The organism is Parahoeflea olei (assembly GCF_001703635.1).
GTDB classification, from domain to species: domain Bacteria; phylum Pseudomonadota; class Alphaproteobacteria; order Rhizobiales; family Rhizobiaceae; genus Hoeflea; species Hoeflea olei.
On record NZ_LQZT01000034.1, the window covers coordinates 43,188 to 98,745 of the forward strand.

Below are 55,558 nucleotides of genomic sequence, written 5' to 3' on the forward strand. Positions count from 1 at the left end.
CCGGCTCGCCGAGCCAGTCGAAATTGGACAGTTCCGCGCTGCCGATCAGCCGCGGATTGTCGATCACGAAGCCCGCCGGCAGCAGATCGGTGACGACCACGCGCGAGGGCCATTCATTGTCCTCGCGCATCTGCAGCACCACCACGAAGCGCTCGTTCTGCCTCACCTGCGAGATCGAAACCGGCTGGCCGTCGAGCGCATAGTAATCGCGGGTGATGGCAAAGCCGTCGCCGCCCGCACTCAGCGGCTGGACCGGCGCGGCAATGGTGGTGACGACCGCGTCGACCGGATCCGGACCCTTGTTGACCAGGGTCACCGGAGTGTCCCGGATCTCGGCGCCGTCGAAGCGCGCCTCATAGGCCCCGGCATAGGTCTGGCCGTTGACCTCGACCGAAATCGCCCGGTTGCCGGCGGCGATCGCCCGGGCCGCCAGCACCATCCAGGCATTTTCCTGGGTGCTGGTCGACTTGCGCTCGGCGCGGGCATCGCTCACGAACCGGATCAGCTCCGGCACGATACCGGGGGTCGGCGCGGATTCGGCGGCCAGCGCCAGCATCGCCGCCCCGTCGCGCAGGCTGGAGCCGTAGTCGTCGCGCCCGCCAAGCAGGCCGGCGGTGGAACGGGCCTGCTCGAAGGCCGAGCGGAAGCTCTCCTCGGCCCTCTGGGGATCGCCATAGAGCGACAGCGCCGCGCCGATCTGGGCCCGCGCCAGCGGCTGGGCGAAGGCATCGATCTGGCTGTCGGCGAAATAGCGCAGGTCCGTCGCCGCCGCCTTGCGGTTGCGCGCCAGCACATAGAGCGCATAGGCGATGCTCGACCCGTTGGCGCTCACGTCCGTGGTGTAGGCGAGCGTGTTCTGCAGGTTGTCGAGTGCGAGCCGGCTTGCCACCGGCGGCACCGCAAAGCCCTTTTCGGCGGCACGGGTCAGGAAGTCCGTCACATAGGCGTCGAGCCAGAGATCGCCCGACCCCGGACCCCACAGGCCGAAACTGCCCGAGGAGGACTGGTAGGAGACGAGCCGGGTGATGGCGCCCTCGATCCGCTTCCGGAGTTCCGCCGCGTCGTCGCCGCTGCTGCTGTCGCCGAGATCGCTCAGGTAAAGCAGCGGCAGCGCCCGGCTCGCGGTCTGCTCGGCGCAGCCATAGGGGTAGCGGTCGAGCGACATCAGCAGCGAAGCCACCTCGAAGGCGGCGTTGCGGGTGACGCCGATGGTAACGGAGGCGCCGTCGAGCAGGCTGTCGGCCAGCAATTCGCCATCCACCCGGAGCGACCCGCCCTTGCCCGACAGGCTTATCACCCGCTTGGTCGTCACCGGCATTGCCGCCGGCCGGATGGTGATCAGTTCCTGCCGGTCAAGCGCGAGCCCGTCAGGGCCATTCAGGGCGACGGTGAGCGTGTCGGCCCCGTTACGCAAGGCTTGAAGCGGCAGCGTCAGGCTTGCGCGCGCGCCCGAGCCGAGACTGATCGTGCGGCGCAGGCCGTCTCCGGCCTGAACCCGGCCCGAGGCGGTGAGCAGGTCCACGGCATAGTCTCCGGCCGGGCCGTCGGTGTTGGCGAGTTCGACCAGAATCCGGGACTGGTCACCCGGTGCCAGAAACTGCGGCAGGCTCGCGGTGATGACCACCGGATCGCGCACGATCACGTCGCGGCTCGCGTGGCCGACTCCCCGCTTGCTCCAGGCCACGGCGTTGACCCGCACGGTGCCGTTGAACTGCGGCATGTCGAAACTGACGGTCGCCTTGCCATCGGCATCGACCTCGACCGGCCCCTCGAAGAAGGCCACCAGCTTTTCGCGCGGCGGGCTGCCATTGGTGCGCATCATCGCTCCGTCGCCGCCGGTCCGGATTTGCCCGGTCGCCCCGGCCGACCCGTCGATCAGCTTGCCATAGAGATCGCGGATCTCGAGCCCGAGCACGCGCTGCCCGAAATACCAGGCGTCCGGGTCCGCGACCGGGTGCCGGGTCAGGTTGAGGATGCCCACATCCACAGCGGACACGCTCACGAAGGCCTGTTCGCCCGGCTCGAGACCGGCGAGCGTGACCGGCACCGTGAACGGCCCGCGCGGCTCGGTGCGTTCCGGCAGGTCGAGGCTGACATCGAGCTTGCGCGCCTCCGGATCGACCGAAAGCCATTTGACGCCGATCGCGCGCATCGGCATGCGCGACTGTTCGTCGCCGGGCCGGTAGAGCGTGGCCGTCACATAGGCACCCGCCCCCCACGCTTCGGTCACGGCAAGATCGACGGTCGCGCCACCTTCGCCCACCGACACCGTGGTGGTGGCGATCAGCCGCTCGGTGCCGACGGTGATCAGCGCCTCGCCGGCAAAGCGCGGCGAGATCCGCAGATGCGCGGTTTCGCCGACCGTGTAACTGTCCTTGTCGAGCGCGATCTCCAGCCCGTCGGGGCTTTCGATCGACTTGGCCTCGACATACCAGCCCGCATCGAACAGCAGACTGGTCTCGGCGCCGTCGGCGCCTGTCACGTCGAGCCGGTAGCGGCCCCATTCCACCATGGCGGCGACGCGCGCCGGGCCGTCGGCCTCAAGATCGACCGCGCCGTCGGCGATCTCGGTGGTCAGGTCCACTACCTCGTAATTCCATGAATTGCCGTCGCGATACCACTGATAGTTCCGCTCGATGCGCAGCAGTGACCAGGAGGCGCCGGGCATGGCCATTCTCTTGCCCGCCGCATCGACGGCGATCACGCTGAAACCGGCCTCGGTGTTTTCCGAAACCTGGTCGTCCGGGAAATCCGGCTTGATGCCGATATGCGGGCCTTCGGGTGCGACATCGAGCGTGACGCTGCGTTCGACCGCCCGCCCGCCGCTTTCGGAGGCGCGAAGGGTGACGTCGGCCTTGAGGAACTGCGTGGTGGCCGGCAGGTCGCCGCCCTGAGTTCTATGCCCTTCGCTGGCCACACCAGCGGGCTTGCANCCTCGTCGAGCGGGGCGAGCGCATCGAGCACGATCCGCGTGTTCTCGAATTCCTCGTCGGCCAACCCGAACTCATAGCCCGGATAGGCATCGAGCGCACGGGTGCGCTTGAGCACGATCTCCCCTTCGGTCGAAAGCCCGCCGGCCGGCGCGCCGTAAAGATAACGACCGGTGACCGCGACTTCCGCAGGTGCGTCCGCCGAAACCACCGCATCGCCGGCATCGAGCTGGATTTCGATCCGGTCCGGCTGGAAGTCCTCGACCAGGAAGGTGACATCGGCGATCGCGGGGCGCTTGGGGTCCGTGTGCAGGCTTGCGCGCCAGGCGCCCTGCATGGCGTTTCCGGGCAGGTCGACCGCAAAGGCGTGGCCGCCGAGCGCGGCGCCGTCGGAAACCTCGCGCCGATCCTCCACGCCGTCCGGGCGCTGTACGATCATGGTCAGCGGCAGGCCGGCAAGCGCATCGAGCGTTCCGTCGCGGGCAAGCGCCGACAGATGCACCGTCTCGCCCGGGCGGTAGATGCCCCGCTCGGTCCAGGCCATCACATCGACCCCGCCCGGCGAGGGCCGCCCGGCGACACCGCGATCGGAGAGATCGAAGCCGCCGGTCGTCAGATCCAGAAACACGAAATCGCCGTCCGGCCCCCTGGCCTGCAACACCGCCGGCGCGAGCGCCGCCGTGCCGCGGATCAGGCCCGGCTGGAAGGTAGCGCGGCCGTCGGCATCGGTGACGGCTTCGCCCAGCACCTCGTTGTTGCGCGCCAGCAGCGTAAGCGCAACCGAACCAAGCGGCCGTGCCGTTTCGAGCGAGCGCAGGAACACCGAGAGCCCGTCCTCGCCGGCAAAGCTCGACAGGCCGATGTCGGACACCAGGAACCACTGCGTGGCGCGCGCCTCCCAGTTCTCGGAGGTGTCGCCCACCGGCACAGCGGTCAGCACATAGACGCCCGGCTCGCGCTCGGGCAGCAGCGCGTCGACCGGGATGCTGGTGGTAACCTCGCGGTTGGGCTCGTTGGCAACATCGACGGTGCCTTCCCAGACCGCCTCGCCCACCTCATCGGCGATCGTCGACAGCGAGTAGCCGTCGAGCTGCCTGAGGAATTCGGAGCCGGTGACGATCCGCGACAGCGCCCGGTCGCCGACCCGGAACAGCTTGAGATCGGCCGAGGGCGTGTTGATGGTCACGAGCGGGATGCCGCGCCGCGACTTGGACGGCAGCACGAAGCTCGAGCCGGTGAAACGGGCCGCCGGCGCCCGGTCGCGGATATAGAGCGACAGCTCCACCCGGGTCTCGAGGCTTTCGTCGACCGACGAGGGCAGGCCCGGCCGCAGCACCAGCTGGTAGCGCTGGCCATGGGAGAGCCCATCGACGCACATCTGCTTGTCGCTTGTCTCGATCGCGTAATCGCTGCCGCCATCGATGCTGACGAAGCCGGAATAATCCTGGCCCGGCACCAGCGGCTCCGAGAACTGAACGCAGACGCGCGGGCTTTCACCTTCGGCGTCGATGGTGTTGTCGACCACGCGGAAGCCGCGCGCGGCCCGCAGGACGTCGTAGCTCGCGCGCAGATCCGGCGCGTCGACGAGCGCGAGGCTGGCGCGGTAGGCCTGCAGCGCGGGCCGCCACCGCTCGGACCGCTCCAGCGCCTCGGCGAGCGCGGCCAGCGCATCGGCCCGCGCCGAGGTAGTGCGCGAGGTCTGGTAGGCGTTGATGCCCGCCGAGATCGCCACCGAACGCAGGCTGCGCTGCAGTTTCGAATCCTGCGTGTCGATCGCCAGCGCCGCACGCGCGAGGTCCGCCCAGACCGGGCTGCGATCCGGCGCGGCGGCGATCGCCAGGGCATAGTATCGGACCGCTGCGGTCAGGTCGTATTCGGTCTCGGCCGTGCGGGCGAGCGAAAGATAGCGGGCCGCATCGCCGCCGTCGTTGCGCGCAACCGTGCGCTCACGGTAGGCGCGCGCCTCGTCGAGCAGCGAGGCCGGGACGAAATCGAGCGCGGCCGCGGCGCCGAGATCGGGCTCGCCGCCGGAGACCACGCGTCCCGCAACCGCCCCTTCGAAGGGATGGATGGTGTTGTAGTCGGATTTGAGGAAGCACCAGCCGGCCTTGGTGTTGTAGGTGAACGCCTTGCATTGCGCGTCGTTCAGGCAGTCGGCCTTGCACGCGTCGAGGTCGACGTCGCGCACGGTGCGCAGGTCGAAACCGAAATAGTCCGCATTGTCGGTGGTTTCGATTCGCCGGTTGCCGTCCTGGGCAAACGCCTGTGTCGAGATCAGCAGAGCGGCCATGACCATCACGATGCGACGGAGCTGCGACATGAAACCTCCCGCGCCCGGACGACCGGGCAATGTGCGAACGCCTTCAGGCCCCGGCTCTCCCGGTCCCCGCGACGGGCCCAGGCAAATCGGGACATGTCGCGCCAACCTAGATGCGGATCGCGCATGCAGGCAAGCGATATTCTTCGGCAGTCCGCGACGCGGCCAGGGCGGCGCCGCAAGAACACAATCGGCGAAAAATCGTGCAGCCGGACTATAATCGGAAATAATCGGCGATCAGTTCCACCCAACGGACCGCTGCAATTGACTTGCTGGTAAAGCAGCCTTTTATATGTATTTACATGCACGCTTTTCGAAGCGGACCGCCCCGTTATAAATCACTTCATTGAGCGACACGTCATGGTTTTACCGCAGATCAAGGCAGATATGGATAGGGAAGAACTGAACCTGCTGATGGTTCAGGCGCGCAAGGCCAGCGACTTGCTGAAATCGCTGAGCCATGAAACGCGGCTGATGATCCTGTGCATCCTGTCCGAAGGCGAGAAATCGGTTTCCGAACTCGAGGAAATCCTGTCGATGCCGCAGGCCGCGGTTTCGCAGCAACTGGCCCGGCTCCGGCTCGACGGGCTGGTCAAGACCCGCCGTGAGGGGCGCATGATCTATTACTCGATCCTCAACCAGGAAGTCTCGTCGGTGATCGGAACGCTCTACACGCTGTTTTGCGCGCCCGTGCGCGGCACCGACGGCAAGGACGCCTGAGAGCCGCGCCCCGCGCCCTGCCCTTGCGGCTTGCAGCAAACGGCGCCTTCGACGCGGCGAACTCGTGTCATGAAAAAGCCGGCCAGGACAACCGGGCCGGCTTTTCTCTTGAAATGTTTGCGTGAAACCGGACCTCAGGCCACGGCCCGAGCAAGCGCGCACTGCGACCACAATTCGCTGAGCGCTCCGGCAAGCTGCGCGATGTCGCCATCGGTGTGCATCGGCGTCGGCGTGATCCTGAGCCGCTCGGTCTTGACCGGAACCGTCGGGTAATTGATCGGCTGCACGTAGATGCCGTGATTTTCCATCAGCACATCCGAGATCCATTTGCACTTGGAGGCGTTGCCGACCATCACCGGCACGATATGGCTCGGGTTGGGCATGTGCGGAATGCCGTGCGCATCAAGCGCGGCGCGGACCTTTGCCACGTTGTCCTGATGCCGGCGGCGCTCGAGCTGGCTCACCTTGAGGTGGCGGATCGAGGCGGTCGCGGCCGCGGCAAGCGCGGGCGGGATCGAGGTGGTGAAGATGAAGCCCGAGGCGAAGCTGCGCACGAAATCGCACAGCGCGCGCGAGCCGGCGATATAGCCGCCCATCACGCCGATCGCCTTGCCGAGCGTGCCTTCGATCACGGTCAGGCGGTCCATCAGGCCCTCGCGTTCGGCGATACCGCCGCCGCGCGGCCCGTACATGCCGACCGCGTGCACTTCATCGAGATAGGTCATGGCGCCGAATTCGTCGGCCACGTCGCACAGCGCCTCGATCGGGCCGATGTCGCCATCCATCGAATAGACGCTTTCGAACGCCACCAGCTTGGGCGCGGCCGGATCGTCGAGCGCCATCAGGCGGCGCAGGTCCTCGGGATCGTTGTGCTTGAAGACGCGCTTTTCGCAACGGGCATAGCGAATGCCCTCGATCATCGAGGCGTGGTTGAGCGCGTCGGAATAGATGATCAGGCCCGGGATCTTGGCGCCGAGCGTGCCGAGTGCCGCCCAGTTGGAGACATAGCCGGAGGTGAAGATCAGCGCATCTTCCTTGCCGTGCAGGTCCGCGAGTTCCCGCTCGAGCAGCACATGGTGATGGTTGGTGCCCGAAATGTTGCGGGTTCCGCCGGCGCCGGCGCCGCAGCGGTCGATCGCATCCTTCATCGCGCCGGTGACAATCGGATTCTGGCCCATGCCCAGATAGTCGTTCGAACACCAGACCGTCACGTCCTGCGTCGAGCCGTCCGGACGGTACCGCGTCGCCCGCGAGCAACTGCCCACCTGGCGCTCGAGTTCCGCAAACACCCGATAGTTGCCCGCCTCGCGCAGGCCTCCGAGCTTTTCCTCGAAGAACGCTTCAAAATTCATGGTATTCTTCCTATGTGACATCACCAAGATGCGAAACAATAACAATCGCGTCAACCCGCAAGCAGATCGTCCGGATCGTCAAATCGTCGCACGGCGGGAGACGGGTGACTTTGTCCTATATCAAATCGTGACAGGAGTTGTGGGGTGAATGGGCGAAAACCTGCGATGCGTACCGCCGCGGCACGGCACTACAGATAGGTCGACCGCTCCAGCGGCGTGATTTCGTTGTCGAAGGCCATGAGTTCCTCGCGCTTGATCTCGGCGAAAATCTTGCGCAGTTCCGGGCCGAACAGGCGGCGGATGAAATCCGAGCGCTCGAAATCCTCGATCGCGTCGTCCATGTCGTCCGACAGTTGCGGCAAGGGCACGTTGTAGGCGTTGCCTTCCACCGCCGGCGGCGGCATGCGCCCGGTCTCGAGCCCCTCGAGCATGCCCCCGAGCACGCCGGCGAGCACGAAATAGGGATTGGCGTCAGCGCCCGACATGCGGTGCTCCAGCCGGCGCGCCTTGTCGTCGGAAGCCGGCACCCGGACCACCACCGAGCGGTTGTTGCGCCCCCAGGCGATTCGGGTCGGCGCGTAGGAACCCGGCTGCAGCCGGCGATAGCCGTTGAAACCGGGAATATAGAGCAAAAGCGTGTCCTTGAGCGTCGACAGCAGGCCGGCTGCGGCATGCTGCAGCCGGAGATCGCCCGATTCGCCCGAAAAGATGTTGTTGCCCTCGGCATCGAGAATGCTGGCATGCACATGCATGCCGTTGCCCGGCCATTCGAGGAACGGCTTGGCCATGAAGGTGGCGCGCAAACCGTGCTTGTGGGCCGTCTCGGTGATCAGGCGGCGCAACAGCACCGTGTCGTCGGCGGCCGCCATGGCGTCGTCGCGGTGCTTGAGATTGACCTCGAACTGGCCCGGCGCCGCCTCCTTGATGATGGTGTCTATCGGCAGGCCCTGGGCCATCGCCGCGGCGCGGATCTCGGCGAACAGGTCGCTCTGGCCGCGCAGCTCCGACAGCGAATACATCTGCTGCTGGTCGGGCCCGGGACCATGGTCCTTGCCCATCCGACCCGAGCGCTGGAACACCGCCGGATCGACGAGGTAGAATTCAAGCTCGAAGGCGGTGACCGGCCGCAGCCCCTTGGCGGAAAAACGGTCGATGATGCGCTGGAGCACGTGGCGCGGATCGTAGTCGCAGGGCTCGCCGGTCTCGGTGTACATCGACATCAGCACCTGGGCCGAGGGCCTCGGCGCCCACGGCGCGCGGTTGATGCGGCCGGGAATCGCGCGGCAATAGCCGTCGATGTCGCCGGTTTCGATGTGGATGCCGGTCGATTCGACCTCCCTGCCCCAGATGTCGAGGCCGAAGATCGACAGCGGCATGTTGATGCCGGGATACCCCGCCTTAGCCAGTGCTTCGGTCGGGCCCCATTTGCCGCGCATCACGCCATTGATGTCGGGAATGAGGAAATCCACCGATTCGATATCGGGATTTTCAGCCAGGAACCGCTCCGCTTCCGCGTTGTTGGGGCGGTTCGTGTCGGTCTCGTTCAGTCCGGCGCCGTCGCGCATGTTGTCACCGTGCCCTTTCAGGACTATTCGTTGCGGCACCGAAGCACCGGCTCCGCCTTCCGCGATGCGCCGGCGCGTGAGCACCTTGAGCCAACGCATATACAGCATCGAACGGAGGAATCCATTTCATCTGTACATGCAACCGGCCCGGAATGCGCTGCTTGTCCGCGCCGAAATTTTGTGCACACACTCAGATAAAGGTCAAACCGATTTCAATTCGGTCCAGATCCACAGTCAACCAGAGCAACACCCAACAGGCCAGCATCGCCCAAGCCACCATCCATCGGACCACCATCAGTCAGGAATGTTTTCATGCGCGTCAATGTGTCTTCCCACGATCTCAAGGTCTCCGACCACAAACACCATCTCCACCCGTTCACCGATCACGGCGCGCTTGGCGTCGATGAGCGGCGGGTGATTTCGCGGGCGGATGGGGTCTGGATCTGGGACAGCGAGGGCAACCGCATGCTCGACGGCATGGCGGGCCTGTGGTGCGTCAATGTCGGCCACGGCCGCCAGGAGATCGTGGAAGCGGTGCGCGCGCAGATGAGCGAGTTGTCCTATTACAACACGTTCTTCAAGACCACGCATCCGCCGGTGATCGAACTCTCGGAGATGATCGCCGAGATCGCGCCCGAGCACATGAACATGGTGTTTTACGGCGGCTCGGGTTCGGACGCCAACGACACCGTGTTCCGGCTTGTGCGCTATTACTGGGACCTGATGGGCAAGCCCGACAAGAAGATGATCCTGTCGCGCCACAACGCCTATCACGGCTCGACGGTGGCCGGCGCCTCGCTCGGCGGCATGGGCGGCATGCACGGCCAGGGCAACCTGCCGGTACCGGGCATCCACCACATTGCCCAGCCCTACTGGTTCGGCGAAGGCATGCAGACCGGCATGAGCGAGGACGAGTTCGGCCTCTGGGCGGCGCGCGAGCTCGAACGCGCCATCGACGAGATCGGCGAGGACAAGATCGCCGCCTTCATCGCCGAGCCGATCCAGGGCGCCGGCGGCGTCATCATTCCGCCCGCCACCTATTGGCCGGAAGTCGCCCGCATCCTCAAGCAGCGCGACATCCTGTTCGTCTCCGACGAGGTGATCTGCGGCTTCGGGCGCACCGGGGAATGGTTCGGCGCCGATACCTACGGCCTGAAGCCCGACCTGATGTCGATCGCCAAGGGACTGACCTCGGGCTATCTGCCGATGGGCGGCGTCATCGTTTCCGACAAGATCGCCGACGTGCTGCACGAAAAGGGTGGCGAGTTCTATCACGGCTACACCTATTCCGGTCACCCCGCGGCCTGCGCGGCGGCGATCGCCAACCTCGCCATCATGAAGCGGGAGAACCTGGTCGAGCGCGTGCGCGACCAGATCGGACCCTATTTCCGAAAGAAGTGGCTCGAACTCGGCGATCATCCGATGGTGGGCGAAGCCCGCATGAAGGGCCTGGTCGGCGCGCTCGAACTGGTGCCCGACAAGGCCGACCTCTCCAAGCGCTTTGGGGATGTCGGCAAGGTCGGCACCATCGCCCGCGACCATTCCTTCAATTCCGGCCTGGTGATGCGGGCGGTGCGCGACAGCCTGATCATTTCGCCGCCGCTGGTGATCACCGAGGAGGAGACCGACCAGCTCGTCGCGAGCGCGCGCCAGGCGCTCGATCTGGCCTGGGCGGATGTGCGCAAGCAGGGGCTCGCCTGAGCGGGGCCGCGATTAACCCTGACGCTTAAGCTTAACGCCGGGTTATCAAGCCCGGCGTTTTCGCATGCGCTAATATATAGGCTTCCAGGGAGGAAGCCGCCGTGCAAGACGATCATACGAACGGAGCCCCGAGCCAGCCCCGCACCCGCAACGGCTTGCTCGATCTTTTGCGTTTCGCTGCCGCGCTGGTGGTGATGGCCTATCATTTCCTCTATCGCGGCGGACGCGAGGGCGGCTATCTCAGCCAGGATTACGGTGCCCTCGGCCATCAGGTCACGCTCGGCTATCTCGGCGTCAACCTGTTCTTCCTGATCTCCGGCTTCGTGATCATTTGGTCGGCCTCGGGACGAGACTGGTACGGCTTTGCGGTGAGCCGGTTCGCGCGGCTCTATCCGGCGCATCTGGCGGCGATGACGATCACCTTCCTGATGATGGCGTGGTGGGACGAAGCGCCGTTCGTGAGGACGCTGTGGCACTGGTTCGCCAATCTGACCATGCTCGCACCCGCCTTCGGCGCCCCCTTCATGGACGGGGCCTACTGGTCGATCGTGATCGAACTGATCTTCTATTTCTGGGTGATGATCGGTCTGTTTTCCGGCCTGCTGCCGCGCCGCACCGACGGCGTGCTCGCCGCCTGGCTCGCGGTGATCTTCGTCAATAACCTGCTGATCGGCTCACGGCCGCTCGAACTGATCCTGGCGACCGAATACGGCGCCTATTTCGCGCTCGGCGCGATCGTCTGGCGGCTGTCCTCGCAAGGGGCAAGCGGGCTGCGCCTGGGCCTTGCGGCCTGTGCGCTGACGATGACGTTCCACACCGCCGAGGTGCAACGCCTCGATGCGATCGGACGGCTCGGGGAAGCCGCGTCCGCCTCCGAGGTCGCCCTTGCCAATGCAGGCATCGTCGCGCTGTTCCTGGTCGCGGCCATGTTTGGCCGCAAGATCCGCGCCGGACGGTGGGCGCTGATGCTCGGCGGCCTGTCCTATCCGCTCTATCTCGTCCACCAGAACGCCGGCTACATGCTGATCAACCTGACCGCGCCGCTGATCGGCAAATGGGCGGCATTCGCACTGGCGGTAACGCTGTCGCTCGCCGTCAGCCACTGGATCTGGCGCAGCGTCGAGCCGGGCGGCCGCCGGCTGATCCGGGCCCTGCTGTCGCCCGCCGCCCGCTTTCTGCCGCGCACCCTTCAGCGCTTCCCCGCCCCGGCCGAATGAAGTCGGGCGAAGACAAAAAGAGGGGCGGCCGATGAAGCCGCCCCTCCCTGTCCTGTCTGGGTTTGACGCCCGCGCATGCCTGGTGCGCCGGAGGGATCCCGCGCTTACTGCGGCAGCTTGTCGTCCACGCCTTCGACGTAGAAGTTCATGCCGAGCAGCGTGCCGTCGTCGGAGGTTTCGCCTTCCTTGAGCCAGACGCTGCCGTCCTGCTTATTGATCGGGCCGGTGAAGGGATGCAGTTCGCCGGATTCGATCTTGGCCTGGGTTTCCTCGGCCATCGCCTTCACGTCGTCAGGCATGTTGGTGTAGGGCGCCATCGCCAGGATGCCGTCCTTGAGGCCGTCCCAGGTGGACTGGCCGCCCTTCCAGGTGCCGTCCATGGCCGCCTTGATCTGCTTTTCGTAGTACGGACCCCAGGTGTCGACGATCGCGGTCAGCTGCGAGTTCGGGCCGGCGGTGATCTGGTCGAAGGCCTGACCGAAGGCCTTGATGCCGCGCTCTTCGGCAACCTGCATCGGGCCGGTGGAGTCGGTGTGCTGGGTGATGATGTCGACGCCCTGGTCGATCAGCGCCTTGGCGGCGTCGGCTTCCTTGCCGGCGTCAAACCAGCTGTTGACCCACACCACCTTGAGCTTGAAGTCCGGATTGACCGAACGGGCGCCGGTCAGGAAGCCGTTGATGCCCATCACCACTTCCGGAATCGGGAAGGAGGCGATGTAGCCGGCCACGCCGGTCTTCGACATCTTGCCGGCGATCTGGCCGATGATGTAGCGGCCTTCGTAGAAGCGCGAGTTGTAGGTGGTCACGTTCGGCGCGGTCTTGTAGCCGGTGGCGTGCTCGAACTTCACGTCCGGGAACTTCTCGGCCACGGCGATGGTCGAATCCATGAAGCCGAACGATGTGGTGAAGATGATGCCGCAGCCCGAGCGTGCGAAGCGCTCGATGGCGCGTTCAGCATCGGGGCCTTCCGGCACGTTTTCGAGCGCCACGGTCTCGACCTTGTCGCCGAGCTTGTCCTGGGCATACTGCCGGCCGACCTCATGCGCCTGGGTCCAGCCGCCATCGGTCTTCGAGCCGACATAGATGAAGCAGGCCTTGAACTTGTCTTCCGCCATGGCGCCGGTCGCGGCGGTCATGGTCAGCGTCGCCGCCAATGCAAAAACAATTTTCTTCATGTGGTTTACCTCTCTGTTGGTCCCCCGGACCTGCCGGGCGGAATGGGAAAGCAATACGGAATACACGCGAAGGGCGCGCGCTTACCGGTCCGGCACGAAGGGTTGGCCCAGCGAAGCGGGAGTGTTCATCAGTGTCAAGCGGCGGTCGCGGGAAATGATGACCAGAACCACCACGGTGGCGAGGTAGGGCAAGGCCGACAGGAACTGCGAGGGAACGCCGATGCCGAGCGCCTGGGCGTGCAGCTGCCCGATCGAGACGGCGCCGAACAGATAGGCGCCGCCGAGCACGCGCCAGGGCCGCCAGGAGGCGAACACCACCAGCGCGAGCGCGATCCAGCCGCGTCCCGCGGTCATGTTCTCGACCCATTGCGGCGTGTAGACCAGCGACAGATGCGCCCCCGCGAGCCCCGCGCAAGCGCCGCCGAACATCACTGCGAGATAGCGGATGCGGATCACATCGATGCCGAGCGCATGGGCGGAAGCATGGTTGTCGCCGATCGCGCGCAGCGTCAGGCCCGCGCGGGTGCGGAACAGGAACCAGGCCACGCCGAAGGTGAGCAGCAGCGACAGGTAGAAGATCGGGTCCTGCCCGAACACCAGCCGGCCGACCAGCGGAATCTCGCTCAGTCCCGGAATCGAAAGGCTCGGCAGCTTGATCCCGGCCGAGCCCACGAAGCTTTCCCCGATCATGCCCGAGAGTCCGAGCCCGAGCAGCGTCAGCGACAGGCCGGTGGCGACCTGGTTGGCCGCCAGCGACAGGGTCAGCACGCCGAACAAGAGCGAGATCAGCGCACCGGCGACGATCGCCGCCAGCATGCCGAGCCAGGGCGATCCGGTCAGCAACGTGGCCGCGAAACCGCAGACCGCGCCGATCACCATCATGCCCTCGACGCCGAGATTGAGCACGCCGGAGCGCTCGACCACCAGTTCGCCGATGGCCGCGATCAGCAGCGGGGTCGCCGCCGTCATGATCGTGAGAAGAATGTTCTGGGCGATATCCATCAGGCCTGGCCTCCAGCGCCCGCGGCGGCCTTGCGCCAGACGAGCCGCACCCGGTACGTGATCAGCGTGTCGCATCCCAACACGAAAAACAGAAGCAGGCCCTGGAACACCCGGCCGACCTTGTCGGAGATGCCGAGCGTCATCTGCGCCGCCTCGCCGCCGAGATAGGTCAGCGCCAGCATGAAGCCCGCGGCAATCGCGCCGAGCGGGCTCAGGCGGCCGAGGAAGGCCACGATGATGGCGGTGAAGCCGTAGCCCGGCGAAATGGTTTCGCGCAGCTGGCCGATCGCGCCCGAGACCTCAGCGATGCCCGCAAGGCCCGCAAGCGCACCCGACAGCAAGAAGGCGAAGAAGGTCATGCGGGTTTGCGAGAAGCCGGCGAAGCGCCCTGCCCGCGGATTGGCGCCCAGCACCCGCACCTCGAAGCCGTTCAGCGTGAAGCGCAGCATGAACCAGACCATGAGCGCCGCAAGGATCGCCAGCAGAAGTCCGTAATGGGCGCTGCCCTGCGACGGCAGGATCTCGGGCAGCCTCGCGGCCTGGGGGAAGCGGATCGAACCCGGGAAATTGTTGCCGTTCGGATCGCGCAACACGCCGCGCGCGAGCCAGTCGAGAAACAGCTGCGCGGTGTAGACCAGCATCAGGCTGGTCAGGATCTCGTTGGTGTTGAAGCGGGTCTTGAGGAAGGCCGGGATCGCACCCCAGGCCGCGCCGCCGACCATTCCGAGCAGCAGCATCAGCGGCAGCGTCAGCCACGACTGGAAGCCGGGCATCAGGATCGGCACCAGCGAGCCGAGAATGCCGCCCATGATGAACTGGCCTTCGGCACCGATATTCCAGTTGTTGGAGCGGTAGCAGACCGAAAGACCGACCGCGATCAGGATCAGCGGCGCCGCCTTCACGGTCAGTTCGTGGATCGACCACATCTCCGTCAGGGGCTCAATGAAAAAGGCGTAGAGCGCGTCGAACGGGTTCTTGCCGAGCGCCATGAACAGGATCGCGCCGGCCACCAGCGTCAGGCCGAGGGCGATGAAGGGCGAGAGCACAGCAAACAGGGCCGACGGCACCGGCCGCTTCTGAAGTTCAATGCGCATGCGCCGCCTCCGCCGGGTCCACGCCGTGGCCCGCGCCGTCATGGAATCCGCCCATCAGCAGGCCGATGCGCTCGCGCGTCATGGTCGCGGCCGGTTCGGGCTTCGAAAGCCGGCCCTCGTTGATGACGGAAATGCTCGAGGCAATCTCGAACACCTCGTCGAGGTCCTGGCTGATGACGATCACCGCCGAGCCGCTCTTGGCAAGGTCGACCAGCGCCTGGCGGATGCGGCTTGCCGCGCCCGCGTCCACGCCCCAGGTCGGCTGGTTGACCACCAGCACCCGCGGCTGCCGGTCGAGTTCGCGGCCGACGATGAATTTCTGCAGGTTTCCGCCCGACAGCGACCCGGCCGGCGGATCGACCAGCGATTTGCGCACGTCCATCGCACTGGAGATGCGCTTGGTCGCCGCCGCCACCGGCCCGTTGTTGATCAGCCCCAGCCAGCCGCCGGTGAGAAACGCCTTGCGATCGGAGGCGTAGCGCGACAGCACCAGGTTGCCGCTCAGGCTCATGGTCGGCACCGCCGCGTGGCCGTGGCGCTCTTCTGGCACGAAGCTGCAGCCCATCAGCCGGCGCGCAGTGATGCCGAGGCGCCCGGCCGGGGTTCCGGCGATGCGGATGGCCTCGGGATTGGCGACCGTGACTTCGCCCGAAAGAACGTCGAACAGCTCGCTCTGGCCGTTGCCGGCGACACCGGCGATCGCGATCACCTCGCCCGCGCGGACCGTCAGGTCCACGTCCTTGAGCGTCACCGCGAACGGCGTGCGCGCCGGTGCCGAGAGGCTTGCCACCTCCACCAGCACCTCGCCGGGCTCGCCGAGACCGGCGCCGGTGATCTCGGCCACCTCGCCGCCCACCATCATGCGGGCGAGCGAGGACGGGGTTTCCTTGCGCGGGTCGCAGGCGCCGGTGACCTTGCCGTGTCGCAGCACCGTGGCCCGGTCGCAGATCCGCTGCACCTCCTCGAGCCGGTGCGAGATATAGAGGACCGAGCGCCCCTCGGCCTTGAGCTTGGCAAGCGTCTCGAACAGCTTGTCGGCCTCCTGCGGCGTCAGCACCGAGGTCGGTTCGTCGAGAATGATGAGTTCGGGGTTTTGCAGCAGCGCCCGCACGATCTCGATGCGCTGGCGTTCGCCCACCGAGAGGTCGGCGACGTGGGCGGAGGGATCGAGCGGCAGGCCGTACTCGACCGACAGCCGCCGTGCCTCGTCCGAGATCCGCTCGATCGGAACATTGCCGTCGAGCGCAAGCGCGATGTTTTCGGCCACCGTGAGGGCTTCGAACAGCGAAAAATGCTGAAACACCATGCCCACGCCGGTGGCCCGCGCCTCGCCGGGGCTGCCGATCTTGACCGGCCGCCCCTTCCACAGGATCTCGCCGCCGCTCGGCTCGAGCACGCCGAACAGCATCTTGACGAGCGTGGACTTGCCCGCGCCGTTCTCGCCCAGAAGCGCATGCACCTCGCCGGGCGCAATCGCCAGGTCGATGCCGTCGCAGGCCCGGAGGCTTCCGAAGATCTTGGTCAGCCCCTTCGTTTCCAGAAGCGGTATCAGGTTTTGCCGATCGTTCACTTTGCCCCCTGGCTGTGATGCGCCCAATGGCCGCCTAGATTTGAGGCATTTTCCCAAAGAGCACAAGAATCAAGCTTCATCATCTCGCCCCCAAATTCAAGCACTCTTTTCCGCTGTCCCCGGTGTGCAATCGCGGCCGTCGTTCCATCGCCCGCGCCCTGCCCCGGACGCCCCGAATGCGAATTGCCGAATGATTCCATTGCCGGATGTGAAACCATAGTCAATCGGCAGCCGCGCGCGACGGGTATTTGATGGCTTTTCCAGAGATTGCTTCAAACGGCATCACAGGGTTTGCTCCCGCCTCAAGGCTTGAGAACGGTGACGCCGGTGGTCTTGCGCCCCTCCAGATCGGTGTGGGCCCGCGCGGCGTCGGAGAGCGGATAGTGCTGGTTGATGCCGATCCTGACGGTGCCGTTCGCGACCACCTCGAACAGGGCTGCGGCCGACTGCTCGAGGTCGGCGCGCCTGGCGTTGTAGACGAACAGCGTCGGCCGCGTGGCAAACAGCGAGCCCTTCTGCGCGAGAATGCCGATATTGAACGGCTCGATCGGCCCGGAAGACTGGCCGAAGCTGGCCCAGAGCCCGCGCGGGCGCAGGCAGTCGAGCGAGCCCGGGAACGTGTCCTTGCCGACCGAATCATAGACCACGTCCACGCCCTTGCCGCCGGTGATGTCCTTGACGCGGGCGACGAAATCCTCGGTGCGATAGTTGATCACGTGGTCGTAGCCATTGGCGCGGGCAAGCTCCGCCTTCTCCTCGGAGCCGACGGTGCCGATCACGGTGGCGCCAAGCGCCTTGGCCCACTGGCCCGCGATCAGGCCGACGCCACCGGCTGCGGCATGAAACAGGATCGTGTCTCCCGCCTCGACCCGGTGCGTGCGGCGCAGCAGATATTCCGCGGTCATGCCCTTGAGCATCATGCCGGCGGCCGTGTCGAGATCGATGGCGTCCGGCACCTTGACCAGCTGGTCGGCGGCGATCACCCGCTCCTGCGCATAGGCGCCGATCGGCCCGGCATAGGCGACGCGGTCGCCTTCCTTCAGATCGCTCACGCCCTCGCCGAGCGCGACCACCACGCCGGCCCCCTCGTTGCCCGGCACCAGCGGCAGGCCATTGGGCGCGGCATAAAGGCCGGTGCGGAAATAGACGTCGATGAAGTTGAGTCCGACCGCTTCATGGCGGATGCGCACCTGGCCGGCTCCGGGCGCCCCGGCTTCGTGATCGCGCCATTCGAGAACGTCGGGGCCACCGTGGTTCGAAACAACAATTGCCTTCATCGAGTCTACTCCAGTCTGAAATCAGCAGGACGGCCAGCGGCCGCATATCGGGGACCGGTCCGGCGCGTCGCTAGCGCCGGCCGAGAGAGGGAAACAGCTGCATGATCGCGCCGATGACGAACAGGTAGCCCCCCGTCAGCATCACCGCCCACATCAGCCATTCGGGGCTCTTGAAATGCAGAAGCAGCGCGTAGCCCGACAGCACCGACCAGATCGCGAACACCGTCAGATTGAGCGGTCTCAATCTGACGACGCGCACGGGGTGCAGGAAATTGATCGGCAGGAAGGTCATCACCACGGCCGCCAGCACGATGCCGAAGGCGACCATCTCGGACGGGTTGGTCACGAACAGGGTGAAGACCAGCATGTTCCAGACCACGGGAAAGCCCGAGAAGAAATTCTCGTCGGTCTTCATGCCCATGTCGGCATAGTAGATCGCGCTCGACACCACGATCAGGCCCGCGGCCACGAAGGACAGCGGCTCGCCGATCATGCCGCTTTCATAGAGAGCAAAGGCGGGAATGAGCACATAGGTGACGTAGTCGATCACATTGTCGAGCATGATGCCCGACCAGTTGGGCAGCACTTCCTTGACGTTGAGCTTGCGGGCGATCGGGCCGTCGATGCCGTCGATCAGCATGGCCACGCCGAGCCACCACCACAGGTCGATGAAGCGGCCTTCCGCCGCCGCCACCAGCGCCAGGAACGCCATGTAGGAGCCGCTGGCGGTCAGGATATGCACCGAGAACGCCCGGATCTCCGCGTAGGGAACACGGCGGTATTTAAATGGAAGCTTCATGCCGCCGACACTTTCTGTATGCGCATTTAGGTGGGACCGCTCCAGTCGAGCTTGCAGATCTCGGCTGAGCGTCCTGCGAAATTCCAGTTCCGCCCGAAGGCCCGCATCTTGGAGCGTTCGGATTTGGCCACGATGATTTCAGGGGCGATCCAGTATTCCGAATTGCGGATCACCGTGTCCTCGCCATGGGTCTTGCCGGGGATCGGCGCGACCACGCCATCGATGATCTTCGGGATCTTGACGATGCGCTTGTTGTCCTCGACCTCGTAGCTGATCGGCTGCTGTTCGACGCCAAGGAAATTGCCGACCAGGATCGACAGCAGCGAGGTGGTGCCGCCGGCCTTGCCGGTGAAGATCTTGGTGAAGGCCTTGGTGGCGTAGATCGAGGCGCGCTTGTCGACGAACAGCCCGGCGGTCCAGTTGCCGCGGCTCATATAGCCGGGGATTTCCATGATCAGGCCGAGATTGAGCCCGGACAGGTCGGTGTCGCCGTAATAGCCGGTGTCGACCCGGAAGCCGGCCCAGGTCTGGCAATAGCCCTCGGTGGGCGGATGCTGGCCGAGCGAAATCACACAGGGGCAGAACACGGTGCAGTTGCACGACAGCACCAGCTCGCCTTTCAACGCCCACTCTACATCAGCCATCCGGATCCACTCCCGCAATCACGTCAGCGCGGCTCCCAAAAGCACCGCGCCCCAGGCCGCCACTATCGCCCCGCCCGCGCGCGTTGTCACCCGGCCCGCGCCGGTTTTTTCCACAAAAGTGAACACCGTCAGCGCCGCCATCCAGACCACATTCATGCTGCCGACCGCAAGCATGATCAGCATCAGCGCCCAGCAGCAACCCAGGCACCAGAGCCCCTGCTCGATGCCGAGCCGGAACACGCCCGGCGTGGTGGTGCGCCAGCGCGCAAACAGCGTGGTGAAGGGATTGCGGCACTTGCTGAGGCAGGCCTCCTTGAGCGGCGTGAACTGGTAGGCGCCGGCGACAAGCAGGATCACCCCCGCCGTCGCGCCGCCCACGGGCGTGCTGGCGGAGCCATCGGCAAACCGCCCCACGAGGATCTGGACGAGCGCGAACAGGGCGGCCGCCGCGGCCCAGACGGCGAGATAGCCGGCGGTCAGCATCAGCGGATGAACCACCGGCTCGCCGCGGCCCGCCGCGGTATCGGCAATTTCGGCATAGGTGCGAATCATCGGCGCCGCGGTGGGCAGCATCATCGCCGCGGCCATCGCCAGCCACATGGCAAACAGCGCGAGCCCCGCGGGCACGGAGGTGACCGCGAGCCGGCCCACCGCCGCGCCGCCCGAGAGGCAGAGATCGGCGAGGGTTGCGGCAAAGGAGCCCGGCTCGATCGGCAGCAGTGGCGCGATCACCGACATGCCGGGGCCGAGCGCCCGCGCGGACCCTTCGAGGATGGCGACCGAGCCAGCCATCTCGAGAAGGAACCACCAGGCAAGTGCGACCGTTAGAAGCACCATGGCGAGCACCGGCCAGAGCGGCCGCCGCGCCAGGCCGGCAATCGCCCGGCCCGGCCGGTCCAGCCGGTCGAAGCGTCCCTCGAGCGGATCGGTGTTTCCGCGCGGCGTCAACATGTGCCGATTGATCCCATGGAGTTCGTGTGGCATGCGATGTAAAGGATCAACCGACCCCTAGGCAATCGGCAACAACTGAAAGGCCGAAGAAATGCATGAGCACTTTGACATCGCGGTTGTGGGCGGCGGGCTCGCCGGCTCGGTGGCGGCGCTTGCTGCGGCCGCCGAGGGATGGCGGGTGGCCTTCATCGCCCCGCAGCCGCCGCGCCAGGACGGGCGCACCACCGCGCTTCTGTCGGAATCGGTGGATTACCTCGGCACGCTCGGACTGTGGGACGAGGTCAAGCCCAAGTCGGCGCCGCTGCGCACCATGCGCATCCTCGATGGCACCACACGGCTGTTGCGCTCGCGCCCGGTCTCGTTCCGTTCGAGCGACATCGGGCTCGAAGCCTTCGGCTACAACATCCCCAACCAGCCGCTGTTCGACGCGCTGCAGGCGGCAACCGCCGCCTCGCCGCTGATCACGCGCTTCGAGAGCCCGCTCGAATCCGCCACACAGACCGACAGCGCGATCGAACTGGTGCTTGCCGACGGTGCCCGGCTGAGCGCATTCGCGGCGATGGCCGCCGACGGCCGCAATTCCAAGCTGCGCACGGAAATGGGCATCAAGGTGCGCACCTGGTCCTATCCGCAGACCGCGCTGGTGCTGAACTTCCGCCACAGCCTGCCGCATGGCGACACCTCGACGGAGTTCCACACCGAAGAAGGCCCGTTCACCACGGTGCCGCTGCCGGGCAATCGCTCGAGCCTGGTCTGGGCTGTGCGGCCGGACCGGGTCGACAGCATTCTTTCGATGCCGCGCGACATGCTCAACCGCGAGGTCGAAACCCGCATGAGCTCGATCCTCGGCAAGGTCGAGATCGACACCGACGTGCAGGCCTGGCCGCTGTCGAGCCTGATCGCCTCGCGCTTCGGCGCGGGCCGCGTGATGCTGGTGGGCGAAACCGGCCACGGCTTCCCGCCGATCGGCGCGCAGGGGCTCAATCTCGGCCTGCGCGACATCATGGAGGCGATCGAGGTGCTCAAGGATGCGGGCGGGCCGCAGCAGGCGCCCCGGGCGGTCAGCGCCTTCAACCGCAAGCGGCTGCCCGACATCGCCAGCCGCACGGCGAGCGTCGACCTGCTCAACCGGGCGCTCATGAGCAGCTTCCTGCCGGTGCAGGTGCTGCGCGTGGGCGGGCTGGCGGCGCTGTCGTCGATCCCGCCGCTGCGCAACATCATCATGCGCGAAGGCATGACGCCGGGCTGGCGCCGGGACCTTTTCCGCTGGCGCCGCGAGACGCCCGCCTCAGGGGAACAGGTCGGGCGGTAAGGTTCCGCTGGTAATCAGCCACAACAGCGCCGAAACGGTGGCCACGCTGCAGACCGTGGTCACCAGCACCGTGGCCGAGGCGCGTTCCACCCAGGTCGAATATTGCTGGGCGATCACGAACACATTGGTGGCAGTCGGAAGCGACGCAAGCAACACCGCCGTGTAGATCCAGACCGGTTCGAAATCCCCGACCAGGCTCAATCCCAGGTACATGGCCACCGGGTGGGCGATGAGCTTCATCGGCACGATGAAGCCGAGTTCGACCGGCACCCGCTTGAGCGGCCTGAGCGCCAGCGTCACGCCCATGGCGAACAATGCGCAAGGCGCGGCCGCCTGGGCGAGATAATCGATCAGCCGCCCCACCGGCACCGGCGGCACCAGCTGCAGCCAGGCCGCGGCGACGCCCACGGCGGTGGCCAGGATGAACGGGTGGAACGCGATCTTGCGCGCGACGCCCGCCACCAGCGCGCCGGCCGAGCGATGGTCGCCGCCGGCCAGCGCCATCATCATCGGCGCGATGGTGAAATGCATGATGTTTTCAAAGCAGAAGATCAGCGCAACCGGCACCGCGGCGGGCTCGCCGAAGGCCAGGATCGCGATCCCGGGCCCCATGTAGCCGATATTGCCATAGGCGCCGGCGAGCCCCTGCACGGTGGCCTCGGCCATGGAGGATCGACGGATCAGGAAGGCCGCGGCAAACACCACCGCAAAGATGCTGAAGGTCACCGCCATGCTGGTCAACACATAGTCCCAGCGCGCAAGCTGCTCCACCGGCGTGCGCGACAGGAGCTTGAAAAACAGAGCCGGCAACGAAACATAGATGATGAAGGTATTGAGCCACCCCATCGCCTCGTGCGGCTGTTTGGTGATGCGGGCGGCGACATATCCCAGAAGGATAAGTCCGAAGAAAGGTAGCACCAGACCTGTGATCTCAGCCATTCTTGACGCCCGCGACAGCTGTTAAGACAAAGGTTCAGCCGAGCGAGGGGCGTAGGGATCAAGTCCATCGCAGTCAAGCCGCACCGTTGCTTTTTCGGACAGGCAACCCATCTTATGGGAACAGAAGGAAGAAAAACATGACGCCCAAACACGCAAAGTTTCGCATCGGACAGGTCGTCAAGCACCGGATTTTCCCGTTCCGGGGCGTGATTTTCGACGTCGATCCGGTCTATGCCAACACCGATGAATGGTGGAACGCGATCCCGGCCAATGTGCGCCCGCGCAAGGACCAGCCGTTCTACCATCTGCTCGCCGAAAACGACGAGACCGAATATGTGGCCTATGTTTCGGAGCAGAACCTGCTCTCCGACGACAGCGATCGCCCGGTGCGCCATCCGCAGATCCCGGACTATTTCGACACCTGGGCCAACGGGCTCTATCACCCCAAGGAGCGGGTGAGCCACTGAGCTCGCCCCACCCAGGCCAAGGATCCGGCGACGGGTTCAGGTCCAAGCGGCCAAATGCAAACAGCCCGGATGCGCTCTGCGCATCCGGGCTGTTTTGATGGGGTCGCCCGCGGCAAATGCCTGGGCGGGCCGAAGCTCAGTTCTTCTTGGCTGCGGCCTGGGCGTCTTCGAGCTTCTTGCGGGCTTCCTCGGCCTTCTTGGCCATTTCTTCCTGCAGCAGGCGCTGGCGCTCCTGAAGCTCGGACTGGGCGATCGGTTCGCCGTCCCAGGCCTGGGTGAAGCCCTCGAGCGAGATCTTCAGCGGATTGGGCGTGCGCTGGTAGTTGACCGAGGTCAGAACCAGTTCCCCGCCCTTCTTGTAGGCGGCGATCATGGCGTCCGTCAGCAGCGTCTCGGCCACGCAGGTTTCGGGCATGCAGATCGCGTATTCGACGCGCTGGGCCTGTCCGCCGTCGACCTGGAGGTTGACGCCGGGCTGGATCAGGCGCGCGGTCGGCACGGTGATCTGCAGGATCTTGCGGTTGAGCTTGCCCGAAACGTCAATCAGGCCGATGGCGGTGAGCAGCTGGCCCGTGGGAGCGGTGACGATGTTCTGCACAACGCAAACGTCATTGTCTTCCTGCTTGGTGCAGGTCTTGTACCAGCCCTGGTTGGCCCCCTGTGCGAAAGCAGGTGCAGGCATGACGGCTGCAGCGACGCCGGCCGACATGATGGCTGCGAATACGGTCTTGGTTGTGGCGTTCATGTGCTTCCAACTCTCCTGAAATGCGGCCCCGGGGCAGCGTTCTGTTCGCGCGGTGTCCGCGTCCTGTAAACGATGCCGGGCCTTCTCGTTCGAAAATGCGGCGACAGCAAGGCTTTGTGTCCGCGTTCGTGTTAGCGCGGTCACACGCCAATATCCAGCCCGCCTTGCGGCCGGCGCGCAAAAAAACCGCCGCATTGGCGGACCACTGTGGCCTGCCTTGAGGCCCGTGTATATCTTCAAAACCGAATCAGCGGCTGCACACGGGACAGTTGCTGCGCGTCTGATCAAGGAGGACCGGGAATGAATCGATGGCTGGCGGCGATGGGCGTTGTCATGGCGGCCGCGGGGGTTTCGGGAGCCGGCTTCGAGGCCCGCGCCACCCCGGTGCACGGCATCGCCATGCATGGCGAACCGGCCCTGCCCGCGGATTTCGACCACCTGCCCTATGTCAATCCGGATGCGCCGAAGGGCGGCAGGGTCAGCTATGGCGTGGTCGGCACCTTCGACAATGTGCGCCCCTTCATCGTCAAGAGCATGCGCACCACCGCGCGCGGCGTGGTCGATCTCGAATACGGCAATCTGGTCTACGAAACGCTGATGCAGCGCTCGCAGGACGAGCCGTTCACGCTTTACGGCCTGCTCGCCGAGAGCGTCGAATGGGACGAGGAGCGCAGCTTCATCCAGTACAACATCAACCCCAAGGCGCGCTGGTCGGATGGCGAGCCGGTGACCGCCGACGACGTGATCTTCACCATGGAACTGTTGCGCGACAAGGGCCGCCCGCCGTTCTCGACCCGGCTCAAGCAGGTGGCGAAGATGGAGAAGGTGGGCCCGCTTTCGGTGCGCTTCACCTTCAACGAATTGTCCAACCGGGAATTCCCGATGGTGCTGTCGCTGTCGCCGGTGCTGCCCAAGCATGCGACCGATGCCGACACTTATGACCAGTCGACGCTCACGCCGGGGATCGGCTCCGGTCCGTACCTCATCAGCGACATTCAGCCCGGCGAGCGCATCAGCTTCAAGCGTCGTGACGACTATTGGGCCAGGGATCTGCCGATCAAACGCGGCCTCGACAATTACGACCGGATCACGATCGAGTATTTCCTGTCCGAGACCACCCTGTTCGAGGCCTTCAAGAAGGGCGTGATCGACGTCTATCCCGACGGCAGCGCCACCAACTGGGCCCGCGGCTACAATTTTCCTGCCGTGGCCAGGGGTGAGGTGATCCGCGAGTCCTACAAGCAGCGCACGCCGTCGGGCATGTATGGCTTCGTCTTCAACACCCGCCGGCCGCTGTTTGCCGATGTGCGGGTGCGCGAGGCGCTGAGCCTGATGTTCGACTTCCAATGGGCCAACCGCAGCCTCTACGACAACAGCTACACCCGCACGCAATCCTTCTGGGACGGCTCGGACCTGTCGAGCCACGGCGTGCCTGCCGATGCGCGCGAGCGCGAGATCCTGGCCCCCTTCCCCGATGCGGTTTCGCCGGAGATCATGGAGGGAACCTGGTCGCTGCCCACCACCGACGGGTCGGGACGCGACCGCAAGGTCAGCCGCGCGGCGCTCGACCTGCTCGAACAGGCGGGCTACCACATCGAGGGCGGCCGGCTGGTCAACGAGAGGGGCGAGCCGTTCAGCTTCGCACTGATGACCCAGAACGAAGGCCAGGAGAAGCTCGCCATCGCCTTCCAGCGTTCGCTCGCGGCACTCGGGATCCAGATGTCGGTCCGCACCGTCGACGACGCCCAGTACCAGCAGCGCTCGCAGACCTTCGACTACGACATGATCATGAAGTCCTTTCCCTCCTCGCTCTCGCCGGGCGCGGAGCAGCTTCCGCGCTGGGGCTCGGAGGCGCGCGACCGCGAAGGCTCGTTTAATTTCGCGGGCGTGGCCGACCCTGCCGTCGACGCGGCCATCGACGCGGTGCTCAATGCCCGCACGGCTGACGGTTTCCGCTCGGCGGTGCGGGCCTATGACCGGGTGCTGCTGTCGGGGCACTACATGATTCCCGCCTTCCACCAGGCCCAGTCCTGGGTGGCGCACAGCGCGCGCATCGCCACGCCCGACGGCCCGCCGCCGCTTTACGGCTATTACCTGCCGGCCTGGTGGGACAAGACCGCCGGGCAATAAACGCTCCGCCCCGGGCCGCCTGGACGAACCGGGGGCTCGCGGCCCCTGCAATCAAGCTTATCAAACCGTGACCGCCCCGCCCTTGCGGGCGGCCCCCGTGATCCGCTACCAAGTCACACGCGCGCAGGGATCTGCGCGCCCCACGACCGTGGCCGGGCACCATCCGGCACATCGAACCCGCCGCTGGCGGCATGAAAGGCTTACCCATGACCTCGTCCCCGACCCAGGTTCCCTCGCTCACCATCGACATCGTCTCCGATGTCATGTGCCCCTGGTGCTATATCGGCAAGAAGCGGCTCGAAGCGGCGCTGGCGGAGGTCGCCTCGGAATTTGCCGTCGATGTGCACTGGCGGCCCTACCAGCTCGACCCGAACCTGCCCAAGCAGGGCACGGACCGCAAACACTACATGGAAGCGAAATTCGGCGGCCCCGAAGGCGCCGAGCGGGCTTACGCGCCGGTGCGCGCGGCGGGCGCCGAGGAAAACATCACCTTCAATTTCGACCGGATCGAAGTGTCGGCCAACACGCTCGACGCCCACCGGCTGATCCGCTGGGCCGGCGCCCTCGGACCGGACGCGCAGGATGCGGCGGTCGAGGCGCTGTTCAAGGCCTATTTCGAGGATGGCCGCAATCTCGGCGACGACGCGGTGCTGATCGAGGCCGGCGTGACCGCGGGCCTTGAGGCCGATGTAGTGGAACGGCTGCTGTCGGGCGACGCCGACCGCGACGCGGTTACCGCGGAGATCGATCAGGCCAAGCAGATGGGCGTGACCGGCGTGCCATGCTTCATCATCGACATGAAATATGCGCTGGTCGGCGCCCAGCCCGCCGAGGCGCTGGCCGATGCCATGCGCAAGATCGTGGCCGAGAAGGCAAGCCACCCCGAGGGCGTCGCCGGCAGCTGAGACGCAGGGCCCGGCCTGACCGGAGGTTTGCTAACGCACGGTTTCGAAGCCCGCGCGGCTGAGGCTCACGAAGGCGGCGACGGCGGCGCTCACGCCCGCGAGCACCATCGCGACATTCGGCGCGACCGCGAGCGGGGCGAGCGCGAAGATCAGCGACATCGAAATCGCCCCCATCGTCTGGCCCATCAGCCGCGCCGTGCCCTGCATCGCACCTGCCGCGCCGCTGCGCGGCTTCGGGGCCGAGAGCAGGAGCACACGGTTGTTGGGCGTCTGGAACAGCCCGAAGCCCGCGCCCGCGAGCACCGTTCCGACCAGGAAGGCAATCGCATGCGGATCCGACGGCGCGAGACCCGCGATTAGCAGCCCGAGCGCCAGCAGGCCCGCGCCGGTCGCGCAGAGCCAGGCGGTCTTGACCTTGTCGGCGAGCCGACCCGCGATCGGTGCCATGATGATGGTGGCGATCGGCCAGGGCATCATGTAGAGGCCGGCGCGGGCGGGCGTCATGCCGAGCGAATGCTGGAGATAGAACGGCAGCGCCACATAGGCGAGCATCTGGCCGGCGAAACAGGCGACCGAGGCGATCGCCGCGATCCGGAAGCCGGCATCGGCCAGAAGATCGGTCGGCACGATCGGCGCGGGATCGCCGCGCTCGAGCCGGAGCACGAGATAGAGGCAAAGCCCCGCCGCGGCGACCAGCACGGAACCTTGGAGCGGCGCCGTGGCGATCCATTCGACGCCTGCGAAGAACAGGATGAACATCACCGTGTTGGCGAGCAGCACCAGGCTTTTCAGCCGCCGCCGCACGCCCTCGCGCCGGGCGAGAAAGCCGCCGCAGGCCAGGATCAGCGCGCCCAGCGGAATGTTGATCAGGAACAGCCAGTGCCAGCTCGCAACCGACAGGATCGCGCCCGCCACCCCCGGCCCTGCCGCGGCCGAAATGGCGATCGTCATGGCGTTGAAGCCCAGGATCGTGCCGAGCATCTGCTGCGGCACGGCAAAGCGCAGGTTCATCGCCACCAGCGCCATGATCGCGCCGGCCCCGAGCCCCTGCACGAAGCGCGCGGCCACCAGCAAAGGCAGCGACCCCGCCGCGGCGCAAGCCGCCGAGGCGAGCGTGAACAGCGTCACGCCGAGCAGGAACACGCGGCGCGGACCGTAGATCTCGCCGAGCGCGCCGCAGGGCAGCAGCGCCACCAGTACCGCGAGCTGGTAGCCCGACACCACCCAGACGGTGTCCGCCGGATGGGCGCCGAGCGAGGCCGCGATCGAGGGCAGCGCCACATTGGCGATCGCGCCGTCGAGCACGACGAGCAGAAGCGACAGCAACAGCACGCCGACCGCAAGGTAGCGGCGCGGGACCGGCAGGCCATCGGGTTCGGCAGTGTCAGGGGAACTGGATCGGGGCATGTGAAGTCACTGGTTGGCGTCAGGGTGAGCGATAGCCCTCCGGCGCGCAGGACGCCAGGGGCAGGCGCGATATTCCGCGGGTCGAAGCGCAATTTGCCCGTGACCGGCGCGAGCCTCCGGGCCGCGAAAGGCTCGCAGCCGCCCGGAGCCTATCCGGCGATATCGGCCAGCTGCGTCATCACCACCGCGGCGCCGGTCAGGCGCTTTTCCGCCGTCGGCAGGTCGCGGATGAAGACCACGCTCTGGTCTGGCCGGATCTTGGCCATCTGCCCCTGCTTGGAGATATAGGCCACTAGCCCCGCGGGATTTGGGAATTCCTTGTTGCGGAACTGCACCACCACGCCCTTCGGCCCGGCATCGAGCTTTTCGACATTGGCCTTGCGACACAGCGCCTTGATGAAGACGATCTTCAAGAGATGCTGCACCTCGATCGGCAGCGGGCCGAAGCGGTCGATCATCTCCGCGCCGAAACCGTCGATATCGGCCACCTCGGTGATGTCGCCGAGCCGGCGGTAGAGGCCGAGCCGCAAATGCAGGTCCGGCACGTAATCCTCAGGGATCATCACCGGGGTGCCGACCGTGATCTGCGGCGACCAGCCACTGTCGATCACCGCATCCTCGCCGCGCACCTCGGCCACGGCCTCCTCCAGCATGTGCTGGTAAAGCTCGAAGCCCACTTCCTTGATATGGCCGGACTGCTCCTCGCCCAGAAGGTTGCCCGCGCCGCGGATGTCGAGATCGTGGCTCGCGAGCTGGAAGCCGGCGCCGAGCGTGTCGAGCGATTGCAGGACTTTCAGCCGCTTGTCGGCGGTGGCCGTCAGCGTCTTGTTGACCGGCAGCGTGAACAGCGCAAAGGCTCGGACCTTGGAGCGGCCGACCCGGCCCCGGATCTGGTAGAGCTGGGCCAGGCCGAACATATCGGCGCGATGCACGATCAGCGTGTTGGCGGTCGGCACGTCGAGCCCCGATTCGACGATGGTTGTCGACACCAGCACGTCGTATTTGCCGTCATAGAAGGCATTCATGATGTCGTCGAGTTCGCCCGCCCCCATCTGGCCGTGGGCGACGGCGAATTTGAGCTCCGGCACGTCCGAGCGCAGGAAGGCTGCGATGTCGGCAAGATCGGAGACGCGCGGGCAGACATAGAAGCTCTGGCCGCCGCGATAGTGCTCACGCATCAGGGTTTCGCGGATCGTCACCGGATCGAAGGGCGAGATGAAGGTCCTGACCGCCATCCGGTCGACCGGCGGCGTGGTGATCAGCGAGAGTTCCCTCACCCCGGTCATGGCAAGCTGCAGCGTGCGCGGGATCGGCGTGGCCGAGAGCGTGAGCACATGCACGTCGGTCTTCAGCTCCTTGAGCCGCTCCTTGTGCTTGACGCCGAAATGCTGCTCCTCGTCGATGATCAGCAGCCCGAGATTGGCGAACTTGATCGAGGAGCCGAGCAGCGCATGGGTGCCGACGACGATGTCGGTCTTGCCCGATTCGAGCTCCGCCTTGGTCAGCGCCAGCTCCTTGGCGCCCACCAGCCGAGAGGCCTGGGCGATGCGCACCGGATAGCCGCGCAGCCGCTCGGTGAAGGTCTTGAAATGCTGGCGCGCGAGCAGCGTGGTCGGCACGACGACGGCCACCTGCACGCCGTTCATGGCGGCGATGAAGGCCGCGCGCAGCGCCACCTCGGTCTTGCCGAAGCCGACGTCGCCGCAGATGAGCCGGTCCATCGGCTGGCCGGCGGCAAGATCCTCGCGCACCTTCTCGATCGCCGCCATCTGGTCTTCGGTCTCGTCATAGGGGAAGCGCGCCGAAAACTCGTCATAGAGCCCCTCGGGCGCACCGAGCACCGTGGCCGAACGCATGTGCCGTTCGGCGGCGATGCGGATCAGCCCCTCGGCCATGTCGAGAAGCCGCTTCTTGAGCTTGGCCTTGCGCGACTGCCAGGCGACGCCGCCGAGCTTGTCGAGCTGCACCTCGGCGCTGTCGGAGCCGTAGCGCGTGAGCAGGTCGATGTTCTCGACCGGCAGGAACAGTTTGGCATCGCCCGCATAGTGGAGTTCGAGGCAGGCATGCGGCGCGCCCGCCGCCTCGATGGTCCTGAGGCCGACGAACTGGCCGATGCCGTGCTCGGCATGAACGACATAGCTGCCCTCGTCGAGGCCCGAGACTTCGGAGATATAGTCGGCGCCGCGGCGCTTGCGCTTGGCGCGCCGGACCAGCCGGTCGCCGAGCACGTCCTGCTCGCCGATGACGACCAGATCGCCGACTTCGAAGCCGCCTTCGATGGCGAGCACCGCGGCCGCCGCCTCGCCCGGCTTGAGACGCTTGAGGTCCGCGGGGCTTTCGACCCGCACCACACGCGCAAGCCCGTGCTCCTCGGTCACCTGCAGGAGCCGGTCGAGCGAGCCCTCGGTCCAGGCGGTGATGAGCACCTTGCGGCCCGCGGCCCGTTTCGCCCCGACATGGGCGACAAGCTTTTCGAACAGGTTGGCGCGCGTGCCTTCCGCCGCGGCTTCCGCTTCCGCGTCGGCCGCCCAGCGCGGGCCGGTCGAGGCCTCGACCTCGATCACCATCCGGGTCGAGGTTTCGGGCACGCGAAACGGCGTGAGCCGGATCATGTTCCAGGCTTCGAGCCCTGCCGCGAGTTCGTCGGTCGAGAGATAGAGCAGGTCCGGCTCGATCGCCTTGTAAGGCGCGGCATGGACGCTCTTGTCCTTCTCGATCGACTGTGCGGCAAGCCGGGCCTGGTAATGGTCCTCGATCTGGGCGCGGCGTTCGCCGGCGGCTTCCGAGAGCATGTGGTCGCCGGCGAGCCTGAAGCCCGAGAGATAGTCGAACACGGTTTCCATGTGGTCATGAAACAGCGGCAGCCAGTGCTCCATGCCGGGATAGCGCCGGCCCTCCGAGATCGCCACATAGAGCGCGTCGTCACGGGTCGCGGCGCCGAAGCGGGAGAGGTAGTTGCTGCGGAACCGGCTGATCGATTCGGGCTCCAGCGTCACCTCGCTCATGGCGTTGAGCGAAAGCTCCTTGGCCCGGGTGGTGGTGCGCTGCGAGGCGGGATCAAAATGGCGCACGCTTTCGAGCGTGTCGCCGAAGAAATCGAGCCGCACCGGCTCGTCCTCGCCGGGCACGAACACATCGAGAATGCCGCCGCGCACGGCATATTCGCCGACCTCGCGCACGGTGTCCACGCGCTCGAAGCCGTTGCGCGCGAGCATTCCGCCGAGATCTTCCATCTTCAGCCGGTTGCCGGCGCGGGCGACGAAACCCAGCTCCGTCACCACCGCCTTCGGCGGCACGCGCTGGAGCATGGCGTTGACGGTGACGATCACGATCGCCGGATGCGGCTTTTCGGAAAACCGGGCGAGCGCCGAAAGCGCAGCCAGCCGGCGCGCGGAAATATCGGCGCCGGGCGAAACCCGGTCATAGGGAAGGCAGTCCCAGCCCGGCAGCGTCAGCACCGGAATATCGGGCGCGAAGAAGGCGAGGTTCTGCTCGAGATCGGCCATGCGCTGGCCGTCGGAGATGATGTAGGCGAGCGGTCCGGCGGCGCGCGCGAGTTCGGCGAGCGCCAGCGCCTCCATGCCCTGCGGCACGCCGGACAGCGTGACGGGCGTGCGCGCGCCGGCGACGCGCTCTGCCGAAATCACGGATGTCATGACTTTCCGGCCTGCCCTTCGGTGTGCGAGCGGACCGGTTCGAAATCGGGTACATAGGCGCGCATGCGGTCAAACAGCGGGGTGCGGAACCGCTCGGGCGTTTCCACCTCGCCGGTCACCCAGCGAAACAGGTCGGCGTCATCCTCGGCCATCAGCCGTTCGAGTTCATCCAGTTCGCTCTCATCGAGGCTGCCGATCTCGGCATCGGCGAAGCCGCCGATCACGAGGTCCATCTCGCGAATGCCCCGGCGCCAGGCGCGCACCAGAATGCGGCGGCGGCGCGGATCGAGGTCGGCGCTTGAACGTGTCGTTCCGGTCATGATCTGCCTTCATCAGTTGGATGGGTTTCCATATCCTGTCACCGGCCGGTTGTCAGCCTTGCGTTTCGCCCAAAATTACAGTTCATCTGGGCCATGCGCCCGCTCGACCTCGATCCCCTGTTCAAATCCGTGGAAAGCCTGCCCGGCATTGGCCCCAAGCTCGCCGAGGCCCTGGCCCGGGTGACCGGCCGCGAGAGCCCGGAGGACACGCGCGCGCTCGACCTGGTGCTGCTGCCGCCGCACGGGCTGATCGACCGCTCGCGCAAATCCGAGATCGCGACCGCGCCGGAGGGCGTGATCGCCACGCTCGACGTCCGCGTCGACCGGCACCAGCCCGCCCCTCCGGGCCGCCGCTCGGCGCCCTACAGGGTGTTCGTCCATGACGAGACCGGCGAGATGGCGCTGACCTTCTTTCATTCCAAGCAGGCCTGGCTCGAAAAGCTGTTGCCGGTCGGCGAGAAGGTGATGATCAGCGGCAAGGTCGAATGGTTCAACGGCCGGCCTTCGATGGTGCATCCCGACCATGTGGTGCGCGAGGCCGAAGCCGAGAATTTCCCGCTGATCGAGCCAGTCTATCCGCTGACGGCCGGGCTCTCGACCAAGGTGCTCCGGCGCTCGATCGAATCGGCGCTCGCACTGGTGCCGCATCTTCCCGAATGGGCCGATCCGCATCTGGTCGCCCGCAACAGTTTTCCCGAATTTTCCGAAGCGGTGCGCAGCCTGCATCATCCCGAGAGCGCCCATGACGTCAATCCGCTGGCGCCGGCGCGGCGCAGGCTTGCCTATGACGAATTGCTCGCCGGACAGTTGTCGCTGGCACTCGTCCGCCAGACGCTGCGCAAGCTGCCCGGCACGCCGGTCAGCGCGGAAGGCCGGTTGCGCCAGGCGATCCTCGACGCATTGCCGTTTTCGCTGACGGCGAGCCAGCAGACGGCGGTCACGGAAATCCTCGCCGACATGGCCGGCGCCGACCGGATGCTGAGGCTCCTGCAGGGCGATGTCGGCTCCGGCAAGACCGCGGTCGCCATGATGGCCATGGCGGACGCGGTGGAGGCCGGCGGCCAGGCGGTGCTGATGGCGCCGACCGAAATCCTCGCCCGCCAGCATTTTGCGACGATCGAGAAGATGGCGCGCTCCGCCGGCATCGAGGTCGCGGTGCTGACCTCGCGCGCCAAGGGCCGCGAGCGCACCGAGCTGCTCGACCGCATCGCCTCGGGTGCGGCGCAGATCGTGATCGGCACGCATGCGCTGTTCCAGGAATCCGTGAGTTACGCCAATCTCACGCTCGCCGTGGTCGACGAGCAGCACCGCTTCGGCGTGCACCAGCGCCTGAGGCTCACCGCCAAGGGCGCGGCACCACACATGCTGGTGATGACCGCGACGCCAATCCCGCGCACGCTGGTGCTCGCGGCCTTCGGCGACATGGATGTCTCCAAGCTCACCGAAAAGCCCGCCGGCCGGCAGCCGATCGCCACGGTGACGATTCCCGACGAGCGGATCGGTGACATCGTCGACCGACTCAAGGCGGCACTCCGCGACGGCAAGAAGGCCTACTGGATCTGTCCGCTGGTCGAGGATTCCGACGAGAGCGACCTGATGAGCGTCGAAAGCCGGCACGCAAGTCTCGCCAAGGCCTTCGGCCCGGAGCTCGCGCCCCTGGTGGCGCTGGTGCACGGGCGCATGAGCGCGGAGGAAAAGGACCGGGCGATGGGCGCCTTCAAGGAGGGGCAGACCCGGCTTCTGGTCGCCACCACCGTGATCGAGGTCGGCGTCGATGTGCCCGACGCCACCATCATGGTGATCGAACATGCCGAGCGGTTCGGGCTCGCGCAGCTGCACCAGTTGCGCGGCCGGGTCGGACGCGGCACCGGCGCTTCGAGCTGCATCCTGCTCTATCACGGTCCCCTGGGGGAAACGGCGGAGGCACGGCTCAAGGTGCTGCGCGAGAGCGAGGACGGCTTCCGCATCGCCGAGGAAGACCTGAAGCTCAGGGGCGAAGGCGAGGTTCTGGGCACGCGCCAGTCCGGCCTGCCCGGCTTCCGGCTCGCCGATCTCGCCGTGCATGCCGATCTTCTGGAAATCGCGCGGACCGACGCGCGCAACGTGCTCGAGACCGATCCGGGCCTTGCGGGGGAGCGCGGCAAGGCACTGCGCATGCTGCTTTATCTGATGCGCCGCGACGAGGCGATCCGGTTCCTGCGCGCGGGCTGAGCGCCCGGGCCCGGCGGCTCTCAGGCGATGGCCGGCTTGGCCTTGCCCTTGCCCGGCGCGGGCGCGGGCCTGGGGAATTCGGGCGACACGAGCCCGGCCGAAATCACCATCTTGGCGGCCTCCTCCACGCTCATGTCGAGAATGATGACGTCGGCGCGCGGCACGAAAAGCAGGAACCCCGAGGTCGGATTGGGCGTGGTCGGCAGGAACACGGAAATCGAATCATGGCCGGGCAGCTTGTGGTCGACCTCGCCCTTGGTGTCGGTGGCGATGAAGACGATCGACCAGAGGCCCTTGCGCGGATATTCGATCAGGCCCGCCTGCTTGAAGGAGTTGCTCTGCTGGAAGATCTGCTTGAGCCCCTTGTAGAGGCTGCGCACCAGCGGCATCCGGTCGAGCAGCGATTCCCCGAAACCCACGATCGTGCGGCCGACCAGGTTGGCGGTGAGGAAGCCGATCAGCGTGATCAGCACCAGCGCCGTCAACAATCCGAACCCCGGCACCGCGAATGGCAGGTAGTGGTCGGGATTGTACATCGCCGGGATATAGGGTTTGACCCAGCTGTCGACCCAGCCGATGAAGGTCCAGGTCAGATAGGCCGTAATGGCGAGCGGGGCCACGATGATGAGGCCGGTCAGAAAATAGTTCCGCACCCGCGTACCCGCGCCGGGGCGTTTTTGCTTTTCGCTCATGGCTTGTCCTGTTCCCGCATCGCCCGCGCGCAATGATGCATCGCAGCACTGTATTATAATGGGGCTGCGCACCCGCCAAGACAAGACCCGCCCGCGCCCTCCCGAAACCGGGCGCGATCGCGGGCGGACGGGGCAGCGGCCCCGGGCCGGCGGTTATTCCACCGTGACCGATTTGGCGAGATTGCGCGGCTGGTCCACATCCGTGCCCATGAAAACCGCGGTGTGGTAGGCGATCAGCTGCACCGGCAGGGCAAACAGGATCGGCGCGACGATCTCGTTGACCACGGGAAGCACGATCGTCGCCATGGTGTCGAGCGTGGTTGCCGCAGCGCCCTTTTCGTCGGTGATCAGGATGATCTGGCCGCCGCGCGCGGCCACTTCCTGCATGTTCGACACGGTCTTTTCGTAATAGCGGTCATGGGGCGCGATCACGATCACCGGCATGGTCTCGTCGATCAGCGCGATCGGGCCGTGCTTGAGCTCGCCCGCAGCGTAGCCCTCGGCGTGGATGTAGGAAATTTCCTTGAGCTTGAGCGCGCCTTCGAGCGCCAGCGGGAAATTGGTCCCGCGGCCGAGATAGAGCACGTCCTTGAACCGCGACAGCTCGCGCGACAGGGTCTCGATCTGCGGCTGGATGGCGGTGAGGATCTCGTTGAACAGCCGCGGCACCTCCACCAGCGCCTGCACGCTCCTGGCCTCTTCCTCGGCCGACAGCGTGCCGCGCGTGCGTCCGGCGATCAGCGCCAATGCCGCAAGCACCGAAAGTTGGCAGGTAAAGGCTTTCGTCGAGGCCACGCCGATTTCCGGTCCGGCAAGCGTCGGAAACACCGCGTCGGATTCGCGCGCCATGGTCGAGCCGCGCACATTGACGACGGTGCCGATGGTCAAGCCGCTGTCGCGGCAATAGCGCAGCGAGGCCAGCGTGTCGGCGGTTTCCCCCGATTGCGAGATGAACAGCGCCGCCATGCGGCCCGGCAGCGGCATCTCGCGGTAGCGGAATTCGGAGGCGACATCGATCTCGACAGGCAGCCGCGCCACCCGTTCGAACCAGTATTTGCCGATCAGGCCGGCATAATAGGCGGTTCCGCAGGCCGACATGGCCAGCCGGTCGAGCGCTGCGAAATCGATCTGCGCGGCATCGGCCTTGACCCGGCCTTCGGCGAAATCGATGTAGTGGCTCAGCGTGTGCGAGACGACCTCGGCCTGCTCATAGATTTCCTTCTCCATGAAATGGCGGTGATTGCCCTTGTCGACGACATAGGCCGCGTCGCGCGAGATCTGGCTCGCGCGCTCCACCGGCTTGCCGGAATGGTCATAGATTTCAACGCTGTTGTGGCTGATCACCGCCCAGTCGCCGTCATCGAGATAGGTGATCTCGTCGGTGAAGGGCGCAAGCGCGATCGCATCCGAACCCAGAAACATCTCGCCCTCGCCATGCCCGACGGCAAGCGGGGGGCCGGAGCGCGCGCCCAGGATCATGTCCGGCTGGTCCTCGAACAGGACGGCCAGCGCATAGGCGCCTTCGAGTTGCGACAGCGTCTTCTGCATCGCTTCGCGCGGGGCGAGCCCCTGTTCGCGATAGGCCGACAGCAGTTGCGCGACCACCTCCGTGTCGGTCTGGCTCTGGAACACCGCGCCCTTGGCGATGAGCTCCGCCCTCAGAGGCGCGAAATTCTCGATGATGCCGTTATGGACCACGGCCACGCCGCGGCAGAAATGCGGGTGCGCATTGGCCTCCGTCGGCGCGCCGTGGGTGGCCCAGCGGGTGTGGCCGATCCCGACCTGGCCGGCCAGCGGCTCCTCGGCGAGCCTGCGGTCGAGATTGGACAGCTTGCCCTCGGCGCGGCGACGGTCGAGCTTGCCGTCGCGGATGGTGGCCACGCCGGCCGAATCGTAGCCGCGATATTCCAGCCGCTTGAGCGCATCGACCAGAAGCGGCGCGACTTCGCGATTGCCGACGATCCCAACTATTCCGCACATGCACGTGTCCCCTTTCGTTGCCTGAAAAAGCTCTTATCGGGCAACTCCGGCTTAAGCCAGAGTTCACGCGCCCCGGCGCAAGTCAATTTTGATGTCAGGGCGTAACCCGCAGAGCCGGCCGCGCCCCCTCAGGGTCAGCCGCGGCTGGCGGCCTTGAGCGCCTTCAGCGCCGCGAGCTTTTCCCGAAGCCGCCCGGCGCGGCCCGGTTTGGTCTCCTGCCGTGCGCGTCCGATCGCCAGCGCATCGTCGGGCACGTCGGCAGTGATGACGCTGCCCGATCCCACGAAGGCGCCGTCCCCGATCCGGACCGGGGCAACGAGCGAGGAATTCGAGCCGATGAAGGCGCCTTCGCCGATCTCGGTCAGGTGCTTGTTCTGGCCGTCGTAATTGCAGGTGATGGTGCCCGCGCCGATATTGGCGCGCGCGCCGATCACCGCGTCGCCGATATAGGTGAGATGGTTGACCTTGGCGCCCGGCCCCACCTTGGCCTTCTTGACCTCGCAGAAATTGCCGACCTTGGATTTTTCGGCAAGCTCCGCGCCGGGCCTGAGCCGCGCGAACGGGCCGATTTCCGCGCCCGGCCCGACGTCCGCGCCCTCAAGATGGCTGAAGGCGTGGATCACCGCGCCGGCACCGACGCGCACGCCGGGGCCGAACCAGACATTCGGCTCGATGACAACATCGGTCCCGAGCACCGTGTCATGCGACAGGAACACGCTCGACGGATCGATCATGGTCACGCCCGACAGCATCGCCGCATGGCGGGCACGCGCCTGCCAGACCGCTTCGATCCCGGCCAGTTCGGCGCGGGTGTTGCAGCCCATCATGTCTTCTTCCGGCGCCTCGATGGCAACGCAGCGCAGGCCGCGAGCGCGGGCGATCTCGACGATGTCGGTCAGGTAATATTCGCCCTTGGCATTGTCGTTGCCGATGGCTTCGAGCAGGCTCACGGCTTCGCGGCCGGAAAACGTGATGATCCCGCCATTGCAGAAGCCGATGGCACGCTCGGCCTCGGTGGCGTCCCTGTGCTCGCGGATCGCCACGAGCTCGCCATCCTGCTCGATCAGGCGCCCGTAGCCGGTCGGGTCCGCGGGCCGGAAGCCCAGCACCACGACATCGGCGCCGCGGGCACGCTCGGCGGTCGCGGCCGTCAGGCTCGCGGGATCGATCAGCGGCGCGTCGCCGTAAAGCACCACGACATCGTCAAATCCTTCGGCGATGATGTCGCGCGCCATCAGCACGGCGTGGCCTGTGCCCTTGCGCTCGGTCTGTTCGACGGCGGCCACCGGCAGCTCGAGCCCGAGGCTCGCCGCTTGTGTCACCTTGTCGGCGTCGCGGCCGACCACCAGCGCCACCTTGGCGACACCGGCGGCGGCTGCCGCATGGGTGACATGGGCAATCAGCGGACGATTTCCGACCGTGTGCAAGACCTTGGATTTGGACGATTTCATGCGTGTGGCATCGCCCGCCGCGAGCACGACCGCCAGACAAGTCCGCGCCATCTGATCACCTCTTCATCGAATCGCTTGTTCTGCGGTGCCCGAGCCTATAGCACCGGTTGCGCTACGTATATTGCCCAGGCACCCCTGCCAAGACCCCGGATTCCGCATGTCGCCCGCCTCCCCTTCGACCGCCCCCGCCTCGCCCGCGCGCTTCATCCCGCTGATCGTGATGCTGCTGACGCCGCTGTTCTTCTCGTCGAACCTGATCTTCGGGCGAACGACGATACCGGAGGTGGCGCCGTTCACCCTCGCCTTCCTGCGCTGGTCGGCGGCGGCGCTGGTCCTGTCGCCGTTCCTCTGGCCGGTCCGCGCGCGGGCCAGGACCTATGTCGCAACCTATCCGCTGCACTGGCTCACGCTCGGCTTTCTCGGCATGTGGATCTGCGGCGCAGGCGTCTATTATGCCCTGCAATTCACCAGTGCGACCAACGGCACATTGATCTACACCACCTCGCCGCTGATGGTGATCATCCTCGAGCGACTCTTCTTCGGCCGCGCCACCAGCGCCCGCGAGATCGCCGGCATCGTCGTGGGGTTCCTGGGCGTCGCCATCATCGTGCTCAAGGGCGATCTCGGCGAGATCGGCGCGTCCTCGTTCAATCTCGGCGACCTGATGTTCATCGGCGCGGCACTGGCCTGGGCGGGCTATTCGGTGCTGCTCAAGGGACCGCGCACGGCGGGCCTGCCGGTGCCGGCGCTGTTCGGACTGGTGGCGTGTGCCGGCGCGCTGCTGCTCGCGCCCTTCGCGCTCGCGGAGCTGCTTGCCGGCGCGCGCATGCCGGTGACGGCTCAGGCCTGGGGCGGCATCGCCGGGATCGTGCTGTTCTCGTCGCTTCTGGCCTTTTCCGGCTACCAGTACGGCGTGGCGCGGCTGGGCGCCTCGACGGCGAGCGTGTTCATGTATCTGCTGCCGCCCTATGGCGTGGGCATGGCGGTGCTGCTGCTGGGCGAGCCGTTCCGGCTCTACCACGCGCTCGGCATCCTCACGGTGCTCACCGGCCTGGTGCTGGCGACGTGGCCGAAACGCCGCCGCTGATCGGCGCGGCCAGCCTCGCGCCTCAGCCGATCGTGCCGAGCGCGGGGAAGGTTTCGAGCAGCCAGTAGGCCATGGCGGCCATGCCGCCGCTCAGGAACAGGATCCCGGTCAGCACCAGAAGCGCGCCGGTGACCTTCTCGACGGTGCCGAGATGCTGGCGGAAGCGCTGGGTGAAGCGCATGAAGCGTTCGGAAAACAGCGCGGCGATCCAGAACGGCACCGCGAGCCCGAGCGAATAGGCCGCAAGCAGCAGCGCCCCGGAGCTCACCGTTTCGCGCGCCGCCGCCACGCCCAGCACCGCGCCCAGAACCGGGCCGATGCAGGGCGTCCAGCCAAAGGCGAAGGCAAGGCCCATGAGATAGGCACCCGACAGGGTTGCCGGCTTGCCGCCGCCGGAAAACCGGGCTTCGCGCGCAAGCAGGCCGAACCGGAACAGGCCCAGGAAATGCATCCCCATCAGGATGATCGCCACGCCGCCGATCTTGGCGAGCAGGTCCATATGCTGGCGCAGCGCCGCCCCGATGCTCGACGCGCCAGCGCCGAGCGCGATGAAGACAGTGGCAAACCCGAGCGTGAAGAAGATCGATGCGAGAATCACCGCCCGCCGTGTTTCCGACGCCCGGGCGCCCGGCCCGGAGCCGCGAAAATCCTCGACCGAGACGCCGGCCATGTAGCACAGATAGGGCGGCACCAGCGGCAGCACGCACGGCGACAGGAACGACAATGCGCCTGCAAGAAGGACGGTCAAGAGCGGAATATCTGCGATGGTCACGAAACCGGAACCCTTTGCGCGGCATGGGGGACGGACGGGGCATGCCCGCTTCGCGCCCTTTCTACTGATCCCGACGCGGTGACGCCAGTCACGTTTTGGAAAGCGTGCTGTGATCCCGGGCGGCATATCGGCGCGGGCGAAGCCGCGCGCACGTCTCTGGACCCTGCGCGCCGCTCAGGGATCAGCAGGCAGCCTGCGTAGCGCACAGGGCCTTTCGATGGCAAATGCAAGCGCCAAACCGCGCGGCCCCGTCCATGCCCGTTGTTGCCCCCTTTTTCAGCGCTTCAGCGGAGCCCACCGGCCGGGCGAAAACCCTGCCGGTTCGGCCCGCCCCGGAGGCGCCGGGGCAGCCCGGGAATTTTCTGCCGCACGGTGCCTTATTTGCGGTTGACCATGGGCAGATGCCTGCCTATGTTCCGCGCCACTCACGGCCCTCGGCGCTCGACGCTCCGGGACGGCCCGGGAGCGCGTAGCTCAGCCGGTAGAGCAACTGACTTTTAATCAGTAGGTCCAGGGTTCGAATCCCTGCGCGCTCACCAAAAAATTCAAGAAAACATTCCGTTACAGACGAATCCGGACGCACGACCGAGCCGGGAATCAGCGCTGCTGCACGCCTGAGGGAATGGGTCGCCGCCAAGCGCGGCGACGCCTCAGAACGGAAACACCAGCGGCACCAGGAAAACGGTCGTGACCAGGCAGATCGCGGCAAAGGGCACACCGACCCGGACGAAGTCGGAGAAGCGGTAGTTGCCCGGCCCCAGCACCAGCGTGTTCACCGGCGAGGAGACCGGGGTCATGAAGGCGGCAGAGGCGGCAAGCGCGACGGTCATGGCAAAGGGATAGGGCGACGCGCCCAGGGCTTCGGCGATCGCCAGCGTCACCGGCGCCACCAGCACCGCCGTGGCCGTGTTCGAAATGAACAGGCTCAAGGCCGATGTCGACAGGAAGATCACGACCAGGACCACGCGCGGCGGCGCACCGTCCAGCACCGACAGCAGCGCCTGCGCCGCCATCTCGACCCCGCCCGTGCGTTGCAGCGCGATCGAGAAGGGCAACATGCCCACGATCAGGATCAGGCTCTGCCAGTGGATCGAGCGGTAGGCCCCGGCCATGTCGATACAGCGGAACAGGCCGAGCAGAAGGCAGCCGAACAGCACCGCCTGCACATTCGGGACGATGCCCCAGACCATCAGCACCACGACCAGCGCCAGCACGCCCACGGCCAGCGGCGCCTGGTGCCGCGCCGGCACGGCCTCGTCCAGTTCCGCCGGCAGGTCCAGCAGCACAAGGTCGCGCCGCTCGTCCATCAGGTTCCTGATCGCGCGCCAGGAGCCGACGGTCAGCAGCGTGTCGCCCGACCGCAGCGGCTCGTTGATCAGGCTTTCGGCAACCGGCTTGGTGCCGTGCTTCATGCCGATCACCGACAGGTCGTAGATGTCGCGGAATCGGACGCTGGTCACGGTCTGGCCGATCAGTCGCGAAGTCGGCGGCACGATCATCTGCGCCATGCCGATTTCCTGGGCCGTGTCGGTGAACCAGCGGCCCGATGCGGGAAGCGAGATCAAATCGTGTGTCTTGGCGAAGGCGTCGAGATCGAAGCCCGCTTCGATCTGCTGGTCGATCAGCAGCACGTCGCCGGCTTCGAGCACCGTTTCGGCGCGCGGATTGATCAGCTTGCGGCGAAACCGGCTGCCGCGCTCGACGGCGACGATGTTGATGCCGGCGCTGCCGCGCAGGTCAAGCGAATCGAGCCGCTTGCCGGCAAGCGCGGAACCGGGGCGCAGCCTGAGCCTGTGCTCGCGGCTCGCCAGCGCGTAATCCGCCACCCAGCCGGTCAGGGCCTCGCGCGCAGGCGGCTCGGGCACCGGGCCTGGGGCGAGAAACCGGCGCGCCACCAGCATGTACAGCACCGCAAGCACCAGGATCGGAACGCCGAACGGGGTGAAGGAGAAGAAGTTGAACCCTTCGTAGCCCTGCCGGATCAGTTCGGAATGAACCACCAGGTTGGGCGCGGTCGCCACCAGCGTCATCATCCCGCTGATCAAGGCCGCCATCGACAGCGGCATCATCAGCCGCCCGGCGGGAATATGCGAGGTGTGCGCGATGCGCAGCGCGATCGGAATGAACAGCGCGACCACGCCCGTCGAGGACATGAACGAGCCGACCCCGCCGACAATCAGCATCAGAAGCACAATCAGCTTGGCTTCGCTGGCGCCGGCGCGCTCGCTCAGCCAGTCGCCCAGCCGCTGCGCCACGCCGGTCCTGACCAGCGCCTCGCCGAAAACGAAAAGCGCGGCGATGAGCACGACATTGGGGTCCGACAGGCCCGCAAGGGCCTCGGACATGGAGATCACCCCGGTCATCGGCAGCGCCACCATCATGATGACGGCGACCACATCCATGCGCGGCCGGTTGATCGCGAACATGAGCACCGCCGCGCCCAGAAGCGCAAGGACCATGGCAAGGGGCGACATCGGCTAGACCTCGCGCCGCGGCACTGCGCCGGGGACGGTGAAACGGAAAAAAGGCCTCATGGCTGGCACGCCCCTGCCCGCAGGGAAATCTCCACGGCGCAAGACGGAACGGCAAAGTGCAGGCATGGGCAGGATCGATGGGAGGCGCGGGGCGGGCATGTGTTCACAAGCGATTGATTCTGAAAACTCTTCGACAGGCGTCGAGCATGACAGCGAAGGCCGCCCTTGTGAACCGCCAATTCACTGCCTGCGCCAATCCGCCTGCCGCAGGCACCCTCCCCCACCCCGGGCAACCGGCTGCCGGTCTCGACGTCTTCAAACCGATGCGATAGATATCGGCACGGGTCGATTTCCCGGCTCGGTTGCTCCAGGTCCCATCCCATGCCCAGCATTTCGCGTCGCTTCTTTGTCGGCTATCTGGCAAGCCTTCCGCTGTCCGGGTTGGTGTTTCGCAGTCAGGCCCGGGCCGCCCAGGAGCTTTCGGTTCTCAATGGCTGGGTGTTGCGCGGCGATGATCTCGAGCGGCTGAACCTGCGATGATCGAAGACGCGGAAAACCGGTCCGAGGGTCGCTTCGATCTCCCCTTCGACGTCTGCATCATCGGGGCCGGACCTGCCGGCATCACCCTGGCGCGCCGGCTGGCCGGCCAGAATCGCCGTGTCGGCTTGTTCGAGGCCGGCGGGTTCGAAGCCACGGCGGAGTCCCAGGAGGTCTATGAGGGGCAAACGGCCGGAACGCCGGACTATTACGCGCTGGATGGCTGCCGGTTGCGGTTTCTCGGCGGCACCTCGAACCATTGGGGCGGCTGGACGCGCCCCTTCGACCCTTGGGATTTCGACGAGAATCCGAACAATCCGCTCAGCGGCTGGCCGATTGCCAAGACCGACCTCGACCCCTATGCGGCGGAAGCCGCGGACATTCTCGACCTGACCGCCGACACGCCGCCGCCCGACATGCTGGGAGACGCGAGCCCTTTCCTGCCGAGGCTGTTCCGGTTCAGCCGGCCGGTGGTGCGGTTCGGCGAAAAGTACCGCCAGGAGCTTTCGGCATCGAAAGACATCGAGCTGGTCCTCAACGCCAACCTGGTCGACCTCAGGCTCGACGGCAACCGGATCTCCGAGGCCGTGTTCCGTTCCTATGCCCGTCCCGACAGCTTTGCCGTCAGGGCGAAGCTCTTCGTGATCTGCCTTGGAGGACTGGAAAATCCGCGCGCGCTGTTGAATGCGACCAGCCAGGTCAATGTCGGGATCGGCAACGAAAACGGTTATGTCGGACGGTGCTTCCTCGAGCACCCGCACGCCCCGGTGGGCAAGGTCGTCACGCGCGAACCGCTTGACTGGATGCATGTCTACGCGCCGACCCCGGACACGATGCATTCGCTTGGGGTGCTGAATTTCGGCCTGCGCATCGGCAACGAAGGCCAGTGGAACGCGCCGGATTTCTATGGCCCGCTGACGCAGCAGCCCGCATGCGATGTGCCGTTCGACACCATGCTGCTGGCGGCGGTGAACGGCGAAGCGCCCCCCTGCCCGGCGCATTTTTCCGATGCCCTGATCGCCTGCGAACAGAAGATCGATCCCGACAACCGGGTGGTGCTGACCGACGAGCGCGACCGTTTCGGCCTGCGCCGGATGCGGCTCGACTGGAGCGTGTCGGAGCAGGACCTGAAGACCTTGCGTGTTGCGGCGTCCGAAATGGCGACACTGCTTGCCAAGCGCGACCTCGGCCGCATGAAGATCATCGACTGGCTGGCCAATGGCGAGGCGCCACAATCCAACCAGTTGTGGGGCGGCAATCACCATATGGGCACGACGCGCATGTCCGCGGACCCGAAACGCGGCGTGGTCGATGCCAATTGCCGCGTGCATACGGTCAACAATCTCTATTGTGGCGGCAGCAGCGTGTTTTCGACGTCAGGGCACGCCAACCCGACCTACACCATCGTGCAGCTCGCCTTGCGTCTGGGCGACCACCTCGATCAGATTATCTGACGAGCCCGGGGAAGCTTCCCTGGCGCACGCTCCCGGATGCCAAAGGCAAGCGCGACGGGATGCCGGTCGTTGCCGGCCGGATGGACAGACTTGACCGCGATCTCCCTCAGCCGAGGCTTGCCTGCGCCAACGGGGCATGCGGAAAGATCTCGTCCTGTCCTGCCGCAGCGGTGCGGCCCAGCCCGGCCAGTTTTTCGGCCAGCATCCGCTCACCGGCGACCTGAACGCATTCGCTCTCGTCGAGCCAGGACAGCGCTTCGTCGAGCGTCGCGGCTTCGTCGATCTTGCTGGCGGCCGTCAGATAGGCGGCATCCGGCTTGCCACGCGTTCTGGGCGCCCTGTTGACCCAGCGGAAATGCGCTTCCCGGAGCGCCGCATCTTCCGCGAGCGCCCTGATGGCATCGGCCGGGGCCTGCGGCGCGTGCGCCCAGGCGGCATGAAAATCACGCAGGATGGCCGGCGGGCCTTCCTCTTCCGGCGTGATCAGCAAGCCCCGCCTGCGCAAGGCGCGGCCCGCAGCCTTGCTGCTGCTCAGCCTCGACAGCGGCACCGCGAGCACGAGGCCAAGCAGGGTCGGCGAGAGCCACAAGAGAATTTCCGGGGAGAGGACAAAGGCAAAGCAGGCAATGGCGATGCCGACCACCATATGCAGCCAATGGGCGCGCCAGGCATCCATCCAGCTCGTTTCGCCGTCGCGGCGCTGCGGGTTCCAGCCGGAATTGCGCCCGAGCAGGATCTCGATGATCTGCTTGCTGTGGATCAGCATCATGATCGGCGCAATCAGCGCGGAAAACAGCAATTCGGTGAGCGCCCCGCCGAGGAGGCTCTTCGCACCGCCACAGGACTGCCGAAAGCTCCGCGTCGCCAAAGCGAGAAGGAGCCCGAGGATCTTCGGCAGGAACAGGACACCCAGGGTGACGACGAACAACCGCACCATGCGCTCGGAATCGAAGCTCGGCCAGGTCGGGAAAAGCTGCAGGCCCTGCGGGAAATATTCCGGGCGCACGAATTCCGCCTGCAACGCCAGGGCAAAACCGAAGGCGATCAGCAGCAGCCAGATGGGCGAGATGAGATAGCTCATCACGCCGAGCGCCAGATGGGCACGGTTCGGCCATTCAAGCCCGCTGGCGAAGATCACGCGCAGGTGCTGCAGGTTCCCTTGCGCCCAGCGACGATCGCGGACAGCCGCGTCGAGCAGCGAGGGAGGGCTGTCCTCCCAGGATCCTTCGAGGTCGGTCGCCATCTCCACCCGCCAGCCGGCGCGGCGCATCAAGGCGGCCTCGACGAAGTCATGCGACAGGATCGGCCCGCCAAACGGCTCTTTGCCCGACAGTGTGGGCAGGATGCACGAGGACGCAAAGGCCTCCGTGCGCAGGATGGCGTTGTGGCCCCAGAAATTGCCCTCGCCGCCCTGCCAGGACGCATATCCGCTGGCGATCACCGGGCCGTAGACCCGGCTCGCGAACTGCTGGGCGCGCGCAAACAGCGAGACGCCGCCGCCGAGCTTCGGAAAGGTCTGCAGGATGCCCAGTTGCGGGTCGTCCTCCATCGCACCGACCAGCGCCACCAGAGTGTCCGGCGACATCAGGCTGTCAGCATCGAGCACGACGAAATGATCGTAGCGGCCGCCCCAGTTCTCGACGAAATCCTGGATGTTGCCGGCCTTCCTGGCGTGGTTGGTCCAGCGGCGGCGGTACCACACGGCCATCTGGCCGCCGAGCGACTGGCGCAAGCGGTCGACGGCCTGGGTCTCGGCGACCCAGACGGACGCGGTGCGCGAATCCGACAGGATGACGATTTCAAAGCAGTCGCCATAGCCCTGGCGCACCAGCCCCTGCCCCATGACTTCAAGCGCCGCGGTCAGCTTTGCGGGATCTTCGTTGTAGATCGGCACCGCCAGCGCGGTCCGGGTCTTGAGCTTCTCCGGCCGGAACCGCCAGACGCGGTGCGGCTGGGGCAGCAGGAAGCCGACAAGGGCCGAAGCCGCCGCAAAGCAGATCCAGGCGAAGGTGATGGCAAACAGCGCCGTCATGATTCCCTCGAGAATCGTCACGCCGCCGGCTTCGACGACGCGGACCATCTCGAAGGTCCCGAGGGCGGTGCCGATGGCTGCCCCACCGAAGGCGATGGTGCGCGCCAGCGCCACCCGCCACCCGATTCGCGCGCACCGGCGCACCGGTGTCCGCCGCAAATCCTGCACCGGCGCCGCGAGCGGCTCAGCAGGCGGCATTCCTGACTTGCTTGCAAAATGCAGATTCATAGAGCGGTCCAACGGTAAAGCCAGGTCTCGCTGGCGGCATTTCCATCTCTCACCAGAACGAGACGCAACTCGGAAATCTTACTGGAACCCGTTTCCAGTTCGAAGGAAACGCGCAACGCGCCTCCTGGTTCCGCGGCATGCACAACAGGATTGACGACGTTGCCGGCGGACGCGGATACGTCCATCGTCAGACCGGCCGGCTCGATCTTGACGGAGGGGTCCGATCCCATGAAGTCGATGACGAACAGGCGGCGATCGCCGGCCAGGCTTTTCCCCGAGCGGCTGGCGACCACATGCAGCAATTCCGGCGGCGGCAGCCTCCGCTCGGTCCAGCGCATCCGGTAGTTCACCTGCCACGGTGTGCCCTGCGGCACTTCCTGCTTCGGGCGCCAATAGGCAACGATGTTGTCGTTGATCTCCTGCGCGGTGGGGATTTCCACCAGTTCCACGACGCCTTCGCCCCATTGGCCGATCGGCTCGATCCACAGGCTGGGGCGGCGCTCGTATTTGGCTTCCGCGTCGACGAATTCCTCATAGTTGCGCGGACGCTGCATCAGGCCGAACCCGCGAGGGTTGTTGTCGGCAAAGCCGGAAATCTGCAACACCGTGGGATTGTTGAGCGGCCGCCAGAGCCATTCGCTCTTGCCCGTGAGCATCTGCAGGCCGTCGGAATCGTGCACGGCGCGGCGATAGTCGTCGAACGCGTTGCGGTTCATTCCGTTGAACAGGAACATGGACGTAAGCGGCGCCACGCCGATCTTCTTCACGTTCTTGCGCAGGACCAGCTGCGCCTTGACCTCGATCACGGTTTCGGCGCCGGGCGTGATGTCGAACCGGTAGGCGCCCGTCAGCGATGGACTGTCGAGCAAGGCGTAGACCACCAGCGAGTTCGCATCGAGTTGCGGTTTCTCGATCCAGAACCGGCGAAAGGCGGGAAATTCCTCGCCTTCGGGTTCCGCGACGTTCACCGCAAGGCCGCGCGCGGACAGGCCATATACCTGCTCCCGGCCCAGCGAGCGGAAGTAACTGGCGCCCTGAAAGACGAGGAATTCCTGATAGGCTTGCGGCGAATTGATCGGATAGCGCACGCGAAAGCCGGAAAAGGCCGCCCCCTCGGTATCCTCCGGCGGAACCACCCCTTCGCCATAGGCAAACAGATCGGTGGAGAAGGGAATTTCGGTCGCCACACCGTCTTCGACAAGAGCGATGCTGACCGGCTCCTTGTAGATGAAGCCGGGATAGAACAGGTCGAGGCGGAACGGCGTGTCGTCGTCTTTCCAGATCGCCGCTTCCGGCTTGAACCACACCTTCCGGTAATCGTCATAGGTGAGGTCGTTGAGCGCCTTGGGAATGTCCCCGAAATGCGGCACGAACGCCTCCGAGGCGAGCCTTGAAGCTTCCTGGACAAGCCACTCGTAGCTGAACGGCGCAGTGGCGGCCGGAGCGGGCACGGTCTGCGCAGGATCAGTCTGTGCGAAAGCCGCAGTGTCGGAAAGGGATCTTGAGGCTGCCGCCAACGCAAACATACCGAGGACGGCCCGACGATTGAAACGCATCTGCAACACCGATTCTTTTTTGGACGAACATATCTGATGCAAATTTCTGCGCCGCACAATTGTTTTGTGCGTCGCAGAACCAGAATTGCAAACTGTTGAAGCCCGACTTTGTTCCCGGCGCAGGGTGCCGAGCCCAGGGCTCTTATGGCACGAGTGCACGCATCCCGTCCATCGGCATTACCGGCGCCCCTCGCCCCTACCCGGCGGCAAGAAGCTTCTTTTCCCGGTTGGCCTTGAGCCGGGCGAAATCGTCGCCGGCATGGTGCGAGGAGCGCGTGAGCGGGCTCGAGGAGACCATCAGGAAGCCCTTGGTGTAGGCAATGGTCTCGTAGCTCTTGAACTCCTCGGGCGTGACGAAGCTCATCACCTCGTGGTGCTTGCGGGTCGGCTGCAGATACTGGCCGATGGTGATGAAGTCGACATCGGCGGTCCTCAGGTCGTCCATCAGCTGCAACACTTCGTTGCGCTCCTCGCCAAGCCCCACCATGATGCCCGACTTGGTGAACATGGTCGGATCGAGTTCCTTGACCCGCTGCAACAGCCTCAGCGAATGGAAATAGCGCGCCCCCGGGCGGACGGTGAGATAGTTGCCGGGCACGGTTTCGAGATTGTGGTTGAACACGTCCGGCTTTGCCGCCACCACGCGTTCGAGCGCGCCGGGCTTGCGCAGGAAATCCGGCGTCAGGATCTCGATGGTGGTGGCCGGAGAGGCGGCGCGAACCGCCTGGATCACCCGTTCGAAATGCTCGGCGCCGCCATCGGTCAAATCGTCGCGGTCGACCGAGGTGATCACCACATGGTTGAGCCCCATCTCGCGCACGGCGCGGGCGACATTGTCGGGCTCGTTCGGATCGAGCGCGTTGGGGAGACCCGTGATCACGTTGCAGAAGGCGCAGGCGCGGGTGCAGATCTCGCCCATGATCATGAAGGTGGCGTGCTTCTTGTCCCAGCACTCGCCGATATTCGGACAGCCCGCTTCCTCGCAGACGGTGACCAGGTTGTTGGTCTTCACGATCGAGCGGGTTTCCTGATAGCCCTTGGAATTGGGCGCGCGCACGCGGATCCAGTCGGGCTTGCGCTTGACCTCGGTATCGGGCCGCTTCTGCTTTTCCGGGTGCCGCACGCGCTTGGTGTCGGGCCTTATGGGATCTGGCTTGGTGACGTCGAGGATCGTGACCATCGAGGGGTCCTTTACGATGTTACGGGATCAGCCGCGCTTGGAGCGGCCGAAGACCCACAGGATCAGGATCGCGCCGACGATGGCGACGACCAGATTGCCCGCAAATCCATAATAATTGATGTTGAGCACGCCCGCGAGCGCGCCGCCGACAAAGGAGCCGGCGATGCCGACCAGCATGTTGGTCAGAAGCCCGTGGTCCCGGTTCATGGCACGCTCGGCGACATAGCCGGCGAGAACGCCGATCAGCAGGAGCCCGAGAAAGCCTACCCCCGGCATGCTCATCACGCCCATATGTGGTTGCATCAGCCTAACGAGCCCCTTTCGTTGTTCCTGAGATGCCGACGATCATAACGCATGCCGACGCATAAACGCTGCTTCGTCTCCCGTCCGTCGCACCGAAGTCCCGGAACGGGTTCCGGTGGATGGCAGCGAAGAGCCGGCGAGCTGCCCCTGCCTCAGGTCCCGCAGCCCTTTTGTGATCCGCATCAGCGCGAGGAAAGAGAACCCGATCGCAAAGATGCACACCGCTATCTGAAGCACGAGGAAATAGGTCATCGCAGTTCACCTTTGCGCAACAAGCCTTCAATGAGCCAGATACGTCCGACATAGGCGACGGACAAGAGATAGGTCGCCAAAATGGTCAAGAACATGGCAATCTCCGCAAGCGGCTGGGTCACGAAGAAATCGTGGACGGCATCGTTCCTGATCGAGAACCCGAAGCTGATGCTCGTCATGATCGCGACGATAACCGACAAACCCACCAGTGTCTCGTTCAACCGTCCCCGGACGAATAGGTCAGGTCTGCTGCCGCTCGTCGCCCGATGGACGAAATCGCCGATGCTGAAGAGCATGAGAGTGGCAACCACCCAGCAGATCGCATCGGCGTTGTCTGCAAAATATCCGCCACCCCCAGCAGTTCCATCCGCGAAGTAAATGACAAGCAGCCCTGCTATGGCGGTAAAATGCGCGAACAGATACGAAATAAACACCTCGTTCCCTTCCCTTATTGCACCACCAATCAGTTAGAACTCCCTCTCCGCCTCAATCAAGCGTTGAGTGCGCGGCCATAGGCGTCGAGCACGCTTTCCTTGAGCGTTTCCGAGATCGTCGGATGCGGGAAGATCGTGTGCATCAGCTCTTCCTCGGTGGTCTCGAGGTTCATCGCCACGACGAAGCCCTGGATCAGTTCGGTCACTTCCGCCCCGACCAGATGCGCGCCCAGAAGTTCGCCGGTCTTCTTGTCGAAGATGGTCTTGACCATGCCCTGATCCTCGCCGAGCGCGATCGCCTTGCCGTTGGCGACGAAGGGGAAGCGGCCGACGCGGATGTCGCGGCCCTGCTCCTTGGCCTTGGCTTCGGTCAGGCCGACGGAGGCGACCTGCGGGTTGCAATAGGTGCAGCCCGGGATCTTGAGCTTGTCCATCGGGTGCACGTTCTTGAGCCCGGCGATCTTCTCGACGCAGATCACCGCCTCGTGCTCGGCCTTGTGGGCGAGCATCGGCGGGCGGGCGACATCGCCGATCGCGTAGATGCCGGCGACATTGGTCTTGCCGTAGCCGTCAATGACGATGCAGCCGCGGTCGGTCTTCACGCCGAGCTCCTCGAGGCCGAGATTCTCGATATTGCCCTGCACGCCGACGGCGGAGATCATCCGTTCGGCGGTGATCTTCTCGACCTTGCCGTCCTTCATCTCGACATGGGCGGTGACGCTGTCCGAACCCTTCTCGACCTTGGCGACCTTGGCTTCGAGCAGGATCTTCATGCCCTGCTTTTCGAACTGCTTCTTGGCGAAGGCCGAGATTTCGGCGTCTTCCACCGGCATCACCGTCTTCATCACCTCGACCACCGTGACCTCGACGCCAAGCGTGCGGTAGAAGGAAGCGAATTCGATGCCGATCGCGCCCGAGCCCATCACCAGAAGCGACTTCGGCAGCTTCTCGGGCTTCATCGCCTCGAAATAGGTCCAGATCAGCTTGCCGTCGGGCTCGATGCCTGGCAGCGCGCGCGGCCGGGCGCCGGTGGCGACGATGATGTGCTTGGCGGTGTAGGTGCCCTCGCCCAGCGTGTTCTTCGGGATCGGGCCCTGCGGCTCGACGATCTTCTTCTGCGTCTTGGTGACCTTGATCTCGCCGGGCTTGACGAGCTTCGCCTCGCCCCAGATCACGTCGACCTTGTTCTTCTTCATCAGGAAGCCGACGCCGCCGTTCATGCGTTCGGCGATGCCGCGCGAGCGCTTGACGATGGCGGCGATGTCCGGCGTCACCTTGCCTTCGAGCTTGAGCCCATAATTCGAGGCGTGTTCGGCCTGGTGGAACACTTCGGCCGACCGCAGCAGCGCCTTGGTCGGGATGCAGCCCCAGTTGGAGCAGATGCCGGCCAGGTGCTCGCGCTCGACCACGGCGGTCTTGAGGCCGAGCTGGGCGGCGCGAATGGCTGCGATATAGCCGCCGGGTCCGGAGCCGATGATGATCACGTCGTAGGATTGGGCCATGGAAGATCTCCTTAGAGGGCGGTTGCCGCATCCCGGGCGGGGCGCATCAGGAGCACCCACGCGTCGGCGGCAGGATGGTCGGGAAAGGCGATGAGCGGCGCGCGGGCCTGCTCGACGAAGCCGAGGCTCCGGTAGAGATCGAGCGCCGTGGAATTGGCGTCATCGGTGATGATCGAGGACGGGCCCGCGGCGCGATCGAGTTCGGCCGCGACCAGCGCCCGGCCGATGCCCCTGCCGCGAAAACGCGTGTAGACGGCGACCGTGTCGATGAAGCGCGTGCCGACGGCGCGAGCCTTGAGCGCCTCGATGGTTTTCAGCGCGGGATCGTTCTTGAGCTCGTCCGTGTCGTCGTCGCCGCCGGTCAGCTCGAAGGACAGCGACATGCCCGCGACCATGTCATCGACCTCCGCGACGAGCGCATTGCGCCAGGAGAACGGACCTTCGACAAAGGCATAGCCGTCCCGGCCGAATTCGAGCGGCCGGTTGCTGGCCCCGCCGCGCACGCCCGCAGCAAGCACATGTGTCGCCAGCCCCGATGACGCGATGTCATCGAGAATGACGAGGTCGGCGCTGTCAGCCCGTGTGGCGGGTCGTATGTGCAAGGCCTGCTCCTGTCGTCTCCGGCACCCGGGCCGGTGTGGCTGGACCCGGCCGGAGGCGCTCAGCCCGCCGGGATCCTTTAAATTTCATCCTCGAGCGGCAAGCGTTGCCTGCGCATGATCTCATTCCGGACAGTGTCCGTCGGCTCGAGACTGGTCTTCGTGCAGTGGATGGCTCCGGGTCACACGCCCGGGACGGTCCTCCTTATGCCCCTTGTCAACGGTCTCGCCGGCAGGGTTTCGATGGTCGGGCGATCAAAACCGGGTCGCGGCGGCACAAATATCTGCGGCTGCGCGGGCCTTTGCGGCGCGCACTCCGCGGCATCAGTCCCCAAGCAACAGCCGCGCCACCGGGGCAAGGCCGCGGCCGATGGCGCGGGTATTCTCGGCGGTCAGATGCACGCCGTCGATCGCCGAGCATTCGGCCACCGATCCGGCATCGAAGAAGCCCGCGCCACACTCATCGGCGAGATCGGCGTAGAACGAAGCGAGCATCGTCGATTGCTCAACACCGCCCTCGAACATCGCGGCAAAATCCGGGTCCGCCGTCTCGACCAGCCGCGGCGGCGCCACCACCAGCACCTGCGGCACCTCCTGCTCGACCGGCCAGGCATGGCAGCGCACCAGTTCGACCAGCCGGCGCATGCCCTTCGAGGAGGCGTGGGCGGTACCGGCGACCACCGGCTTCATGTCGTTGGCGCCGAGCATCAGGATCACCAGATCGAGCGGTGCGTGGGCGTGCAGCGCGGTCGGCAGCGTGCGCGTGGCGTTGCGGTCGCAGTCGGCGGTGTAGTCGTCGAAGGCGGTGGTGCGGCCGTTGAGCCCGTCGGCCACCACATGCACGCCCTCGCCCAGCAAGGCTGCGAGCGCCGAGGGCCAGCGGTCGGCGAGCGCATGACGCCCGCGGTTTTCCGGATCGTAGCCCCAGGTCAGGGAGTCGCCGTAGCAGAGGACTGTTTTCATGGCGTCAGGCAACTTCCTGAGTAAGGGCCGCGACTTGGTTCCGGACGATCAAGATCAATTCCTCTTCATCAATTCGTCGACCTTTTTCTCCAGAGCGCCGATCCGCTCCTCGAAATCGCCGGTTACGAGCTTGCCCATCATGGTGTCGGCGGTGAGCGCAGTCTTGAAACTCTTCTGCGACGCGTCGATCGCATCCAGGCGCTTCTCGATTTCGGTAAATCCGCTCTTCATCTCGGAGCGAATTTCCTTGAGCATGGGGACAACCATGTCTTTTGGTTCAGCCATGACACCCTCCTTCTGACCTTACGGAACGCTCAATATGGTGCGCGCCGCGGGCAAAGTCATCTGCCTTCACATGCCTTTGCCAAGATCGCGCAGCCCGAGCGCCACGAACAGGAACAGCACCCCGTTGGAGACGAGTTCGATGCCGAGCAGGAGGCCCAGAATGGTTGCCGCCGAGACCGGCAGGCCGGCGATGATGAGGATGCCGAGCAGGGCCGACACCAGGCCTGAGACCAGCACCCAGCCCCAGCCCCGCGCGGGCTTGAGCGACAGCGCGAACATGGTCTTGGCGATGCCGGTGATGAGAAACAGCACCGCCACCAGCAGCGTGAGCGAAATGCTGCCCGCGAGCGGATCGGCGATCAGCACGAAGCCCACCAGGAGCGACAGCACGCCGAGCCCCAGCGACCAGATGAAGCCCGACCAGTCGCGCACACGGAGGGCGTGAAACACCTGGATCGCGCCCTGGATCAGGAACACCCAGCCGGCGAGCGTGACCGCGAAGATGGTCGCGCCGAACGGATTGAGCAGCGCCAGCACGCCGCCGACGATGCAGAGCACGGCGAGCACCGCCATCCAGGTCCAGGTCTTGCTGAAATTCCCCTTCACATCGTTGTCGGCCATGTGCGCTGTCTCCTGTTGCGTGACGTCAGACCAGCATTCCCATCGGGTTTTCGATATAGCGCTTGAAGGCGGCCAGCAGTTCCGCACCGAGCGCGCCGTCGACGGCGCGGTGGTCGGTCGACAGCGTCACACTCATCACGGTCGCGACGGCGAGTTCGCCGTTCTTGACCACCGGGCGCTGTTCGCCCGCGCCGATCGCCAGGATGGTGGCGTGCGGCGGATTGATGACGGCGGCGAAGTCCTTGACGCCCATCATGCCCATGTTCGACACCGCCGTGGTGCCGCCCTGGTATTCCTCGGGCTTGAGCTTGCGCGCTTTCGCACGGGCGCCGAGATCCTTCATCTCGTTGGAGATGGCCGACAGCGTCTTCGCTTCCGCCTTGCGGACGATCGGGGTGATCAACCCGCCGGGAATGGAAACGGCGACGCCGACATCGGAATGCTTGTGCATCACCATGGCTTCGTCGGTCCAGGAGACATTGGCGTCCGGCACATCCCTGAGCGCGAGCGCCAGCGCCTTGATGATCATGTCGTTGACCGAGAGCTTGTAGGCCGGCTTGTCGTCCTTGACGGGGGCCGCCTTGTTCAGCTCCGAGCGGAGCTTGAGCAGCGCATCGAGCTCGCAGTCGACGGTCACATAGAAATGCGGGATCGTCTGCTTGGATTCCTGCAGGCGGCGGGCGATGGTCTTGCGCATGCCGTCATGCTTGACGAGTTCGTAGGAGCCCTCGGCGAACATCTTGAGCACGG

At 65.8% G+C, this 55,558-nt stretch carries 43 protein-coding genes, 1 tRNA gene and 2 pseudogenes; 12 read left to right on the forward strand and 34 right to left on the reverse strand.

Features of this window, described 5'->3' with window-relative positions:
- Window positions 1-2,932, reverse strand: a pseudogene (locus AWJ14_RS22875) (alpha-2-macroglobulin family protein); the annotation flags it as partial.
- 1 nt (window position 2,933) lies between these two features.
- Window positions 2,934-5,250, reverse strand: a pseudogene (locus AWJ14_RS22880) (PAN/Apple domain-containing protein); the annotation flags it as partial.
- A gap of 357 nt (window positions 5,251-5,607) precedes the next feature.
- Here AWJ14_RS22880 and AWJ14_RS15040 point away from each other — a divergent pair.
- Window positions 5,608-5,967, forward strand: a complete 360-nt coding sequence (locus AWJ14_RS15040) for an ArsR/SmtB family transcription factor (protein ID WP_066180832.1) — start codon at window positions 5,608-5,610, stop codon at window positions 5,965-5,967.
- A gap of 134 nt (window positions 5,968-6,101) precedes the next feature.
- On the opposite strand, the gene hemA is transcribed toward AWJ14_RS15040, so the two are convergent.
- Both hemA and AWJ14_RS15050 read right to left on the reverse strand, forming a co-directional pair.
- Window positions 6,102-7,319 (reverse strand): 5-aminolevulinate synthase, encoded by a 1,218-nt coding sequence (gene hemA / locus AWJ14_RS15045; RefSeq protein WP_066180835.1) that lies wholly within the window; start codon window positions 7,317-7,319, stop codon window positions 6,102-6,104.
- A gap of 188 nt (window positions 7,320-7,507) precedes the next feature.
- Complete coding sequence (locus AWJ14_RS15050) at window positions 7,508-8,992, reverse strand: glutamine synthetase family protein (protein ID WP_245304295.1); 1,485 nt, start codon at window positions 8,990-8,992, stop codon at window positions 7,508-7,510.
- 204 nt (window positions 8,993-9,196) lie between these two features.
- On the opposite strand from AWJ14_RS15050, the gene AWJ14_RS15055 reads away from it, so the two are divergent.
- Together AWJ14_RS15055 and AWJ14_RS15060 are read left to right on the forward strand one after the other, a co-directional pair.
- Complete coding sequence (locus AWJ14_RS15055) at window positions 9,197-10,585, forward strand: aspartate aminotransferase family protein (protein WP_066180838.1); 1,389 nt, start codon at window positions 9,197-9,199, stop codon at window positions 10,583-10,585.
- A gap of 101 nt (window positions 10,586-10,686) precedes the next feature.
- Window positions 10,687-11,802, forward strand: a complete 1,116-nt coding sequence (locus AWJ14_RS15060) for an acyltransferase family protein (RefSeq protein WP_066180840.1) — start codon at window positions 10,687-10,689, stop codon at window positions 11,800-11,802.
- A gap of 104 nt (window positions 11,803-11,906) precedes the next feature.
- On the opposite strand, the gene AWJ14_RS15065 is transcribed toward AWJ14_RS15060, so the two are convergent.
- From AWJ14_RS15065 to AWJ14_RS15100, 8 genes are all read right to left on the reverse strand, one after another.
- The gene (locus AWJ14_RS15065) at window positions 11,907-12,977 is read right to left on the reverse strand and encodes a BMP family ABC transporter substrate-binding protein (RefSeq protein WP_066180843.1); all 1,071 of its coding nucleotides are present in this window, start codon (window positions 12,975-12,977) and stop codon (window positions 11,907-11,909) included.
- Between the two features lie 81 nt (window positions 12,978-13,058).
- Complete coding sequence (locus AWJ14_RS15070; protein WP_066180847.1) at window positions 13,059-13,979, reverse strand: ABC transporter permease; 921 nt, start codon at window positions 13,977-13,979, stop codon at window positions 13,059-13,061.
- Window positions 13,979-15,073, reverse strand: a complete 1,095-nt coding sequence (locus AWJ14_RS15075; protein ID WP_066180850.1) for an ABC transporter permease — start codon at window positions 15,071-15,073, stop codon at window positions 13,979-13,981. Before AWJ14_RS15075 ends, AWJ14_RS15070 begins: the two co-directional genes overlap by 1 nt.
- Complete coding sequence (locus tag AWJ14_RS15080) at window positions 15,063-16,643, reverse strand: ABC transporter ATP-binding protein (RefSeq protein WP_066180852.1); 1,581 nt, start codon at window positions 16,641-16,643, stop codon at window positions 15,063-15,065. Before AWJ14_RS15080 ends, AWJ14_RS15075 begins: the two co-directional genes overlap by 11 nt.
- Window positions 16,644-16,945: 302 nt before the next feature.
- Complete coding sequence (locus AWJ14_RS15085) at window positions 16,946-17,920, reverse strand: quinone oxidoreductase family protein (RefSeq protein WP_066180854.1); 975 nt, start codon at window positions 17,918-17,920, stop codon at window positions 16,946-16,948.
- A 70-nt stretch (window positions 17,921-17,990) separates the two neighbouring features.
- Complete coding sequence (gene pcsA / locus AWJ14_RS15090; RefSeq protein WP_066180857.1) at window positions 17,991-18,719, reverse strand: phosphatidylcholine synthase; 729 nt, start codon at window positions 18,717-18,719, stop codon at window positions 17,991-17,993.
- A gap of 26 nt (window positions 18,720-18,745) precedes the next feature.
- On the reverse strand, window positions 18,746-19,363 hold the full coding sequence (locus AWJ14_RS15095) for a DUF1326 domain-containing protein (protein WP_066180860.1): 618 nt from the start codon (window positions 19,361-19,363) through the stop codon (window positions 18,746-18,748).
- A gap of 18 nt (window positions 19,364-19,381) precedes the next feature.
- The gene (locus tag AWJ14_RS15100; RefSeq protein ID WP_066180863.1) at window positions 19,382-20,314 is read right to left on the reverse strand and encodes a DUF2182 domain-containing protein; all 933 of its coding nucleotides are present in this window, start codon (window positions 20,312-20,314) and stop codon (window positions 19,382-19,384) included.
- Between the two features lie 91 nt (window positions 20,315-20,405).
- Here AWJ14_RS15100 and AWJ14_RS15105 point away from each other — a divergent pair, with 91 nt between their 5' ends.
- Complete coding sequence (locus AWJ14_RS15105) at window positions 20,406-21,626, forward strand: UbiH/UbiF family hydroxylase (protein WP_066180866.1); 1,221 nt, start codon at window positions 20,406-20,408, stop codon at window positions 21,624-21,626.
- Here the strand turns inward: AWJ14_RS15105 and AWJ14_RS15110 are convergent.
- Entirely contained in the window at window positions 21,603-22,565 is a 963-nt protein-coding gene (locus AWJ14_RS15110; protein WP_066180869.1) for an AEC family transporter, read from the reverse strand. The two genes, AWJ14_RS15105 and AWJ14_RS15110, sit on opposite strands and share 24 nt — an antisense overlap.
- Window positions 22,566-22,702: 137 nt before the next feature.
- Between AWJ14_RS15110 and hspQ the strand changes: the two genes are divergently transcribed.
- Window positions 22,703-23,032, forward strand: a complete 330-nt coding sequence (hspQ, locus tag AWJ14_RS15115; RefSeq protein WP_066180872.1) for a heat shock protein HspQ — start codon at window positions 22,703-22,705, stop codon at window positions 23,030-23,032.
- Window positions 23,033-23,168: 136 nt separating this feature from the next.
- On the opposite strand, the gene AWJ14_RS15120 is transcribed toward hspQ, so the two are convergent.
- Window positions 23,169-23,777: an invasion associated locus B family protein gene (locus tag AWJ14_RS15120; protein ID WP_066180874.1), complete on the reverse strand. Its 609-nt coding sequence runs from the start codon at window positions 23,775-23,777 to the stop codon at window positions 23,169-23,171.
- Window positions 23,778-24,098: 321 nt separating this feature from the next.
- On the opposite strand from AWJ14_RS15120, the gene AWJ14_RS15125 reads away from it, so the two are divergent.
- A complete protein-coding gene (locus AWJ14_RS15125; RefSeq protein ID WP_066181703.1) occupies window positions 24,099-25,907 on the forward strand; it encodes an extracellular solute-binding protein in 1,809 nt (602 codons plus the stop codon).
- Window positions 25,908-26,113: 206 nt separating this feature from the next.
- Window positions 26,114-26,812, forward strand: coding sequence for a DsbA family oxidoreductase (locus AWJ14_RS15130; protein WP_066180876.1), 699 nt, complete (start codon window positions 26,114-26,116; stop codon window positions 26,810-26,812).
- Window positions 26,813-26,842: 30 nt separating this feature from the next.
- Here the strand turns inward: AWJ14_RS15130 and AWJ14_RS15135 are convergent, their stop codons facing one another.
- From AWJ14_RS15135 to AWJ14_RS15145, 3 genes are all read right to left on the reverse strand, one after another.
- Window positions 26,843-28,144, reverse strand: a complete 1,302-nt coding sequence (locus AWJ14_RS15135) for an MFS transporter (RefSeq protein WP_066181705.1) — start codon at window positions 28,142-28,144, stop codon at window positions 26,843-26,845.
- A 224-nt stretch (window positions 28,145-28,368) separates the two neighbouring features.
- Entirely contained in the window at window positions 28,369-31,875 is a 3,507-nt protein-coding gene (mfd, locus tag AWJ14_RS15140; protein WP_066180878.1) for a transcription-repair coupling factor, read from the reverse strand.
- Window positions 31,872-32,195, reverse strand: a complete 324-nt coding sequence (locus AWJ14_RS15145) for a succinate dehydrogenase assembly factor 2 (protein ID WP_066180881.1) — start codon at window positions 32,193-32,195, stop codon at window positions 31,872-31,874. The genes mfd and AWJ14_RS15145 overlap by 4 nt, the downstream gene beginning before the upstream one ends.
- A 93-nt stretch (window positions 32,196-32,288) precedes the next feature.
- On the opposite strand from AWJ14_RS15145, the gene recG reads away from it, so the two are divergent.
- On the forward strand, window positions 32,289-34,406 hold the full coding sequence (recG, locus tag AWJ14_RS15150; protein ID WP_066180884.1) for an ATP-dependent DNA helicase RecG: 2,118 nt from the start codon (window positions 32,289-32,291) through the stop codon (window positions 34,404-34,406).
- Between the two features lie 20 nt (window positions 34,407-34,426).
- Here the strand turns inward: recG and AWJ14_RS15155 are convergent, their stop codons facing one another.
- The 3 genes from AWJ14_RS15155 to glmU form a co-directional block, all read right to left on the reverse strand.
- Entirely contained in the window at window positions 34,427-35,098 is a 672-nt protein-coding gene (locus AWJ14_RS15155) for a DUF502 domain-containing protein (RefSeq protein WP_066180886.1), read from the reverse strand.
- Window positions 35,099-35,251: 153 nt separating this feature from the next.
- A complete protein-coding gene (gene glmS / locus AWJ14_RS15160) occupies window positions 35,252-37,078 on the reverse strand; it encodes a glutamine--fructose-6-phosphate transaminase (isomerizing) (protein ID WP_066180888.1) in 1,827 nt (608 codons plus the stop codon).
- A gap of 134 nt (window positions 37,079-37,212) precedes the next feature.
- A complete protein-coding gene (gene glmU / locus AWJ14_RS15165) occupies window positions 37,213-38,580 on the reverse strand; it encodes a bifunctional UDP-N-acetylglucosamine diphosphorylase/glucosamine-1-phosphate N-acetyltransferase GlmU (RefSeq protein ID WP_066180891.1) in 1,368 nt (455 codons plus the stop codon).
- 106 nt (window positions 38,581-38,686) lie between these two features.
- Between glmU and AWJ14_RS15170 the strand changes: the two genes are divergently transcribed.
- Window positions 38,687-39,616, forward strand: a complete 930-nt coding sequence (locus AWJ14_RS15170; RefSeq protein WP_066180897.1) for a DMT family transporter — start codon at window positions 38,687-38,689, stop codon at window positions 39,614-39,616.
- Between the two features lie 22 nt (window positions 39,617-39,638).
- Here the strand turns inward: AWJ14_RS15170 and AWJ14_RS15175 are convergent, their stop codons facing one another.
- On the reverse strand, window positions 39,639-40,388 hold the full coding sequence (locus AWJ14_RS15175) for a cytochrome c biogenesis CcdA family protein (protein ID WP_066180899.1): 750 nt from the start codon (window positions 40,386-40,388) through the stop codon (window positions 39,639-39,641).
- Between the two features lie 463 nt (window positions 40,389-40,851).
- Between AWJ14_RS15175 and AWJ14_RS15180 the strand changes: the two genes are divergently transcribed.
- Window positions 40,852-40,927, forward strand: a tRNA-Lys gene (locus AWJ14_RS15180).
- 111 nt (window positions 40,928-41,038) lie between these two features.
- Here the strand turns inward: AWJ14_RS15180 and AWJ14_RS15185 are convergent.
- Window positions 41,039-42,862 (reverse strand): SLC13 family permease, encoded by a 1,824-nt coding sequence (locus AWJ14_RS15185; RefSeq protein ID WP_066180902.1) that lies wholly within the window; start codon window positions 42,860-42,862, stop codon window positions 41,039-41,041.
- 381 nt (window positions 42,863-43,243) lie between these two features.
- Between AWJ14_RS15185 and AWJ14_RS22445 the strand changes: the two genes are divergently transcribed.
- Window positions 43,244-43,402, forward strand: a complete 159-nt coding sequence (locus tag AWJ14_RS22445; protein WP_171904891.1) for a hypothetical protein — start codon at window positions 43,244-43,246, stop codon at window positions 43,400-43,402.
- Window positions 43,399-44,853, forward strand: coding sequence for a GMC oxidoreductase (locus tag AWJ14_RS15190; RefSeq protein ID WP_066180905.1), 1,455 nt, complete (start codon window positions 43,399-43,401; stop codon window positions 44,851-44,853). The genes AWJ14_RS22445 and AWJ14_RS15190 overlap by 4 nt, the downstream gene beginning before the upstream one ends.
- 106 nt (window positions 44,854-44,959) lie before the next feature.
- Here the strand turns inward: AWJ14_RS15190 and mdoH are convergent, their stop codons facing one another.
- From mdoH to AWJ14_RS22885, 12 genes are all read right to left on the reverse strand, one after another.
- Entirely contained in the window at window positions 44,960-47,113 is a 2,154-nt protein-coding gene (gene mdoH, locus AWJ14_RS15195; protein ID WP_083220297.1) for a glucans biosynthesis glucosyltransferase MdoH, read from the reverse strand.
- Window positions 47,110-48,726: an OpgD/OpgG family glucan biosynthesis protein gene (locus AWJ14_RS15200; protein ID WP_171904892.1), complete on the reverse strand. Its 1,617-nt coding sequence runs from the start codon at window positions 48,724-48,726 to the stop codon at window positions 47,110-47,112. The genes mdoH and AWJ14_RS15200 overlap by 4 nt, the downstream gene beginning before the upstream one ends.
- A 139-nt stretch (window positions 48,727-48,865) precedes the next feature.
- On the reverse strand, window positions 48,866-49,849 hold the full coding sequence (gene lipA, locus AWJ14_RS15205) for a lipoyl synthase (protein WP_066180918.1): 984 nt from the start codon (window positions 49,847-49,849) through the stop codon (window positions 48,866-48,868).
- A gap of 27 nt (window positions 49,850-49,876) precedes the next feature.
- Complete coding sequence (locus AWJ14_RS15210) at window positions 49,877-50,152, reverse strand: GlsB/YeaQ/YmgE family stress response membrane protein (protein WP_066180921.1); 276 nt, start codon at window positions 50,150-50,152, stop codon at window positions 49,877-49,879.
- A gap of 42 nt (window positions 50,153-50,194) precedes the next feature.
- Window positions 50,195-50,404 carry a hypothetical protein gene (locus AWJ14_RS15215; protein ID WP_066180924.1) on the reverse strand — a complete coding sequence of 70 codons (210 nt, stop codon included), beginning with the start codon at window positions 50,402-50,404 and terminating at the stop codon, window positions 50,195-50,197.
- Entirely contained in the window at window positions 50,401-50,838 is a 438-nt protein-coding gene (locus AWJ14_RS15220) for a hypothetical protein (protein ID WP_066180927.1), read from the reverse strand. Before AWJ14_RS15220 ends, AWJ14_RS15215 begins: the two co-directional genes overlap by 4 nt.
- Window positions 50,839-50,894: 56 nt before the next feature.
- The gene (gene lpdA / locus AWJ14_RS15225; RefSeq protein ID WP_066180930.1) at window positions 50,895-52,340 is read right to left on the reverse strand and encodes a dihydrolipoyl dehydrogenase; all 1,446 of its coding nucleotides are present in this window, start codon (window positions 52,338-52,340) and stop codon (window positions 50,895-50,897) included.
- An 11-nt stretch (window positions 52,341-52,351) separates the two neighbouring features.
- A complete protein-coding gene (locus AWJ14_RS15230; RefSeq protein WP_066180933.1) occupies window positions 52,352-52,942 on the reverse strand; it encodes a GNAT family N-acetyltransferase in 591 nt (196 codons plus the stop codon).
- Between the two features lie 321 nt (window positions 52,943-53,263).
- The gene (locus AWJ14_RS15235; RefSeq protein WP_066180937.1) at window positions 53,264-53,902 is read right to left on the reverse strand and encodes an SGNH/GDSL hydrolase family protein; all 639 of its coding nucleotides are present in this window, start codon (window positions 53,900-53,902) and stop codon (window positions 53,264-53,266) included.
- A gap of 54 nt (window positions 53,903-53,956) precedes the next feature.
- On the reverse strand, window positions 53,957-54,187 hold the full coding sequence (locus AWJ14_RS15240) for a hypothetical protein (protein ID WP_066180940.1): 231 nt from the start codon (window positions 54,185-54,187) through the stop codon (window positions 53,957-53,959).
- Window positions 54,188-54,253: 66 nt separating this feature from the next.
- Window positions 54,254-54,808, reverse strand: coding sequence for an HdeD family acid-resistance protein (locus AWJ14_RS15245; RefSeq protein WP_066180943.1), 555 nt, complete (start codon window positions 54,806-54,808; stop codon window positions 54,254-54,256).
- A gap of 25 nt (window positions 54,809-54,833) precedes the next feature.
- A partial coding sequence (locus AWJ14_RS22885; RefSeq protein WP_245304299.1) for a 2-oxo acid dehydrogenase subunit E2 occupies window positions 54,834-55,558 on the reverse strand: 725 nt, incomplete at its 5' end.

Excerpts from the sequence above, each read along its gene's own strand:
- AWJ14_RS15055 (WP_066180838.1), top strand. The coding sequence starts at position 9,197 with ATGCGCGTCAATGTGTCTTCCCACGATCTCAAGGTCTCCGACCACAAA.
- AWJ14_RS15245 (WP_066180943.1), bottom strand. The coding sequence starts at position 54,808 with ATGGCCGACAACGATGTGAAGGGGAATTTCAGCAAGACCTGGACCTGG.
- AWJ14_RS15155 (WP_066180886.1), bottom strand. The coding sequence starts at position 35,098 with ATGAGCGAAAAGCAAAAACGCCCCGGCGCGGGTACGCGGGTGCGGAAC.
- AWJ14_RS15235 (WP_066180937.1), bottom strand. The coding sequence starts at position 53,902 with ATGAAAACAGTCCTCTGCTACGGCGACTCCCTGACCTGGGGCTACGAT.
- AWJ14_RS15185 (WP_066180902.1), bottom strand. The coding sequence starts at position 42,862 with ATGTCGCCCCTTGCCATGGTCCTTGCGCTTCTGGGCGCGGCGGTGCTC.
- hspQ (WP_066180872.1), top strand. The coding sequence starts at position 22,703 with ATGACGCCCAAACACGCAAAGTTTCGCATCGGACAGGTCGTCAAGCAC.
- AWJ14_RS15095 (WP_066180860.1), bottom strand. The coding sequence starts at position 19,363 with ATGGCTGATGTAGAGTGGGCGTTGAAAGGCGAGCTGGTGCTGTCGTGC.
- AWJ14_RS15075 (WP_066180850.1), bottom strand. The coding sequence starts at position 15,073 with ATGCGCATTGAACTTCAGAAGCGGCCGGTGCCGTCGGCCCTGTTTGCT.
- AWJ14_RS15085 (WP_066180854.1), bottom strand. The coding sequence starts at position 17,920 with ATGAAGGCAATTGTTGTTTCGAACCACGGTGGCCCCGACGTTCTCGAA.
- AWJ14_RS15040 (WP_066180832.1), top strand. The coding sequence starts at position 5,608 with ATGGTTTTACCGCAGATCAAGGCAGATATGGATAGGGAAGAACTGAAC.
- AWJ14_RS15145 (WP_066180881.1), bottom strand. The coding sequence starts at position 32,195 with ATGACCGGAACGACACGTTCAAGCGCCGACCTCGATCCGCGCCGCCGC.
- recG (WP_066180884.1), top strand. The coding sequence starts at position 32,289 with ATGCGCCCGCTCGACCTCGATCCCCTGTTCAAATCCGTGGAAAGCCTG.
- AWJ14_RS15130 (WP_066180876.1), top strand. The coding sequence starts at position 26,114 with ATGACCTCGTCCCCGACCCAGGTTCCCTCGCTCACCATCGACATCGTC.
- AWJ14_RS15050 (WP_245304295.1), bottom strand. The coding sequence starts at position 8,992 with ATGCTGTATATGCGTTGGCTCAAGGTGCTCACGCGCCGGCGCATCGCG.
- glmS (WP_066180888.1), bottom strand. The coding sequence starts at position 37,078 with ATGTGCGGAATAGTTGGGATCGTCGGCAATCGCGAAGTCGCGCCGCTT.
- AWJ14_RS15105 (WP_066180866.1), top strand. The coding sequence starts at position 20,406 with ATGCATGAGCACTTTGACATCGCGGTTGTGGGCGGCGGGCTCGCCGGC.
- hemA (WP_066180835.1), bottom strand. The coding sequence starts at position 7,319 with ATGAATTTTGAAGCGTTCTTCGAGGAAAAGCTCGGAGGCCTGCGCGAG.
- AWJ14_RS22445 (WP_171904891.1), top strand. The coding sequence starts at position 43,244 with ATGCCCAGCATTTCGCGTCGCTTCTTTGTCGGCTATCTGGCAAGCCTT.
- AWJ14_RS15065 (WP_066180843.1), bottom strand. The coding sequence starts at position 12,977 with ATGAAGAAAATTGTTTTTGCATTGGCGGCGACGCTGACCATGACCGCC.
- glmU (WP_066180891.1), bottom strand. The coding sequence starts at position 38,580 with ATGGCGCGGACTTGTCTGGCGGTCGTGCTCGCGGCGGGCGATGCCACA.
- AWJ14_RS15215 (WP_066180924.1), bottom strand. The coding sequence starts at position 50,404 with ATGACCTATTTCCTCGTGCTTCAGATAGCGGTGTGCATCTTTGCGATC.
- AWJ14_RS15125 (WP_066181703.1), top strand. The coding sequence starts at position 24,099 with ATGGGCGTTGTCATGGCGGCCGCGGGGGTTTCGGGAGCCGGCTTCGAG.
- AWJ14_RS15240 (WP_066180940.1), bottom strand. The coding sequence starts at position 54,187 with ATGGCTGAACCAAAAGACATGGTTGTCCCCATGCTCAAGGAAATTCGC.
- AWJ14_RS15070 (WP_066180847.1), bottom strand. The coding sequence starts at position 13,979 with ATGGATATCGCCCAGAACATTCTTCTCACGATCATGACGGCGGCGACC.
- pcsA (WP_066180857.1), bottom strand. The coding sequence starts at position 18,719 with ATGAAGCTTCCATTTAAATACCGCCGTGTTCCCTACGCGGAGATCCGG.
- lpdA (WP_066180930.1), bottom strand. The coding sequence starts at position 52,340 with ATGGCCCAATCCTACGACGTGATCATCATCGGCTCCGGACCCGGCGGC.
- mfd (WP_066180878.1), bottom strand. The coding sequence starts at position 31,875 with ATGACATCCGTGATTTCGGCAGAGCGCGTCGCCGGCGCGCGCACGCCC.
- AWJ14_RS15110 (WP_066180869.1), bottom strand. The coding sequence starts at position 22,565 with ATGGCTGAGATCACAGGTCTGGTGCTACCTTTCTTCGGACTTATCCTT.
- AWJ14_RS15170 (WP_066180897.1), top strand. The coding sequence starts at position 38,687 with ATGTCGCCCGCCTCCCCTTCGACCGCCCCCGCCTCGCCCGCGCGCTTC.
- AWJ14_RS15210 (WP_066180921.1), bottom strand. The coding sequence starts at position 50,152 with ATGCAACCACATATGGGCGTGATGAGCATGCCGGGGGTAGGCTTTCTC.
- AWJ14_RS15100 (WP_066180863.1), bottom strand. The coding sequence starts at position 20,314 with ATGTTGACGCCGCGCGGAAACACCGATCCGCTCGAGGGACGCTTCGAC.
- mdoH (WP_083220297.1), bottom strand. The coding sequence starts at position 47,113 with ATGAATCTGCATTTTGCAAGCAAGTCAGGAATGCCGCCTGCTGAGCCG.
- AWJ14_RS15120 (WP_066180874.1), bottom strand. The coding sequence starts at position 23,777 with ATGAACGCCACAACCAAGACCGTATTCGCAGCCATCATGTCGGCCGGC.
- AWJ14_RS15190 (WP_066180905.1), top strand. The coding sequence starts at position 43,399 with ATGATCGAAGACGCGGAAAACCGGTCCGAGGGTCGCTTCGATCTCCCC.
- lipA (WP_066180918.1), bottom strand. The coding sequence starts at position 49,849 with ATGGTCACGATCCTCGACGTCACCAAGCCAGATCCCATAAGGCCCGAC.